General features: G+C 71.4%; 48 protein-coding genes and 1 tRNA gene (1 of these 49 only partly in view). 14 read left to right on the top strand and 35 right to left on the bottom strand.

Annotation, left to right across the window (positions count from 1 at the left end; all coding sequences use genetic code 11):
* Positions 1-129 precede the first annotated feature (129 nt).
* The 9 genes from AB0C35_RS07885 to AB0C35_RS07845 form a co-directional block, all read right to left on the bottom strand.
* On the bottom strand, positions 130-546 hold the full coding sequence (locus tag AB0C35_RS07885; RefSeq protein ID WP_358451821.1) for a hypothetical protein: 417 nt from the start codon (positions 544-546) through the stop codon (positions 130-132).
* A 190-nt stretch (positions 547-736) separates the two neighbouring features.
* Complete coding sequence (locus AB0C35_RS07880) at positions 737-1,903, bottom strand: MraY family glycosyltransferase (RefSeq protein WP_358451819.1); 1,167 nt, start codon at positions 1,901-1,903, stop codon at positions 737-739.
* Between the two features lie 253 nt (positions 1,904-2,156).
* Entirely contained in the window at positions 2,157-3,221 is a 1,065-nt protein-coding gene (locus tag AB0C35_RS07875; RefSeq protein ID WP_358451817.1) for a DUF2207 domain-containing protein, read from the bottom strand.
* Between the two features lie 143 nt (positions 3,222-3,364).
* The gene (locus tag AB0C35_RS07870) at positions 3,365-4,267 is read right to left on the bottom strand and encodes an L-threonylcarbamoyladenylate synthase (RefSeq protein ID WP_358451815.1); all 903 of its coding nucleotides are present in this window, start codon (positions 4,265-4,267) and stop codon (positions 3,365-3,367) included.
* Between the two features lie 72 nt (positions 4,268-4,339).
* Positions 4,340-5,200 (bottom strand): peptide chain release factor N(5)-glutamine methyltransferase, encoded by an 861-nt coding sequence (prmC, locus tag AB0C35_RS07865; RefSeq protein WP_358451813.1) that lies wholly within the window; start codon positions 5,198-5,200, stop codon positions 4,340-4,342.
* 109 nt (positions 5,201-5,309) lie between these two features.
* Positions 5,310-6,374 carry a peptide chain release factor 1 gene (gene prfA / locus AB0C35_RS07860; RefSeq protein WP_358451811.1) on the bottom strand — a complete coding sequence of 355 codons (1,065 nt, stop codon included), beginning with the start codon at positions 6,372-6,374 and terminating at the stop codon, positions 5,310-5,312.
* Positions 6,375-6,500: 126 nt separating this feature from the next.
* The gene (gene rpmE / locus AB0C35_RS07855) at positions 6,501-6,719 is read right to left on the bottom strand and encodes a 50S ribosomal protein L31 (protein ID WP_121434040.1); all 219 of its coding nucleotides are present in this window, start codon (positions 6,717-6,719) and stop codon (positions 6,501-6,503) included.
* Between the two features lie 281 nt (positions 6,720-7,000).
* Positions 7,001-7,651, bottom strand: a complete 651-nt coding sequence (locus AB0C35_RS07850) for a response regulator transcription factor (RefSeq protein ID WP_358451809.1) — start codon at positions 7,649-7,651, stop codon at positions 7,001-7,003.
* Positions 7,652-7,710: 59 nt separating this feature from the next.
* Positions 7,711-9,114 carry a sensor domain-containing protein gene (locus AB0C35_RS07845; RefSeq protein WP_358451807.1) on the bottom strand — a complete coding sequence of 468 codons (1,404 nt, stop codon included), beginning with the start codon at positions 9,112-9,114 and terminating at the stop codon, positions 7,711-7,713.
* Between the two features lie 202 nt (positions 9,115-9,316).
* Here AB0C35_RS07845 and AB0C35_RS07840 point away from each other — a divergent pair, with 202 nt between their 5' ends.
* Together AB0C35_RS07840 and AB0C35_RS07835 are read left to right on the top strand one after the other, a co-directional pair.
* Positions 9,317-10,078 (top strand): HAD family hydrolase, encoded by a 762-nt coding sequence (locus AB0C35_RS07840; protein WP_358451805.1) that lies wholly within the window; start codon positions 9,317-9,319, stop codon positions 10,076-10,078.
* The gene (locus AB0C35_RS07835) at positions 10,075-10,728 is read left to right on the top strand and encodes a GntR family transcriptional regulator (RefSeq protein WP_358451803.1); all 654 of its coding nucleotides are present in this window, start codon (positions 10,075-10,077) and stop codon (positions 10,726-10,728) included. The genes AB0C35_RS07840 and AB0C35_RS07835 overlap by 4 nt, the downstream gene beginning before the upstream one ends.
* 54 nt (positions 10,729-10,782) lie before the next feature.
* Here the strand turns inward: AB0C35_RS07835 and AB0C35_RS07830 are convergent, their stop codons facing one another.
* The 3 genes from AB0C35_RS07830 to AB0C35_RS07820 form a co-directional block, all read right to left on the bottom strand.
* The gene (locus AB0C35_RS07830; protein WP_358451801.1) at positions 10,783-12,012 is read right to left on the bottom strand and encodes an iron-containing alcohol dehydrogenase; all 1,230 of its coding nucleotides are present in this window, start codon (positions 12,010-12,012) and stop codon (positions 10,783-10,785) included.
* Entirely contained in the window at positions 12,005-12,802 is a 798-nt protein-coding gene (locus AB0C35_RS07825; RefSeq protein WP_358451799.1) for an alpha/beta hydrolase, read from the bottom strand. The genes AB0C35_RS07830 and AB0C35_RS07825 overlap by 8 nt, the downstream gene beginning before the upstream one ends.
* A 118-nt stretch (positions 12,803-12,920) precedes the next feature.
* Positions 12,921-13,493 carry a DJ-1/PfpI family protein gene (locus AB0C35_RS07820; protein ID WP_358451797.1) on the bottom strand — a complete coding sequence of 191 codons (573 nt, stop codon included), beginning with the start codon at positions 13,491-13,493 and terminating at the stop codon, positions 12,921-12,923.
* Positions 13,494-13,761: 268 nt separating this feature from the next.
* On the opposite strand from AB0C35_RS07820, the gene AB0C35_RS07815 reads away from it, so the two are divergent.
* Genes AB0C35_RS07815 through AB0C35_RS07790 form a run of 6 tightly spaced genes read left to right on the top strand, consistent with a single transcriptional unit; the run spans position 13,762 to position 20,259 of the window.
* Complete coding sequence (locus AB0C35_RS07815; RefSeq protein ID WP_358451795.1) at positions 13,762-15,177, top strand: extracellular solute-binding protein; 1,416 nt, start codon at positions 13,762-13,764, stop codon at positions 15,175-15,177.
* Between the two features lie 24 nt (positions 15,178-15,201).
* The gene (locus AB0C35_RS07810) at positions 15,202-16,242 is read left to right on the top strand and encodes a sugar ABC transporter permease (protein WP_358451793.1); all 1,041 of its coding nucleotides are present in this window, start codon (positions 15,202-15,204) and stop codon (positions 16,240-16,242) included.
* Positions 16,239-17,171, top strand: coding sequence for a carbohydrate ABC transporter permease (locus AB0C35_RS07805; RefSeq protein WP_358451791.1), 933 nt, complete (start codon positions 16,239-16,241; stop codon positions 17,169-17,171). The genes AB0C35_RS07810 and AB0C35_RS07805 overlap by 4 nt, the downstream gene beginning before the upstream one ends.
* Positions 17,172-17,173: 2 nt before the next feature.
* Entirely contained in the window at positions 17,174-18,265 is a 1,092-nt protein-coding gene (locus tag AB0C35_RS07800) for an ABC transporter ATP-binding protein (protein WP_358451790.1), read from the top strand.
* Positions 18,262-19,386, top strand: coding sequence for an ABC transporter ATP-binding protein (locus AB0C35_RS07795; RefSeq protein ID WP_358451788.1), 1,125 nt, complete (start codon positions 18,262-18,264; stop codon positions 19,384-19,386). Before AB0C35_RS07800 ends, AB0C35_RS07795 begins: the two co-directional genes overlap by 4 nt.
* Positions 19,387-19,401: 15 nt before the next feature.
* The gene (locus AB0C35_RS07790; protein WP_358451786.1) at positions 19,402-20,259 is read left to right on the top strand and encodes a DeoR/GlpR family DNA-binding transcription regulator; all 858 of its coding nucleotides are present in this window, start codon (positions 19,402-19,404) and stop codon (positions 20,257-20,259) included.
* Positions 20,260-20,321: 62 nt separating this feature from the next.
* On the opposite strand, the gene rho is transcribed toward AB0C35_RS07790, so the two are convergent.
* From rho to AB0C35_RS07755, 7 genes are all read right to left on the bottom strand, one after another.
* On the bottom strand, positions 20,322-22,406 hold the full coding sequence (gene rho / locus AB0C35_RS07785; protein ID WP_358451784.1) for a transcription termination factor Rho: 2,085 nt from the start codon (positions 22,404-22,406) through the stop codon (positions 20,322-20,324).
* A gap of 472 nt (positions 22,407-22,878) precedes the next feature.
* Positions 22,879-23,781, bottom strand: coding sequence for a homoserine kinase (gene thrB, locus AB0C35_RS07780; RefSeq protein ID WP_358451782.1), 903 nt, complete (start codon positions 23,779-23,781; stop codon positions 22,879-22,881).
* A gap of 22 nt (positions 23,782-23,803) precedes the next feature.
* On the bottom strand, positions 23,804-24,871 hold the full coding sequence (gene thrC / locus AB0C35_RS07775; RefSeq protein ID WP_358451780.1) for a threonine synthase: 1,068 nt from the start codon (positions 24,869-24,871) through the stop codon (positions 23,804-23,806).
* Positions 24,872-24,988: 117 nt separating this feature from the next.
* Positions 24,989-26,293 (bottom strand): homoserine dehydrogenase, encoded by a 1,305-nt coding sequence (locus AB0C35_RS07770; protein ID WP_358451778.1) that lies wholly within the window; start codon positions 26,291-26,293, stop codon positions 24,989-24,991.
* Positions 26,290-27,681 carry a diaminopimelate decarboxylase gene (lysA, locus tag AB0C35_RS07765; RefSeq protein WP_358451776.1) on the bottom strand — a complete coding sequence of 464 codons (1,392 nt, stop codon included), beginning with the start codon at positions 27,679-27,681 and terminating at the stop codon, positions 26,290-26,292. Before lysA ends, AB0C35_RS07770 begins: the two co-directional genes overlap by 4 nt.
* Positions 27,678-28,364, bottom strand: coding sequence for a DALR anticodon-binding domain-containing protein (locus AB0C35_RS07760; RefSeq protein ID WP_358451775.1), 687 nt, complete (start codon positions 28,362-28,364; stop codon positions 27,678-27,680). Before AB0C35_RS07760 ends, lysA begins: the two co-directional genes overlap by 4 nt.
* A 21-nt stretch (positions 28,365-28,385) precedes the next feature.
* Entirely contained in the window at positions 28,386-28,769 is a 384-nt protein-coding gene (locus AB0C35_RS07755; RefSeq protein WP_358451773.1) for a response regulator, read from the bottom strand.
* Positions 28,770-28,875: 106 nt separating this feature from the next.
* Between AB0C35_RS07755 and AB0C35_RS07750 the strand changes: the two genes are divergently transcribed.
* Positions 28,876-28,947, top strand: a tRNA-Arg gene (locus AB0C35_RS07750).
* Between the two features lie 187 nt (positions 28,948-29,134).
* Here AB0C35_RS07750 and AB0C35_RS07745 read toward each other — a convergent pair.
* From AB0C35_RS07745 to AB0C35_RS07725, 5 genes are all read right to left on the bottom strand, one after another.
* Positions 29,135-29,335, bottom strand: coding sequence for a hypothetical protein (locus AB0C35_RS07745; protein ID WP_358451771.1), 201 nt, complete (start codon positions 29,333-29,335; stop codon positions 29,135-29,137).
* A gap of 69 nt (positions 29,336-29,404) precedes the next feature.
* Entirely contained in the window at positions 29,405-29,713 is a 309-nt protein-coding gene (locus AB0C35_RS07740; RefSeq protein WP_358451769.1) for a hypothetical protein, read from the bottom strand.
* Positions 29,714-29,839: 126 nt separating this feature from the next.
* On the bottom strand, positions 29,840-30,199 hold the full coding sequence (locus tag AB0C35_RS07735; protein ID WP_358451767.1) for a hypothetical protein: 360 nt from the start codon (positions 30,197-30,199) through the stop codon (positions 29,840-29,842).
* Positions 30,200-30,360: 161 nt separating this feature from the next.
* Complete coding sequence (locus AB0C35_RS07730) at positions 30,361-31,128, bottom strand: hypothetical protein (protein WP_358451765.1); 768 nt, start codon at positions 31,126-31,128, stop codon at positions 30,361-30,363.
* Between the two features lie 278 nt (positions 31,129-31,406).
* Entirely contained in the window at positions 31,407-32,045 is a 639-nt protein-coding gene (locus tag AB0C35_RS07725; RefSeq protein ID WP_358451763.1) for a TetR/AcrR family transcriptional regulator, read from the bottom strand.
* Positions 32,046-32,122: 77 nt separating this feature from the next.
* Here AB0C35_RS07725 and AB0C35_RS07720 point away from each other — a divergent pair, with 77 nt between their 5' ends.
* Positions 32,123-32,965, top strand: coding sequence for an SDR family oxidoreductase (locus AB0C35_RS07720; protein WP_358451761.1), 843 nt, complete (start codon positions 32,123-32,125; stop codon positions 32,963-32,965).
* Positions 32,965-34,071, top strand: coding sequence for a hypothetical protein (locus AB0C35_RS07715; protein ID WP_358451759.1), 1,107 nt, complete (start codon positions 32,965-32,967; stop codon positions 34,069-34,071). Before AB0C35_RS07720 ends, AB0C35_RS07715 begins: the two co-directional genes overlap by 1 nt.
* A gap of 42 nt (positions 34,072-34,113) precedes the next feature.
* Here AB0C35_RS07715 and AB0C35_RS07710 read toward each other — a convergent pair whose 3' ends face one another.
* On the bottom strand, positions 34,114-34,614 hold the full coding sequence (locus AB0C35_RS07710) for a pyridoxamine 5'-phosphate oxidase family protein (RefSeq protein ID WP_358451844.1): 501 nt from the start codon (positions 34,612-34,614) through the stop codon (positions 34,114-34,116).
* A gap of 476 nt (positions 34,615-35,090) precedes the next feature.
* Here AB0C35_RS07710 and AB0C35_RS07705 point away from each other — a divergent pair, with 476 nt between their 5' ends.
* Together AB0C35_RS07705 and AB0C35_RS07700 are read left to right on the top strand one after the other, a co-directional pair.
* Complete coding sequence (locus AB0C35_RS07705) at positions 35,091-35,543, top strand: GNAT family N-acetyltransferase (protein WP_358451757.1); 453 nt, start codon at positions 35,091-35,093, stop codon at positions 35,541-35,543.
* Between the two features lie 99 nt (positions 35,544-35,642).
* Entirely contained in the window at positions 35,643-38,498 is a 2,856-nt protein-coding gene (locus AB0C35_RS07700; protein WP_358451755.1) for a BTAD domain-containing putative transcriptional regulator, read from the top strand.
* Here the strand turns inward: AB0C35_RS07700 and AB0C35_RS07695 are convergent.
* Positions 38,477-39,541, bottom strand: coding sequence for a methyltransferase domain-containing protein (locus AB0C35_RS07695; protein WP_358451753.1), 1,065 nt, complete (start codon positions 39,539-39,541; stop codon positions 38,477-38,479). The genes AB0C35_RS07700 and AB0C35_RS07695 overlap by 22 nt on opposite strands.
* Before the next feature lie 232 nt (positions 39,542-39,773).
* On the opposite strand from AB0C35_RS07695, the gene AB0C35_RS07690 reads away from it, so the two are divergent.
* Complete coding sequence (locus AB0C35_RS07690; protein WP_358451751.1) at positions 39,774-40,616, top strand: SMP-30/gluconolactonase/LRE family protein; 843 nt, start codon at positions 39,774-39,776, stop codon at positions 40,614-40,616.
* Between the two features lie 3 nt (positions 40,617-40,619).
* Here the strand turns inward: AB0C35_RS07690 and AB0C35_RS07685 are convergent, their stop codons facing one another.
* The 9 genes from AB0C35_RS07685 to AB0C35_RS07645 all read right to left on the bottom strand — a co-directional run.
* Complete coding sequence (locus AB0C35_RS07685) at positions 40,620-42,875, bottom strand: alpha-glucosidase (RefSeq protein WP_358451749.1); 2,256 nt, start codon at positions 42,873-42,875, stop codon at positions 40,620-40,622.
* 161 nt (positions 42,876-43,036) lie between these two features.
* The gene (locus AB0C35_RS07680; protein ID WP_358451747.1) at positions 43,037-43,867 is read right to left on the bottom strand and encodes an SAM-dependent methyltransferase; all 831 of its coding nucleotides are present in this window, start codon (positions 43,865-43,867) and stop codon (positions 43,037-43,039) included.
* Positions 43,868-43,924: 57 nt separating this feature from the next.
* Positions 43,925-44,929: an adenosyl-hopene transferase HpnH gene (hpnH, locus tag AB0C35_RS07675; RefSeq protein ID WP_358451745.1), complete on the bottom strand. Its 1,005-nt coding sequence runs from the start codon at positions 44,927-44,929 to the stop codon at positions 43,925-43,927.
* Positions 44,926-46,821: a squalene--hopene cyclase gene (shc, locus tag AB0C35_RS07670; protein ID WP_358451743.1), complete on the bottom strand. Its 1,896-nt coding sequence runs from the start codon at positions 46,819-46,821 to the stop codon at positions 44,926-44,928. The genes hpnH and shc overlap by 4 nt, the downstream gene beginning before the upstream one ends.
* A gap of 31 nt (positions 46,822-46,852) precedes the next feature.
* Entirely contained in the window at positions 46,853-47,863 is a 1,011-nt protein-coding gene (locus AB0C35_RS07665) for a polyprenyl synthetase family protein (RefSeq protein WP_358451741.1), read from the bottom strand.
* Positions 47,860-49,287 (bottom strand): hydroxysqualene dehydroxylase HpnE, encoded by a 1,428-nt coding sequence (gene hpnE, locus AB0C35_RS07660; RefSeq protein ID WP_358451739.1) that lies wholly within the window; start codon positions 49,285-49,287, stop codon positions 47,860-47,862. Before hpnE ends, AB0C35_RS07665 begins: the two co-directional genes overlap by 4 nt.
* Positions 49,284-50,165: a presqualene diphosphate synthase HpnD gene (gene hpnD, locus AB0C35_RS07655; protein WP_358451737.1), complete on the bottom strand. Its 882-nt coding sequence runs from the start codon at positions 50,163-50,165 to the stop codon at positions 49,284-49,286. Before hpnD ends, hpnE begins: the two co-directional genes overlap by 4 nt.
* A gap of 4 nt (positions 50,166-50,169) precedes the next feature.
* Positions 50,170-51,045 carry a squalene synthase HpnC gene (gene hpnC / locus AB0C35_RS07650; protein ID WP_358451735.1) on the bottom strand — a complete coding sequence of 292 codons (876 nt, stop codon included), beginning with the start codon at positions 51,043-51,045 and terminating at the stop codon, positions 50,170-50,172.
* Positions 51,046-51,312: 267 nt separating this feature from the next.
* A protein-coding gene (locus AB0C35_RS07645) for a helix-turn-helix transcriptional regulator (protein ID WP_358451733.1) crosses the window boundary here: on the bottom strand, positions 51,313-52,084 show its 3' portion. 113 nt of this gene lie beyond the right edge of the window; the window shows 772 of its 885 coding nt (coding positions 114-885); its start codon lies beyond the right edge, outside the window — the gene reads right to left on this strand; the stop codon is at positions 51,313-51,315.

The following is a 52,084-nucleotide window of genomic DNA, read 5'->3' as shown; positions in this document are numbered from 1 at the left end:
GAATTCCCGTTGGCCGTCCTCCGGCCGACGTTTCTGCTCGCTCATCGCGCTCCGGACGATAGCAGGCCATCCACGCGGTGGTCATATTGGAGTAGCCCGTTGGGGACATCGCCGTCCAAGGCGCGCTCATCACGCACTCCGGTCCAGCGCGTTCTCAGGTTCGTCAATGTAGAGCCTCTGCTGCAGCGTGACTCGGAACTCGGCGGCGAGCCAGAGCAGCGCGAGCCCGATGACCGCCCAGCCGAAGACCTTCGTGTTCCAGATCGTGACGCCGTCCATGCTCGTGACCAGCAGCATCACCGCGAGGATCTTGACCATGTAGCTCGCGAGCCCGGCGAGCATCATCGTCTGCGCGGAGATCTTGCCGGCCCAGGAGACCACGAGCACGGTGATCGAGAAGAAGGCGATCACCACGACGGCGGCCAGTGCCGCCGCGAGGGCGCCCTTGCCGCCGGCGGCCAGAAAGCCGATCACGATGGCGGCCACCCCGGCGGCCGCGGTCGGGATCGCGGTGCCGCGGAGCATCCTTGCTTCATTGGATTGCATGAGGGCTCCGGCTGGTCACGTACGGTGGTCGTTTCTTGTTCGTGAAAGGTATCACAAGCGTCCGGATCGTCCGCAATTACCCTAGAGGTAACGCCCGACCGGGCCCGCGGCTCCACCTCCGGCCGCGCTTTCACCAGGGACTTTAGCCCAGTCGGACCCGTGCTTTAGGCGTCTGCGCGAAGACGGCCGGTCACGGCACGCCGGCGCCATGGCGTGACGATCGACCGGCTCGGGACGCGGGTTCCACGGGGCCGGCCCCATGGGCTGAGACCCGCGGCCTGCGGATCATCAGCAGGACACCGGCGGTCGCGACCAGCAGCGTGATCCCGAGGGTGATCCAGGCGGCGTCGAACAGCGCGAGCCCGACCAGCCCGGACGCCAGCAGCCCGACCCAGAAGTACATGATCAGCACGGCGCGGCGGGTGGAGTGGCCGAGTTCCAGCAGCCGGTGGTGCAGATGCTGCTTGTCCGGCGAGAACGGCGACCTGCCCTGGTTGGTGCGCCGCCACACCGCGAGCAGCATGTCGATGAACGGCACCGCCGCCACCGCCGGGATCAGCAGCACCGGGACGAAGAACGGGAACAGCCCGTTGGCGAGGATCGCCGGGTCGAACTGGCCGGTCAGCATGATCGTGGACGCGCTGAGCAGCAGCCCGATCAGCATCGAGCCGGTGTCGCCCATGAAGATCTTCGCGGGGCTGAAGTTGTGCGGCAGGAAGCCCGCGCACATTCCGAACAGGACCGCGGCGATGAGGGTCGCGGCGGTCAGCGTGGTGAGCCCGTTCGTCCGCGACAGCAGGTAGGCGTAGGAGAACAGCGCCAGCGCGGCGATCCCGACGACGCCGGCGGCCAGCCCGTCCAGGCCGTCGATGAAGTTGACCGCGTTGATCGTGGCGACGACGACGAGGACGGTCAGCGGCACCCCGTAGGCGGGCGGCAGCGACAGCGACTCGCCCGTCGGCAGCGGGATCACATAGATCTGGATGCCCTGCATGATGAAGATCCCGGCCGCGGAGACCTGGCCGGCGAACTTGGTGAGCGCGTCCACTTCCCAGCGGTCGTCGGCGATGCCGATCAGCACGATCAGCCCGCCCGACAGCAGCAGCGCCTTGGCGACGCTGACGTCGCCGTCCGCGAGGACCTTGCGCATCTCCGGCAGCCCGGTCGCCACCACCAGCGCCGCCACCATCCCGCCGAACATCGCGAGACCGCCCAGCCGGGGCGTCGGGATGACGTGCACGTCGCGGTCACGGGGAACGGCCTGCGCCCCGAACCAGACGGCGAACCTGCGCACGAGCGGGGTCAGCAGGTACGCGACCAGGGCGGCGACCAGGATCGTGAGCAGGTACTCCCGCACTCCCCTGCGCCTCCTTCGCCCATCACCGCCGGCGGTCGGCCGCCGCATCGGCAGCCCCGTCGGCCGCCCCGTGGTTGACTGCCCCGCGCGCGCGATCCCTCACATCCCGCCCTCGGATCGCGGGACCGCCGTCACCTTATAGACGGCTGGGCAGGACGATCTGTTCACGATCGCGATCGGTCAACTCTAATCCTCCCGGCGGCCCTTCGCGGCGCATACGACCCCTCACGGCGCATACGACCCCCCGTGGCGCCTACCGGGCCCGGAACCGGTGGACGCACAGAACCCCGGCCCCGACGGTCATCAGCGCGAGACCGGCGAGGCACCGGTCCCCCATCGAGAACGCCCACAGCCCGTGCGCCGCGACCTCGTCGCCCGCGTCGGCGGCGACCAGCAGCGCGCCGGCCGCGGCCAGGCCCAGGCCGGCCCGCCGTCGCGGAACCGGGCGGCGGGGCAGCAGCGCCACCATCCCGAGGGACAGCGCGAGCAGCGCGGTGCCCGGCCAGCCGCCCGCCCAGCGCGGCGGGACGTACAGCGGGGGCTGGGCGGCGACCGCGTGCTCGGGCAGCCGGACCCGGACCTTCATGCCCTCGTGCGGGGCGAGGTTCCGCTGGATGAAGTCCACGGCGTAGGGGCCGTCGCGGTCGCGCAGGCACCGGGTCGTCGCGCCGGGGGCGCCGGCGTCGCAGGTCACGTGCCGCAGCGGGACCGGCGCCTCCACCCGGACGGCCGCGTTCCTGATCGGGACGTCCCAGCCCGTCCCGATCGCGTCCCATGTCAGCGCGTCATGGCCGGCGCGCGGGGTGAACGCCCGCGCCACCTCGTACTCGATCACGTACGCCTGCCGCCCGCGCACCTCGCCCTGCCGGCCGCCGACGCTGATCTGCACGTCGTTCAGCAGCTTCATCGTCTGGACGCGGGCCGGGGCGCCCGTCGACGAGCTGGTCCTGATGTCGCGCACCTCGTACAGCCGGTCGCCGCGGCGGAACGGCACCAGGCGGACGATGCCGTGCCGGCCGCTCTCGCCGAAGTCGTAGGTGATGGTCTCCCGGACGCGCAGGACGCCGTCGGCGCCGAGGCCGAGGACGACGTCGTAGGTCGCGATGCTCTCCGCGAGCTCCCCGGCGGCCGTCTCCGGCGGCGGCACCGTCCCGGACACCGCGGGAACGGGCTCGGCCGCGCCGCGGGCGGGCGGCGGCAGGACGAGGGAGATCAGGACGAGGGAGATCAGGACGAGGGAGGTCAAGACGAGGGCCGGCAGCAGTGGCAGCCCCGCGGCGATCGCGGCCCCCCGGACACGGCCACGCACGTCAAACATGGTTTCACCGTTGCCGCCGCTGTGTCGGCGTAACGAGGTCAATACACCCGCCAGGCTACGTGCCACTGCCGGGTCCGGAGCCCGCTGTGACGCGGGTCATGGAGGCGTGCCCGGACGGACGGAGGCCGCCCGCCGCCCCCGTTCTACGCCCGCTCGTCGTCTTTGGTGAGCGACGGCTTCGCGTCCGCGCCGGCGGACGCGCCGGCGGCCGTCTCGCCGGCGGGCTCAGCGCCCCCGGGGGCGGGCTCAGCCGCCGCGTCCGGGGCTTCGGACGACTCCCCCTTCGTCAGGGAAGGCTTGGCCATGTCCACCGGCGACGCGGCCTCTGCGGGCTCGGCGCCCGCCGTGACCTCGCCGGACTCGGCCGGGTCGGCCCGCTCGTCCGGGTCGGCAGGGTCGTCCTCGTCGGTCAGCAGCACGCCGACCACCGCGCGGATCCTCTCCTCGGGGATGGCGCCCGCCCGCAGCAGCCGCGGGACGGCCCCGGTCAGGTCCACGATCGTCGACGGGTCGGCGTGCCCGGACACTCCGCCGTCCAGATAGACCGAGACCGAGTCGCCGAGCATCTTCTCCGCGTCCTCGGCGGTGCGGGCCGGGGCCTGCCCGCTGAGGTTCGCGCTGCTGACGGCCAGCGGGCCGGTCTCCTTCAGCAGCTCGACCGCCATCTCGTGCATCGGCATCCGCACCGCGACGGTCCCCTTGGTCTCGCCGAGGTCCCACATGAGGTTCGGGTTCGCGCGGCACACCAGCGTCAGCGCGCCCGGCCAGAACTCGTCGATGAGGTCCTGCCCGTAGGTGCCGAGGTCCTCGACCAGCGCCGTCGCGGCCCGCACCGACCCGACCATGACCGGGGGCGGCATCTCCCGCCCGCGTCCCTTGGCGTCCAGCAGCGCCGTCACCGCGGGCGCGGTGAACGCGTCCGCGGCGATGCCGTACACCGTGTCGGTCGGCATGACGATCAGCTCGCCGCGCCGTACGGCCGACACGGCCTCCGCGATCCCGCGGGTGCGCTCCATCGGATCGGCGCAGTCATAACGTCGGCTCACGGTCGCCCGTCTTCCTGTCTTCGCGGCGCTCATCGGGTATGGCAACGCCAAGGATAACGGGCTCGCGGCGCGTCACTCCGCCGCCAGCCGCGCCGTGACGAAGCGGTCCCGGTTGGTCAGGTCGCGGCGGTTGCGGACGTCCCGCCAGCCGTGCTCCTCAGCGAAGATCCAGTAGACGCCGTTGCCCTGCAGGTCGCTGTGCTCGACCGCCGTGTAACCGCCGGGACGCAGCAGCCGGCGGGCGGTGCGCTCCACCACGCGGATCGCGTCCAGGCCGTCGTCCCCGCCGCCCCACAGCGCGTCGGCGGGATCGTGGTCGCGGACGTCGCGCGGCACGTACTCCCACTCGCTCATCGGAATGTACGGGGGGTTGCTGACGACGAGGTCGACGGTGCCGTCCAGCTCCTTCAGCGCGGAGGAGAAGTCGTCCAGGTGCAGCCGGACGCGTCCCCGCTCGTCGAGCTCCTCGATGTTGCGGGTGGCGTGCACGAACGCGGTCGGGTCCTTCTCTACCGCGTGCACGCGCGCGCGAGGCGCCTCCAGCGCGATCGACAGTGCGATCGCGGCCGACCCGGTGCCGAGGTCGACGACGAGGGGGTCGCGGACGTCCATGTCGCGCAGCGTCTCCAGCGCCCAGCCGACCATGACCTCGGTCTCAGGCCGCGGGACGAAAACGCCGGGCCCGACCTTCAGCTCCAGGTAGCGGAAGAACGCGCGGCCGGTGATGTGCTGCAGCGGCTCCCCGGCCTCACGGCGGGCGACGAACTCCCAGAACCGGGCGTCGAACGCGCTGTCGGGAACGCCGTGCAGCTCGGTGCGCCGCACCCCGTGCACCGCCGCCGCAAGCTCCTCGGCGTCGGCGCGAGGGGATGCCGCGCCCGCGTCCGCGAGACGTGCCGTCGCCCTGGCGATCTCGTCGAGCAGCAGATTCATGATCCTGCCCTTCGAGGGGGGACGACCCCCCACACCCCCCGGTTCGCCGCGCTCATGATCTTTATGCTTCGAGGGGGGACGACCCCCCACACCCCCCGGTTCGCTGCGCTCATGATCCTTGTGCTTCGGCCAGGCGGCGTTCCAGCTCGGCGTCGACGAGCGCCTGCGTGACGTTGTGGAGGTCGCCGTCCAGCACCTGGTCGAGGTTGTAGGCCTTGTAGCCGACCCGGTGGTCGGAGATCCGGTTCTCCGGATAGTTGTAGGTGCGCACCCGCTCGGAGCGGTCCACCGTCCGGACCTGGCTCTTGCGCTCCGCCGCGGCGGCGGCGTCGGCCTCCTCCTGCGCCATCGCCAGCAGCCGCGACCGCAGGATGCGCAGCGCCTGCTCCTTGTTCTGCAGCTGGCTCTTCTCGTTCTGGCACGAGACGACGACACCGGTCGGCAGGTGCGTGATGCGGACCGCGGAGTCGGTGGTGTTGACGCTCTGCCCGCCGGGGCCGGACGAGCGGTACACGTCGATGCGCAGGTCGTTCGGGTCGACCTGGACGTCGACGTCCTCGGCCTCGGGCGTCACCAGGACGCCGACGGCGCTCGTGTGGATGCGCCCCTGCGACTCGGTCGCGGGGACGCGCTGCACACGGTGCACGCCGCCCTCGAACTTCAGGCGCGTCCAGACGCCTTCCTCCTGGGCGCCCTTGGCCTTCACCGCGACCGTGACGCCCTTGTACCCGCCGAGGTCGGACAGGTGGGAGTCGATGACCTCGGTCTTCCAGCCGACGCGTTCGGCGTACCGCAGATACATGCGCAGGAGGTCGGCGGCGAACAGCGCGGACTCCTCACCGCCCTCGCCCGCCTTCACCTCCAGGATGACGTCCTTGGCGTCGTTCGGGTCACGCGGGACGAGGAGATGCCGCAGCCGCTCCTCCAGCCCCTCCCGCCGCTTCTCCAGCTCGACGGCCTCGGCGGCGAACGTCTCGTCCTCCCCGGCCAGCTCACGCGCGGTGGCGAGGTCGTCCTCGGTCGACGTCAGGTCCCGGTGCGTCTCGACGATCGGCCGCAGTTCCGCGTAGCGCTTGCCCAGCTTGCGCGCCAGGTTCTGGTCGGCATGGACGGACGGGTCGGCGAGCCGTTCCTCAATGCCCGCGTATTCGCTGATCAGATCGTCGAGATTCACGCTGTGTCCTGGCCCGTCCCGGCCCCCGGGGCCGCGGCGGCCTCCGGAAACCGACTTCGGACGGCCCGGGGACCTGACGAGATGTCCCCGGGCCGTCCCTGGTCGTCGCTGTGTGCGGCGCTCGCGCTACTTGTCGGCCTTCTTCTTGCCGAAGCGCTGCTCGAAGCGCGCGACCCGGCCGCCGGTGTCGAGGATCTTCTGCTTGCCCGTGTAGAACGGGTGGCAGTTCGAGCACACGTCCGCGTGGATCACGCCGTTCTCGGCGGTGCTGCGGGTCTCGAAGGTGTTGCCGCACGTACACGTCACGGTGGTGACGACGTAGTTCGGGTGGATGTCAGGCTTCATGGTTCTCCTCGCTTCTGGCGGTCGCCGGGCATCCCCGAGTTCACATGGCCGATCACGCCCGACAGGGCCATGAATGATGCAGGAGACGTGAACCGGTACCGCAGCGGTTGCGCGAACCGTCCTCATCCTCGGCTGGGTCGGCGGTGCCGGGCCGCCGGAACACCCCGGATGAGAACGACTCGCTCCAAGTGTGCCAGATACCTGAACGTGGCGAGGTCACCGGGCATTCCCGATCCCGCCGGGGACGCGCGGGCGCGCGGAACGCCCCCGGTCACGGGCGTTCAGCCCCCGCGGCCCAGGTAGGCGAGGACGGCCATGACCCGCCGGTGCCCGCCCTGCGCAAGCTGCAGGTCCAGCTTCATGAAGATGTTGGAGATGTGCTTCTCCACGGCGCCCTCGGTGACGACGAGGTCCGCCGCGATGGCGCCGTTCGACCGTCCCTGCGCCATCAGCCCCAGTACCTCCCGCTCACGGGGGGTCAGCGCCTCCAGCGGGTCCCCGATGCGGCGGCGTCCCAGCAGCTGCCCGATCACCTCGGGGTCGATGACCGTCCCGCCGCCGGCGATGCGGCGCACCGCGTCGATGAACTCGGCGACGTCCGACACCCGCTCCTTCAGCAGGTAGCCGACGCCTTCGGCGCCGCCGCCGATCAGGTCGGTCGCGTACCGCTCCTCCACGTACTGCGACAGGACCAGGATCGGCGCGCCCGGCCTGCGCTCCCGGACCGCGAGGGCGGCGCGCAGCCCCTCGTCGGTGAACGACGGCGGCATCCGGACGTCCACGATCGCGAGGTCCGGCTCGTGCTCCTCGACGATCCCGAGCAGCCCCGGACCGTCGCCGACCGTCGCGACCGTCTCGATCCCGGCGTCGTCGAGCAGCCGGACGAGCCCTTCGCGCAACAGCACCGAATCCTCGGCGATCACTACCCGCATCCACCCATTATCGGGCCCGCGGCGGCCTGGGCGGACCGCCGCGGGCCGTCCGGCGCGGGCTACCAGGTACAGGGGAGGTCGGCGCGGATGATCGTGGGACCGCCGGGCGGGCTGTCCACGATGAGCATCCCGTCGATCGTGGCCGCCCGGTCGGCGAGCCCCGCCAGGCCGCCGTCGGGACGCGCGACCGCGCCGCCGGCCCCGTTGTCGATCACCTCGACGACCACCCACCGGTCCTCGCGGGCCACCCGGACGGACGCGCGGGTCGCGCGGGCGTACTTGGCGATGTTCGCCAGCGACTCCGCCACGATGAAGTACGCGATGCTCTCCACCGCCGCGGGGGGACGTTCCGGCAGGTCGACGTCCACCTCGACGGGCACCGGGGCACGGCCCGCCAGCCCTGACAGCGCCGGGTCCAGGCCGCGGTCGGTGAGGATCGCCGGGTAGATCCCGCGGGCCAGGTCGCGCAGCTCGGAGATCGCCTCCCGGGTGCCCGAATGGGCCTGCTCGATCAGCGCCCGCGCGCCCTCCGGGTCGTCGTCGAGCTTGGCGCGGGCGCGCCCGATGTCCATCGCCACCGCCAGCAGCCGCTGCTGGGCGCCGTCATGCAGGTCGCGCTCGATGCGGCGGCGCTCGAACTCCGCCGCGTCCACACCGCGGGCACGACTCGCCCGCAGATGCTCCGTCCGCTTGCGCAGCTCGATGTTCTCGGTCTGCGAGGGGCTCGGGCCGAGCAGCAGCCGCGCCCACGCCGAATGCCCGATCGCCATCACCCGCGTCACGTACATCGCCAGGACGAGGAAGACCAGCCCGCCCACCGACATCGGCAGCGCCTCCAGCGGGCTGCCGGCCCAGTACGAGACGAAGCCGACACTGACCTCGGCGCCGCCGTCCACCGCCACGATGACCGGCATCGCCAGCAGCATCCCCGTCGCCGCCCACACCGTCCAGGACACGACGAACTCCACCAGCGTGATGGGGAACAGCACGGCGAGGTAGAGCAGGTCCTTCCAGGTGGCGGGGTCGGACGCCATCGCCTTCAGCTTGGTCAGCGGGTTGCGTCCCGCCGGGAGCCGCCGGTACGGGCTCGGGATGCGCACGCCGAACGCCGCCCGGACGAGCTGCCGCTCCAGTATCGCCACGCCCCGCCACGCGATCATCATCAGCGCCAGCATCGGCAGGCCCACCCAGATGATCAGCAGCCCGAGGGACAGCGTCAGCCCGACGGCCAGCCCGATGAAGCAGCCGAGCCCGAGCGCCATGCTCGCGGCCAGATAGATCGCCGACCGCCACGTCAGCGACGACTTCGCCATGGCGAGCGGAGTCCACGGGGTGTTCGCGACGGTCGCCGCCGTGTCACCGCCGACCTGCATCACGGTGGCCCATCGCGCCGCCGCCCACCGCGCGGCGGCGCCGCCCGCGGTCGCGTCCCCGCCGCCGGGGTCCCTGCTCAGCTCGCCCACGTCGTCCCTCCGTACCCGTTCCAACCTACGGTCCAAGCCTGCCGAGCGGGACGTCCGGACGACATGATGGCCGCCGCCCAATCGGGGGTGGGGTTAGCCCCACCCTCTTCATTGCCGTGCCCTTGGCCGTGAGCATTGCCAGACTATTGTCCCGGATTGTCAGACGAGTTACGCTCCCAGCACCCCGAAGGAGGTGAGGCCCATGCCCGGTGGCCCGGCCGACACCGTGTTGTTCAGCTGGCGGGACACGCTGGTCTGCTGGACGGCGGCTGTCGAACCGCTCTTGTACGACCTCGCCCGCCGCAACGGGCACAGCCCGCTGGATCGCGGGCGCGACCTGCGCCGGCGGTTCGAGGCCCTCCTGCGGGAGCTCGGCGGCGAGCGGCGCGCGTTCGCCACCGCCTACGAACTGCTGGCCGAGGAGGCGGGTTACCGCTGGCGAGACGCGGGATCGGCGGCGCTCACCACGGCGCTCCACACCTGCCGGCCGCATCCGGACGTGGCGCCCGCCGTGGAACTCGCCGCGCGCGCCGGGTTCCGGCTGGTGGTCGCCTCGGATGAGGATCCGGAACTCGTCCACGGAGCGTTGCGTCCCCTCGACGGCGCATTCGCCGCCGTCTTCACACGCCGCGATGTCCGCGACTGCGGATCCGCCAGTCTGGTCGACCAGGCGCTGGCCAGGCTCGACGTCCCGGCGTCGCGCATCGTGCACGTTGCCGCGTCCCGAAGCCAGCTGAACGTCGCGGGCGCGCCGGGGGTACGCCGCGCCTGGCTGGACCGGCGATCGCCCGTGGCCGCCGACGCCGGTCACCCGGTGTCCACCGGTGGCGAAGGCGTCGTCCCGCCGGTCACTCCGCACGGCGACCGTCTGCTCCAGCTCCAGTACGACTGGCGTGGCGGATCTCTGCTCGGACTCGTGGAATGGCTGGGACGCCGCCGCGCCGTCGAGACGGCGGGGCTATGACCGAGACGGCCCCGGCCACCGGCGCGGCGGACCTGATCGTCGCCACGCTGCGTGACCTCATCCTCAGCGGCGACCTCGCGCCCGGAACCCGGTTCACCGAGGCCGAACTGTGCGCAGCGCACGGGGTGGCCCGGCCCACCGTCCGCACCGCGATCCAGGTGCTGGTCCACCAGGGCCTGCTCGAGCGCTCACCCAACCGCAGCCCGTCGGTTCCGCAGCTCACCCAGCAGGACGTTCTCGACCTCTTCTACGTGCGGGTGCCGCTGGAGGTCCAGACGGTGCGGGCACTCGTCGGCCGGGTGGTGGTGATTCCCGCGGCGGAGGAGGCCACCCGGCAGATGGAGGAACTGCCGCACGAGGCGCACTGGAGCGACGTGGTGGAGGCGGACCGCGCGTTCCACAATGCGCTGGTCGAGGCGGTCGGCAGCAAGCGGCTCAGCCGCCTCTACCGGTCATTGGACGGAGAGATCCGGCTGTGCGTGGCCCAGCTGCGGCCGGCGTGGGCATCGCCGGCCGCACTCGGCCGGGAGCACCGCGAGGTCCTGTCGGCCATCACCGAGGGGTCGGTGGACGACGCGGTGGAGCGGATGCGCAACCACCTGGAGAAGGCGGTCGTGCACTTGACCGGCCGCCGGCCCGACCGGAGTTGAACCACCCCGGGCGCCGGCGGCCGGACCCACACGGAACCGCGTCGCTGCGGACGACTACGACGCGGCGGCGGGACGCAGGGCCGAGAGGTCGCCAGTCAGGGCCGCGGTCAGAATCGTGTGGCACGCGGCGGCGTCCAGCTTGCGCGGGTTGTTGGCGGCGAGGCGCCGCACGCCGGCCGCTCGCTCGGCCAGACGGGGGAGGTCGGCGGCGGTCAGGCCGAGTTCGGCGAGGGTGCCGGGCAGCCCGATCCGGCGGCCGAGTTCCTGGAGACGGGTCACCGCGTGATCCGGGGTGGTCCCGCCGAGGGCGCGGGCGATCGAGGTCAGGCTCTCCTCTCGGACGGGCCGGTTGAAGGCCATCACATAGGGCAGCATGAGACCTGTGCCGAGGCCGTGCGGGGTGTTCGTCGCGGCTCCGATCGCGAACTGGAGCGCGTGCGCGGCGGCCACCCCGGAATTGCCGAAGGCCAGGCCGGCCAGCATGCTGCCGTAGAGCATGTTCTCCCGGGCCTCGAGGTTCTCGCCGTCGCGGACGGCGGTCTCCAGGTGGGCGCCGATGCGCCGGATCGCCTCCAGCGCGAGCAGGTCGGAGAGCGGGTTCTTGCCGATCGCCACACGCTCCAGCGGCAGCCGGACGGTCTCCGGGCCTTCCGCGACGAGGTGGGCGGCCGCCATGTGGGACTCGACGGCGTGCACGAGCGCGTCGATGCCGGCATGGGCGGTGACCGCCGGCGGGCAGGCGACGGTGAGCAGGGGGTCGCAGATCGCGATCCGCGGGATCAGGTACGGGCTGGAGACGCCGACCTTCATGCCGAGGTCGGCGTCGCTGACGACCGACACGGGGGTGGCCTCCGAACCGGTCCCGGCCGTGGTCGGCAGCGCGATGAGCGGGGTGACCGGCCCCGGAACCTGCTGCTCCCCGTGGTAGGCGCCGAGCGGGCCGGGGTGGGACATCAGAAGTGCGGTGACCTTGGCGAGGTCGATGGAGGAGCCGCCGCCGACGGCCACGACGACGTCCGGCCGGGCCGCCGTGACGGCGGCGAGTGCGTCCGCGACGGTGCCGGTGGGCACGTCGGGGGCGGCGGCGTCGAACACCTGCGCCACCAGGCCGGCGGCGGTCAGCGACTTGAGGATCCGCCCGAACCCGGGGGTGGCGGCTATCGCGGGGTCGGTGACGATGAAGGCGCGTTGCCCGAAGGGCGCGGCGAGGCGCCCCACGGCTTCGGCCATTCCACGGCCGAAGAACACCTGGGAAGGTGATCGCAGGACGACGAAGTCAGACATGGTCGAAATGGCCTTTCAGGGAGTCCAGGACGAGCCGCCGCAACGGCCGGGCATGCTCGGTGACGGGTGCATGGCCGCAGTGGCCGAACAGGTGGAGATGGGCGTTGGGCAATGCGCCGAGGAGGGGCAGCGCGGCATCGCGGAAGGGCACGACCCGGTCGTCGGCTCCGTGGAGCAGCAGAACGGGCTGCCTCAGGGCGGCCAGGTCGGCGGCGGAGAGAGCGAGATCGTCCACCCATCGCTGGCGCGGCGGCGCGAACATGGCCGCGAAGGTCTCCGCGTGGCCCGGCCGCCGCGTGGCGGTGAGCCGCGCGGCGACGGCCTCGTCGGTGACGAACCGCGGATCGTGGAAGATCAGCTCGGTCATCGCCCTGGCCGCGGCGGCTCCCGGCCGGTACGCCCACAACGCGTCCAGACCGTCCGGCAGCGCCATCGAGGCCCCCATCGACCCGACGGCGATGACCCTGCGTACCGCCTCCGGCCGGGCCGCCGCCAGCGACAGCGCGACCGCTCCCCCCATCGAGTTGCCGATCACGTCGGCCTGGCGGACGCCCAGGGCCGCCAGCACGCCGAGTGCCTGCCGGGTCCACACGGCGCGGCCGAACCGCCCGTCGGCCGGGGGCTCGCTGTCACCGAAACCCGTCTGGTCGGGCACGATCACGCGGTAGCCGCCGACGGCGAGAGCCCCCGCCAGAGCGGCGAAGTTGCCCCAGCCGGTGGTTCCGGCCCCCGATCCGTGCAGGAGGAGGACCGCCGGGCCGGTACCGGCCTCATGGACGCGGGTGCGCAAACCGCCGATGTCCAGCGTGTGCGCCGTGGGCCGGACCGGTCTCTCGCGGGGTGACGACCCCCCGCACCCCCCGGAGCGGCCCTGACAAGCGGGTTCCGCCTCGTCCATGACCGGCGGGTCAGCCGGCGGACCGCTGGGCGGCGGCCTTCTCCAGTACCGCCATGAACGCCCGCGACCACTCCGGCATGTCCGGCCAGCCCCGGCAGGAGACCATGTTCCCGTCGACGACGTCGGGAGCGTCGACCACTTCGGCGCCCGCGTTGGCCATGTCGCCGGCCAGGGGCGGGAAGGCGGCCGTGCGGCGGCCCCGCAACAGCCCGTACACCGCCGGCACCTGGGGTCCGTGGCAGATCGTCCCCACGGGGAGGTCCTCGGCGAAGAAGTACTCGGTGATGCGCCGGACGTCGGGATCGATCCGGATGTACTCGGGCGCCCGCCCACCCGGAATCACCAGGCCGAGATAGCGGGTGGGGTCGACCTCGGCGAAGGCGAGGTCGACGGCGAGCTTGCGGCCGTTCTTCTCGGTGTAGGCGTCGGAGTGCGGCTCGAAGTCGTGGATGACCAGCTGCACGTCGCGTGTGGTCGGCGCGGCGACATCCGCCGCGTAGCCGGCCTCGCGGATGCGGAACAGCGGGTACATCACGTCGAGTTCTTCGGCGCAGTCACCGGTGAGGACGAGCACTCGTTGCACGAGAACCTCCTGGAGCGTTCGGACCCGTGGCGACGATGCCGCCACGGTCAGCACCGTAGCAGCGATGAAGGATTCTGAAAAGATCTGAAGTCTCTGCTTCTCGACACGAGGCGCGAAGGTGCGGCAGGACGTGCACTTCGAGGGACATGATCGCACGACATGAGGCGTTCGGACCGTTGACAGGTCTTGAAATACACCCCTAGGTTGAGCGACCACACATGAAAGATTATGAAGTCATGTGAAAGCAACCTCATGAGAGGGGCAGGCCGTGCGCAGACCGGACTCACCCGGCAACGGGTCCGCCGCCCGCAGACGGCGCCGCTGGCGCCGCGCCGTGGCGCCCATCCTCACCGGAGCGATGGCGGCCGCGATGCTGACCGCCTGCGGTGGGGCCGGCGGCGCGAGCGACGTCACCGCCGACAACTTCACGACCAAGCTGACCGACGAACCGATCACCCTGCGCTTCATCTGGTTCGAGTGGCCGCCGGCGCATGCGCTGGAGAAGCTGGCCAACGAGCACTACAAGAAGGTCCGGCCGAACGTCACCGTCGAGGTCAACACGGTGCCGATCGCCCAGTGGCACGATGCGATCTTCACCCAGTTCGCGGCGCGCAAGACCAACTTCGACGTACCGATCCTCGACTCGCAGTACATCGGTGAGGCGGTCACCAACGGCAACATCCTGGAGCTGACCGACTTCGTCGGCAAACACGTCGACCGATCGGCCTACAATCCCGCCTTCCTCGGCGCGTACGGCCAGTACCCGCAGGCCAAGACCGGTGAGGCCGACCCCGGCGCCAAGATGTACGGCCTTCCGCTGATGGGCGATACCTGGGCGATGGTCTGGCGTAAGGACCTGATCAAGGAGGCCCCCGCCGACTGGGACGACATGATCGCCAAAGCCGCGGCGTGTCAGCGCGACCATCCGGGGATGAGCGGCCTGGCGTTTCAGCAGGCCAACGCGACCGACGGTGCCGCCACTCCCTACGCGGCGGTGAGCGGCGCCTACGGCGGGCGGCTGTGGGACGCCGCCGGCAAGAAGGTCGACGGCGTGATCAACGACGCCGCCGGCCACGAGGCCATGCGCATCCTCGTCGAGCAGATGAAGCCGCTGACCGCCAAGGGGTCGGGCAACTGGTTCATCGACGAGGTCAACGCGGCGGTCAACCAGGGCAAGACCTGCTACGCCTTCCAGTGGATCGGCGCCATGCCCGGATTGCTCGACCCCAAGCAGTCCACCCTCGGCAAGTCGCGTGAGGAGATCGCCGGCAAGCTCGGGTTCGCCGCTCTGCCCAAGGGCAAGAAGTCCGACGCCATCCCGCTCGGCGGCATGGGCATGCACGTCTCCAAGTACGCCGACAGCCCGGCCCAGGCCGAGGCGCTGAACTTCATGAAGTGGTTCCAGAGCGCCGACGTGCAGCGGGTGTGGGCCGGACTCGGCGGCATCCCCGGCCGGACCGATGTCGTCAACTCTCCCGAGTTCCTTCAGATCGCGCCCTACAACAAGGCGTTCACCGAATCTCTGCCGCGACTGCGCGACTTCTGGAACCTGCCCGAGTACGCCAAGCTCATGAACATCCTGACGATCAACGTCAATGCCGCCCTCAACGGGACCCTCGCGCCCGACGCCGCTCTGAACAAGATCGCCCGTGAGCAGCAGGCCGTGCTCGACCAGAGCCGGTAGCACGGACCGGCACCGGGAGTCGTCATGACCGACATCGCCTCACCCGCCGCGGCGGGCGATCTGACCGCCCCGCCCGCCGCCAGGCGGTTCCGCTTCCTCACCGACCGCCGGCTGGCGCTGCTGTTCATCACGCCCGCCCTGGTCGTCCTGCTGTTCCTGTCGGTGTTCCCGCTGCTGTGGACGGTGTTCCTGTCGCTCACCGACTACTCGGCGACACGCGACGCGCCGCCGCGGTGGGTTGGTCTCGATCACTACGCCGACCTGCTCACCTCGGCCGAAGTGCTGCGCCACGCCACCACCACCGCGATATTCGTGGTCGGCGCGATCACCCTGCAGTCCGGCCTGGGTTTCGCCATCGCCTACCTGATCTCCCGCCGCAGCCGCGGCCGCGGCGGGCTCACCACCCTGTTCCTCGTGCCGATGATGCTGTCGCCGGTCGTGGTCGGCCTGTTCTGGAAGTTCATGCTCGACGCGCAGTTCGGCGTGGTGAACAGCGTGCTCGGCTCGTTCGGGCTGGACGGCCGGGAATGGCTGACCAACCGCGGCCTCGCCCTGACGTCGCTGATCGTCGTCGACACCTGGCAGTGGACGCCGTTCATCATGCTCATCGCGCTCGCGGGCATGACCGCGGTCCCCCGGTACCTGTACGAGGCGGCCGACATCGACCGCGCCTCGGAATGGTTCAAGTTCCGCCACATCACGCTGCCGCTGGTCCGGCCGCTGCTGCTGATCGCCGTCCTGTTCCGCGGCATCGAGGCGTTCCGCCTGTTCGACCTGGTCTACGTACTGACCGGCGGCGGCCCCGGAGACTCCACCCAGACGCTGTCGTTCAGCGTGTACAAGACGGCCTTCCTCGGCTTCGACACCGGCGAGGCCGCCGCCTACGGCGTGCTCATGGTGGTGGTCGTCATGGTGCTCGCCCAGATCTTCGTCAAACGGCTGGAGCGGTTCGGAGCCGCCGGCCGAGTCGAACCCGACCGCCGCAGAGGCCGCCGGCCTCCTCCCGCAAAGGCACTGGCCACCGCGGACGGCGGCATCGACGACTCCCGGGAGGGAGCCCGATGACCGTACGCACCGATTCGATCGCCGACCACCCGGACGCGGCGTCAGACGGGACGGGTGCCGCCGCGGCCCGGTCCGGCCGGTCGCGCCGCGGCCGCGGCGGGCGCCGCCGCATCCGCGGCGGCCTGGAGATCGGCCTGCTCGCCGGATTCGCGGTCGTCTTCCTGTTCCCGGTGGTGTGGATGCTGGAGACGTCCCTGAAGCACCAGCGCGACGTTTACGCCGTACCGGCCAAGTTCGCGGGCTTTCCCATCACTTTCGAGCACTACGCCGACGTCTTCAGCTCCGGATCGGTCCTGTCGACCGGATTCCTGAACTCGGTGATCGTGGCCGGCGCGTCCACGGCGCTGGCGACACTGCTCGGAGTGCCGGCCGCGTGGGCCTACTCCCGCTTCCCCCTGACCGGCAAAAAGCATCAGCTCTTCTTCATCCTGTCCACCCGGTTCATGCCGCCCGTCGTGGTGGTCATCCCCATCTTCCTGCTCTTCCGCGACTTCATGTTGATCGACACCCTGCTCGGGCTGGTGCTCGTCTACACCGCGTTCAATCTCCCCTTCACCATCTGGATGTTGAGGGGGTTCGTCGACGAGGTGTCCCCGGAGTACGAGGACGCGGCGATGCTCGACGGCTACTCCCGATTCGAAGCATTCGTCCGGATGACACTGCCGCTGCTGATCCCGGGCATCGCCGCCACCGCCGTGTTCGCGCTCATCTTCTCCTGGAACGAGTTCGTGTTCGCCACCTTCCTGACCTCCAGTCCCGAGACCCGCACCGCTCCCCCGGCGATCGCCGGTCTCATCGGCGGCACCACGATCGACTGGGGCCTGGTGTCGGCCTCGGCCATGGTGTTCGCCCTGCCCGTACTCGTGTTCGCCTTCATCGTCCGCAAGCACCTCGTGGCGGGCGTGACGCTCGGAGCGGTGAGGAGGTAGGCATGGCCGCGATCACGATCGACCGGCTGCACAAGCGGTTCACCGGCCAGAAACAGGGCGCTCCGCCGGCGGTCGAGGAGCTCAGCCTGAGCATCGCCGACGGCGAACTGTTCGTGCTGCTCGGCCCCTCCGGCTGCGGCAAGACCACCACACTGCGGTGCGTGGCCGGCATCGAGCGGCAGACCGGCGGGGACATACGGCTCGACGACGAGACCGTCAACGACCTGCCGCCCGCCGAACGCGATGTGGCGATGGTGTTCCAGTTCTACGCGCTCTATCCCCACCTGACCTGCCGGGACAACATCGCGTTCCCGCTGCGGGCCGCCAAGGTCACGTCCGCGGAGATCGCACGGCGGGTCCAGGACGTGGCCCGCATGCTCAGGCTGTCCCATCTGCTGGACCGGCGACCGCACCAGCTGTCCGGCGGCGAACAGCAGCGCGTCGCGCTCGGCCGGGCCATGGTGCGCCGTCCCCGCGCGTTCCTCATGGACGAACCGCTCACCAACCTGGACGCCGAGCAACGCGAAGACATGCGGGCCGAGATCAAACACCTGCAGGCACAGATCGGCACCTCGATGCTCTACGTCACCCACGACCAGGTCGAGGCGATGGCACTCGGGCACCGCATCGCCATCCTCAACCAGGGCCGACTCGAGCAACTCGGCACACCCGTGGAGGTCTACAACCGGCCCGCCACCCTGTTCGCCGCCCGATTCATCGGCAGCCCGCCGATCAACCTGCTCGACGTCACCGTGACGGACGGCGGGCTGGTGTCCGAAGGCGGCCTGCGGCTGCCCGCCCCGGACGGCCCGTCCAACGGCGACCCGCTCATCGCCGGGCTCCGTCCCGAGACCTTGACCCTCACCGCGGCCGGCGAAGACCACACCGTGGACGGGCGGGTGCTGGCCCGCGAGGCGCTCGGGGACGAAACGATCTACGTGGTCGACACCCCGGCCGGGCCGCTGCGCAGCCGGATGCCGCCGACGGCCCGGCACGACGTCGGCGACCCGGTCGGCCTGCGCCATGTCGGCCCGCCACCGCCCGTCTACGACCCGCGGACCGAACGAGTCGTCGAAGGGAAGGGCGCCGTATGACCGCCGACGAGGAGAAGCCGCCGGCCATCAGGGTGACCGGCCTGCGGAAGAACTTCGGTGACGTGGCCGCCCTCGACGGCGTCGACCTGACCGTCCCCGACGGCTCGTTCTTCGCGCTGCTCGGGCCGTCCGGCGCAGGCAAGACCACCACGCTCCGGGTGATGGCCGGGCTGGAGCGACCGGACGCCGGCACCGTGCGGCTGGGTCACCTCGACGCCACCGCCGCCACCCCCGCCGCACGCGACCTGGCAATGGTCTTCCAGAGCTACGCCCTCTACCCCAAGCAGACGGCCCGCCAGAACATCGCCTCTCCGCTGCGGGCTCGACGGCTGCGCCCGGAGCAGATCGCGGAGGCGGTCGCCCGGGTGTCGGACCTGCTGCACATCGAGCGGCTGCTCGATCGGCGTCCCGCCCAGATGTCGGGCGGCGAGCAGCAGCGGGTCGCGCTCGGCCGCGCCCTGGTGCGCGAGCCCCGCGCGTTCCTGATGGACGAGCCGCTGACCAACCTGGACCTGAAACTGCGCGTGGAGATGCGCACCGAACTGACCCGCATTCACCGGGCGCTGGGCCGGACCTTTCTCTACGTCACCAACGACCACGTCGAGGCGATGTCGATGGCCGACCGCGTCGCGGTCCTGCGCGACGGGCGGATCGAGCAGGTCGGAACCCCGATGGAGATATACGAGCGACCCGCCACCCGCTGGGTCGCCGGCTTCGTGGGCAGTCCGCAGATCAATGTGCTGCCCTGCCGGTTCGACGCCGGGACCGGACGCCCGGGGCGGCTGGCCGGAGACGGCGGCTGGACGCTCCCGGCCCCCTCCTGGTGCCCGGAGATGCCCGACGGCAGCCCCGTCCTGATCGGAATCCGCGCCGAAGACCTCACCCTGACCCCCACCGCCGACCAGCCTTGCCTGGAGGGCGAGGTGTACGTGGTGGAGCCGCTCGGCGACCGCACTCTCGTGGACGTCCGCGTGGGAGAGGCCGTCGTGCGCGTCAAGGCCGGCCCCACCGTCACACTGCCCGCCGTCTCCGGCCCGGCCGGTCCTCGCCTGCGGATCGGGGTGCACCTCGAACGAGCCCACCTCTTCGACGCCACCACCGAACGGGCGCTCCGAGCGTGAAGGCATACTTGCGCTGTGACTGCACGCGGTATTCCTCACTCGGCCGACCCAGAGGCGCCGGCGGACCCGGCGGGGCCCGAGCCGTCGCTGCCCGCCGCACGCCGTGCCCGCATGCTGGCCCGAATCCAACGCGAGGGAGGTGCGAGCCTCGCCGACCTGGCTCGCGAGCACGCGGTCTCACCGGTCACCGTGCACCGCGACCTGGAACACCTCAACCGGGAGGGCCTCGTGGAGCGTGTACGCGGCGGTGCGCTCGCCACCTCGGAACCTCCACTGGAAACCGGATGGGCCAAGCGCCTGCATCGGGCCGGGCTGGCCAAGGACGCCATCGCCCTGTACGCGCGGTCGTTCGTCGCGGACGGCGCGACGATCTTCATCGACGCCTCCTCCACCGGCCTGGCCCTCGCGCACCGGCTGGAGATCGAACCACCGGCGGAGCTGACGATGATCACCAACTCGCCGGCGATCGTGCTCGGTCTCACCGCGCCGAGCGTGCACGTCATCAGCACCCCGGGCGACCTCAACCAGCACACCCGGGCGCTGACCGGACCCTGGACGACCGAGTTCATCAGCCGGCTGCATCTCGACACCGCGTTCATCTCACCGTCGGGCATCAACCTCAGCCACGGCCTGACGGCGGCCCGCCGCGAGACCGCCGACATCGTCAACGCGGTCCGCGCGGTCACCGGCCGGGTGGTGGGACTGGTGCCGGCCGAGAAGTTCGACCGCGCGGCGCTGCTCACGATCGTCCCGGCGCATGAGCTGGACGCGGTGATCACCGACGATGGTGTGGCCGCCGAGGTACGCGAGCGCTACGGCGCCGCCGGGGTCCCGCTGCATGTGGCCAAGACAGGGGCCGTCGAGGACGACTAACGCGGACGCCCCCGCCGGAACGATCCGGACGGGGGCCTCTGCGATTTCTCGGTCAGCGTCGGTCAGCGGTCGTCGGAGACCGTGGTCTTCTGGACCTGGAGCAGGAACTCGGCGTTGGACTTGGTCTCCTTCATCTTCTCGATGAGGAGTTCCAGTGCCTGCTGCGTGTCGAGCGCGTGCAGGACGCGGCGCAGCTGCCAGACGACCCGCAGCTCCTCCGGAGCCATGAGGATCTCCTCCTTGCGGGTGCTGGACGCGTCCACGTCCACCGCGGGGAAGATCCGCTTGTCGGCCAGGCTCCGGTTGAGCTTCAGCTCCATGTTGCCGGTGCCCTTGAACTCCTCGAAGATGACCTCGTCCATCCGGGACCCGGTCTCCACCAGCGCGGTCGCGAGAATGGTCAGCGAGCCGCCGTTCTCGATGTTGCGCGCGGCGCCGAAGAACCGCTTGGGCGGGTACAGGGCCGTCGAGTCGACACCACCGGACAGGATGCGTCCGGACGCGGGCGCCGCCAGGTTGTAGGCGCGGCCCAGGCGGGTGATCGAGTCGAGCAGCACGACGACGTCGTGGCCCAGCTCGACGAGCCGCTTGGCGCGCTCGATCGCCAGCTCGGCGACCGTGGTGTGGTCCTCGGCGGGACGGTCGAAGGTCGAGTGGATGACCTCGCCCTTCACCGTCCGCTGCATGTCGGTGACCTCTTCGGGACGCTCGTCCACGAGGACGACCATCAGGTGGCACTCCGGGTTGTTCTTGGTGATCGCGTTGGCGATCGCCTGGAGCACCATCGTCTTGCCGGCCTTGGGCGGTGACACGATCAGGCCGCGCTGGCCCTTGCCGATCGGCGACACCAGGTCGATGATCCGGGTCGTCAGGATGCCCGGGTCGGTCTCCAGCCGCAGCCGCTCCTGCGGGTACAGCGGGGTCAGCTTGCTGAAGTCGACGCGGCCCTTGGCCTGGTCGGGCTCCATCCCGTTGACGGTGTCGAGGCGCACCAGCGCGTTGAACTTCTCGCGCCGCTCGCCCTCGCGGGCCTGCCGCACCGCACCGGTGATGACGTCGCCCTTGCGCAGCCCGTTCTTGCGGACCTGCGCCAGCGACACGTACACGTCGTTCGGGCCCGGCAGGTAGCCGGTCGTGCGGACGAACGCGTAGTTGTCGAGGATGTCGAGTATCCCCGCGACCGGGATCAGGACGTCGTCCTCGGTGATCACCGGCTCCTCGTAGCGCTCGCGGCCGCGGCCCCGGTTGCGCTCGCGGAACCGGCGCCCGCGCCGGCCCCGGCCGCTGCCGTCGTCATCGTCGTGCTGGCCGTGCTGACCGTGCTGGCCGCTCTGGCCGCCCTGGTTCTGGCCGCGCTGACGGCCGCCGCCCTGGTCGCCCCGGTCACCGCGGTCGCCCCGGTCACCGCGGTCGCCCCGGTCGCCCCGGTCGCCGCGCTCCCGGCCGCCGCGCTGCCGCTGGCGTCCGCCGCCCTCGCGGCCCTCACGGCCGCCGTCGCGGTTGTCGCGCCCGTCCCGGCCGCCGTCGCGTCCGCCCTGGGACTCGCCGTCCTCGACGTTCTGCTCGCGCCCCTGGTCGCGGCCCTGCCGCTCACCGCGCTCGCCGCGTCCTTCGGAGCCCCCGCGCTCCTGCCTGTCGTTCCGCTGCCGACCGCCCTGGCGCTCGGCCCGGTCCTGCTTCTCGGGCTTGTCGGCCGGCTTCTCGGCGGTCTTGTCCGCCGGGGCCTGCGCCTCGGCCTGCTTGTCGGCCGGGGCCTGCGCGTCGGCCGCCTTGGCGGCGGGCGCCGGCTCGCCCTCGGCGATCGTCACCTGGTCGTCGGACACCTCGTGCTTGGCCGCGGCGGCCCGGGTGCGCCTGGGACGCTCGGCCTTCACCGAGGCAGCGGCTCCCTGCTCGCCCCCCGCCGAGCCCTGCCCCTGGCCGCCCTGCTTCTCCTGGATGGCGGCGATGAGCTGGCTCTTGCGCATCCCGGTCACACCGGTGATGCCGAGGCTGGACGCGAGCGCCTTGAGCTCGGGCAACACCATGGCCGACAGGCCGGTGCCCGACCGGCGGCGCCGGGGGGTGGCGGGCTCCGCGCCGGCCGGTGCGGCGTCGGCGGCTCCCGTGCTTGATGCGTCCGTAAGGAGTTCGCTGGATTCGCTCACTAAGGGTCCTTCCCAGGGAGCGGGCGTTGGCCGGTTTCCGGCCAGTCGACCCGGTGGTGCGGCCCGGCGGGGGCGCCGGAACGGGCTCCGCTGATCACGGTGGGGCCGGGATCTGCGTGTTCTGGGCGCAGCCAGATGGTGGACGGGACGGTTCGCTCGTGCGTGTCCCCGTTACCGCCACGTCCGAAGTTTCGCTGGAATGCCGGACAACGGATTGTCACGGTGTCGGGAAGCCTAGTACGCGGGACCGACACGGCCGGAGGGCCGGATAGGTGACGCACGGCTGACGAGCACGCTGCCCCGAACGGGGCATCTGGTGCGGCATTCAGCCTAACATCACCAGGCCGCACTGCTATTCCCCAGAGGTCGATGTCTTCGCATTTTACCTAGCGGGATCATGCCGGGACCTGCACCGGGCGGGGGCCGCGACGGGCCCCGCCCCCGGCCGCCGCCATCAGGACCGGAACCCCGATCATCCGGTCAGGACGCGTGCGCCGCGGGCCGCGACGTCCAATGGGTGCTTGAGCCACCCATTACCCACTCCGGGAGCCATCGAATCAACTTGTGATGCGCTTGTGAAGGCCAGGACAGTAGGTCCTGCCCCGGAAATCACCGCCGGGACGCCTCGCGAGCGCAGCCGCCTGACCAGCGCGGCGGACTCCGGCATCGCGGGAGCGCGGTAATCCTGGTGCAGCCGGTCCTCCGTCGCGTCCAGCAGGATCCGCGTGTCCAGCCCGCCGGTGAGCGCCGCGATGAGCAGCGCGGCGCGTCCGGCGTTGGCGGCGGCGTCGCGGTGCGGGACGGTCTCCGGCAGCAGCCCCCGCGCCCGCTCGGTCGCCAGCCGCTGCTCGGGAACGAACGCCACGACCTGCCTGACCTGCGATTCCAGGCGCACGAGCCGCGGGCCGGCCGGCGTCGTCCAGGCGACGGTCAGGCCGCCGGCAAGGCACGGCGCGACGTTGTCGGGGTGCCCTTCGATCTCGGTGGCGAGACCCAGCACCGCGTCGTCGTCGAGCAGCTTCCCGGCGGGGTGCAGCGCGCGGGCGGCGACGATCCCGGCGACGGTCGCGGCGGACGACGAGCCGAGCCCCCGGCTGTGCGGGATCCGGTTACGGCACCGCAGCCGCAGGCCGGGCGGCCTGCCGGGACCGGATCCGGCCAGTTCGTCCAGGACGCCGAAGGTGCGGTGCAGCATCCTGACGATGAGGTGCCGCTCGCCCCGGTCGGCGGTCTCGGCCCCTTCGCCGTCCACCTCGATGGACAGCCCGCCGCCGGTCACCTCGACCTCGACGTCGTCGTGCAGGCCCAGCGCGAGGCCGAGCGAGTCGAAACCGGGGCCCAGGTTGGCGCTGGTCGCCGGCGCCCGGACCAGCACCGGTCCTTCCGTCCAGCCCACCTCAGGTGAGACCGAGCTCGGACGCGGCGGAGTGCGCGTCCACCTTGATGACGGTCGGCGCGGGCGCACCGGAGATCGCCCAATCGGGGTCCTTGAGGCCGTTGCCCGTCACCGTGCAGACGACCTTGGAACCGGGCTCGACGCCACCCTGCTCACTCGCCTGCAGAAGGCCCGCGACGCTCGCCGCAGAGGCGGGCTCGACGAAAACCCCCTCTTCCCTGGCGAGAAGCCGGTAGGCGGCCAGAATCTGCCTGTCGGTCACCGAAGCGATGGCGCCGCCGGACTCGTCCCGCGCGGCGATGGCGAGATCCCAGGACGCGGGGTTGCCGATCCTGATCGCGGTGGCGATGGTCTGAGGCTTGAGGACGGGTTCGCCCTTCACGAAGGGCGCGGCGCCGCTCGCCTGGAACCCGAGCATGCGCGGCGTCCCGGACGCCTCCTTGTCGGCCGCGTACTCCTTGTAACCCATCCAGTACGCGGAGATGTTGCCGGCGTTCCCGACGGGCAGGCAGTGGACGTCCGGGGCGTCGCCGAGCGCGTCGACGATCTCGAACGCCGCCGTCTTCTGCCCCTGCAGCCGGTACTTGTTGACCGAGTTGACGAGCGCGACCGGGTAGTCAATGGACAGTTTCCGCGCCAGTTCGAGGCAGTCGTCGAAGTTGCCGTCCACCTGCAGCAGCCGCGCCCCGTGCACCAGCGCCTGCGCCAGCTTCCCCATCGCGATCTTGCCGTTAGGGACAAGGACCGCGCAGGTCATCCCGGCACGCACCGCATACGCGGCGGCGGACGCCGAGGTGTTGCCGGTCGAGGCGCAGATCACCGCCTTCGCGCCGTCCTCGGCGGCCTTGCTGATCGCCAGCGTCATGCCGCGGTCCTTGAACGACCCGGTCGGGTTGGCGCCCTCCACCTTGAGGGACACCTCGCAGCCGGTCAGCTGGGACAGGCGGCCGGCGGGCACCAGCGGAGTACCGCCCTCCAGCAGCGTGACGACCGGAGTCGCCTCCGTCACCGGAAGCCGGTCGCGGTATTCCTCGATAAGGCCACGCCACGCGCGGGCGTTCGGGTTCAAGTCGATCTCCTCGGATGACCTGCGATGTTGCCCGGAATTCTACCGGTCGTCACCAGGCCGCCCTCATCCCCGGGAGGGTCTTCGGGGCCCGGCTCCGGGGACACGTCCGGAGAAGGCTCACTCCTCGCCCTCGACGCGCATGACGCTCGCCACCTCGCGGACGATGTCGAGCCCGCGGAGCCCCTCGACCGTCGCCGCCAGCGCCGCGTCCGGCGCCCGGTGCGTCACGACGACGAGCTGCGCCTCCTCGCCCAGCCCGACCTGCCGGACGGCCTGGATCGACACGCCGTGCCTGGCGAACTCCTCGGCGACCGTGGCCAGAACACCGGCCTCGTCGGTCACGTCCACCTGTATGTAATAGCGCGTGACCGTCTCGCCCATCGGCAGTACCGGGAGCTTCGCGTAGGTCACTTCGACCGGTCCGGGCGTACCGCCGGCGACGTTCCGCGCCACCGCGACCAGGTCACCGAGAATCGCCGACGCCGTCGGGGCGCCACCGGCGCCCGCGCCATAGAACATCAGCGAACCGGCCGACTCCGCCTCCACGAACACCGCGTTGTACGCCTCGCGGACGCTCGCCAGCGGATGCGACCGCGGAATCATCGCCGGATACACGCGAACGGACACGCCGCGCCCGTTCCGGCCGTCCTCCGAAGGAACCCGCTCGCAGATGGCGAGAAGCTTGACGACGCAGTCCATCCCCTGGGCGCCCGCCACGTCCGCGGCACTCACCTCAGTGATGCCCTCGCGGTGAACGTCCGCGGCCGTCACCGGAGTGTGGAAGGCGAGCTGCGCCAGGATCGCCGCCTTGGCCGCCGCGTCGAAACCCTCCACATCGGCCGTCGGGTCGGCCTCCGCGTAACCCAGCGCCTGCGCCTCTTCCAGCGCCTCGTTGAACCCCGCACCATGCGTGTCCATCTGGTCGAGGACGTAGTTCGTGGTGCCGTTCACGATGCCGAGCACCCGATGCACGTGGTCGCCGACCAGAGACTCCCGCAACGGCCGCAGCAGCGGGATCGCCCCCGCCACGGACGCCTCGTAGTACAGGTCGGCGCCGTACTCCCTCGCCGCCGCGAACAGCGTCGCCCCGTCCTCGGCCAGCAGAGCCTTGTTCGCCGTGATGACCGACTTGCCGGCCTTCATCGCCTCCAGCATCAGCGTCCTGGCCGGCTCGATGCCGCCGATCACCTCGATGACGATGTCGACGTCGTCCCTCGTCACCAGGCCCTGCGCGTCCGTCGTCAGCAGCTCCCGGGCGACGCCCTCGCGCACCCGGTCGGGCCGCCGCACCGCGATCCCCGCCAGCTCCAGCGGCGTCCCGACCCGCGCGGCCAGGTCGTCCGCCTGCTCGTTCAGCAGCCGGACGACCTCCGTGCCGACCACGCCGCATCCGAGCAGCGCCACGCGCAGTCCGGGTTTCACGCTTCGACCTCCGCATCGAGCCGCAGCAGATCCTCCGCGCTCTCCCGCCGGACGATCACGCGTGACCTGCCGTCCCGCACCGCCACCACGGCGGGCTTCGGGACGAAGTTGTAGTTACTGGCCATCGATCGACAGTACGCACCGGTCGCGGCGACCGCCACCAGGTCCCCCGCCGCAAGATCTTCGGGGAACCACAGGTCACGCACCACGATGTCCCCGCTTTCGCAGTGCTTGCCGACAAGCCTACTGAGCATGGGCGGTGCCTCAGACGCCCTGCTGGCCAGCACCCCGGTGTAGTCGGCGCCGTACAGGGCCGTGCGCAGGTTGTCGCTCATGCCCCCGTCCACCGAGACGTACGTGCGCAGGCCCTCGACGTCCTTCACCGTCCCGACCTCGTACAGCGTGATGCCGCCGGGACCCACGATCGCCCGCCCCGGCTCCACCGTCAGCCGCGGCAGCGCCAGCCCGTAGGCCCGGCACTCGCGCACCACGATGTCGCGCAACGAGTCCGCGATCGACTTCGGGTCGTGGGGCTCCTCCCCCGGCACGTACGCGATCCCGTACCCACCGCCCAGATCCAGCTCCGGAAGCTCGATCCCGTGCTCGTCCCGGATGGCCACCAGCAACCCCGCCAGCCGGTGTGCCGCCACCTCGAACGCGTCCACCTCGAAGATCTGCGACCCGATATGGCTGTGCAGCCCCACCAGCTCAAGCTGCTTCAGCCCCAGCACCCGGCGCACGGCCTCAAGAGCGGCCCCGGAATTCCGGGAGAACCCGAACTTCTGGTCGTCATGGGCCGTCGCGATGAACTCGTGAGTGTGCGCCTCAACACCCGTGGTGACGCGCACCATCACCTTGGCCCGGACACCCTTCTCCTGGGCGATGTACCCCACCCGTGCGATCTCCTCGAACGAATCGAGCACGATCCGTCCGACCCCGACCTCAAGGGCCTTCTCAATCTCCCAGGACGCCTTGTTGCTCCCATGCAACGTGATGCGCTCCGTAGGGAACCCAGCCGCCAACGCAATGGCAAGCTCGCCGCCACTGCACACGTCGAGCCCGAGACCCTCCTCGTTCAGCCACTTCGCCACGGCCGCACAGAGAAACGCCTTGCCCGCATAGTGCACGTCCCCGTCATGGAACGCCGCCGCATACTCCCTGGCCCGGCTCCGCACGTCCTCCTCGTCGTAGACGTACAGAGGCGTCCCGTACTCCCGCGCCAGATCCCGGACGTCGACACCACCGACGGTGAGAACGCCCTCATCCCGCTTGGCGCTGCGCGGCCAGACCGTGGGCTCCAGCGCATTCAGATCGTCCGCCGGCCCCACCGGATGGTCCTCCGGCAAAACATCAGCGTGCAGGGGCCCAGCTGGATGTACTCGACTCATATCCGCTCTCTAGGGGTCTCACCAATAACGTTCAGCCCGTTGCCGAGGACGACCTTCACGGCCTCCGCCAAGCCCACCCGTCCCGCATGCACCGCCCCGGGCTCCTCATCACCCTTGGGCACAGCGGGACACCGCTCATGGACGTCGTGGTACGCCCCGGCCACTCTCTCCAAACAAAACATCAGCGGCCTTGCATCCCGTTCCCGCTCCGCTTGCGCAGCCCGTCCCGGCACGTCCCCCAACGCCCCCACAAGCTCAAGCTCTTCAGGCGCAAAATCCCGAGGACGCTCTGCCCCGACCCTCAGCTCAGAAGCCCAACGCCCCACCCAGCAGGCCCGCGCATAGGCATAACGCACCGAAAACCCAGGATTCTCAAACGTCCGAGGCCACTCACTCCACCCGCCCCTGGGCCCCCGCACAGCCCGGAACGCAGCAACAGCATCGAGCACCTCAGCCACCGGAACCACAACCCGCACGAACCCGCGCCCGGTGACGACACCCCCGACACGGCGCGCGATGACCCCCGGATCCACCCCAAGCCTCAGCGCCACAGGACTCTCATAAACCCCTGCACCACGACTGAAAACAACCACACTCTCAGGCACCCGGACATCAAGTTCACCCAGCGCCACGGCGTCCCGCACCGCGCGCACAAGGGCACCACCGACATCGCCTGGAGTCACCCTGGTGAGACTATCCGACCACTATCTGGACACCGTGGCGAGCTTCCGCACCGTCTGGATCAACTGGTTCGGGTCGAACGGCTTGGTCACGTAAGCGTCCACACCGATCTCATGCCCCCGCCGCACGTCATGCTCCTGCGCCCTGGCAGTGATCATCACGACCCGGATGTGCGCGGTCCTCGGATCCTCCCGCAACCTGATCGCGGTCACCCACCCGTCCAGCCGCGGCATCATCACGTCAAGCGTGATCACGTCCGGGCTGACGTCCGCCACCTTCTCCAGGCAGTCCTGACCGTCCACCGCGGTCGACACCTCGAACCCCTCCAGTTGCAGGTTCACGGCGATGAGCTGGCGGATCACCTCGTCGTCGTCGACGACCAGAACGCGTCCCAGTGGCTCGGTCACGGCCTCGAAGTTAGCCCACTCCAACCCCACACGCACGGCGAACGCCCACGTGCGCGTCACCCCGCCAACCCTGGTAACCTTCTACCGCGCCGCCCGAGGGCGCAGGGCCCCCTTAGCTCAGGGGATAGAGCAACGGCCTCCGGAGCCGTGTGCGCAGGTTCGAATCCTGCAGGGGGCACCTCAGATGATCTCGGAAACCCCGGCTGACCAGGCGCTTCGCCAGGCTGCCGGGTTTCGTTGCGTATGCGGGCATGTGCCGCCGAAGACCGCCGATCGTCACGGTTTCCGCAACGTACGCGGAACCGCTTTGAGGCCATCTGCTCAGGTCACCCCAGCCATCTGGATTAGTGCACGGTGTCGACCGGTCATCTCTTGAGGCCGCGCGTTTCGTGCACCTCGCCGTCATCGGTCCACTGCTCACCGACCGCCGACTTCGTCTCGCCGATCTCCAGCAAGCCGCAGACCGACGAGGGCAAGGTGTCGTCGTCGCCTCGAATCAGCCTGGGGTCTCCCAGCGTCGACACCGGGACTGGCGCCTTTGCCAGCCAGGGCGGTGTTGCTGCCATCTCGTCCTGCTTGTCCGAGGTTCGCCGGGGCGGGTTGAACGCCCAGTTACGGGAGCGGGCGGCGGCCCGTCATGGACGTGCGAGGGCGACGATCTCGTCGACGGTTTGGAGTGGGATCATCAACGCTGCATCCCATGTCTCGTCGTCCTGGCCGATCAGCATCGTTGCCCGCTCGTCTCCAGACACCGACCAGAAGACCGGCGAGCCCGCACAGATGCCCACCTTCAAGGAGCGCCGCTCGTCCCAACTTGCCTCACGAATCCCGCTCAGTCGAGACAAGTCCGCGAGAGGCGCCCAGATGTGCACCTCCCATGTTTCGGTCTGCACCATCAGCAAGGGCACCGGATCGGCGTCGACGTCCAACGTCACCTCAACCATTCCGGGATGCTCGCACACGGCAGAGCGCACCGACAGGGCGAAGGGACGCCTTCGGTCGGGCCTCTGGCTCTGGCGCTTGTGACGGTCCTTGGTGACCAGGGGATGCCCGAGCTTCGTGTGTACCGGTCACCAAGCTCCGAGCGGCATTACGTTCCACGAGAGACGAATAACGGGTCGTGTCTGCAACCGCAAAGGATCAAGGTCATCACTCGCGAAGAGGAGGACCAAGCCCTCATACTCGTCCCGCTTGTCAACAGTGAGGCTCTCCAACCTGCGGAGGCGACCAATCGACATGGTCTCTTCGCCCGCCTCGTACATCGTCAGGTACGCCTCACCCGACGTGGGATCGAGTGAGAAGAGCACTTCACGTGTTCCTCGTCGTAGACGGAACGATTGAAGGCCGACGGGCCAAGCCATGTCCTCGTACTCCGAGAACGGGTCGTCCTCGAAGAGCCAGATCAGGTCCGCAAGGTCGGGCATCTCCATGCGACAGACGCTATAGGCAGCCGGAGGGCTCAGCACCAATCCATACCTCGTTGTCCGCGCGAGTCCTGGTGTCGGGCTTCGAGTATGTACGCGCGGCTGGCAACGGGGGTACAGGGCGGGACATCCCCGTGTACGTCTTGGCCGGGTGATCGATAGGCCGATCAATCCTCGTCGTCGAGGGGTGCCGCGGCCAGGAATCGTCCACCGTGAAAGCGGCTGTAGGCCGCGATCGGCATGAAGCGCGCGAACGGCACTTCGGTGGGATACACCGCCTCCCGGAGGTCCGCCAAGTAGGCTTCGGCCGGCAGTAAGGCGGCGACCTCCGCCATCTCCGTGTCATCGGAGGCCAGGGCGTCAGCGACCGGCACGGGGTCTACGGCGTTCTCATGATGATCCCGGAACAACGACTCCTCGCTCTCATGGATCCACTCCATGAACGCCTCGGAGAGGTCGCCACCCGTACCAGAGGACTTTTCCAGCGCAGTGGCCATTCCGGTCGCCAAGTTGTCCAGCCAGCTCAGAAAGTTCGGGGCTACCAGGCTGGCATAGGGGTCTCTCCAGAAGCTGAAGACCCGACCCCACTCTCCAGTTTCCGCATCGATGTCGATGTAGAAGGTCGTAGAAAAACCCATACCGTCGTCTACTACCCAGCTCGTGGAGCTGTCCCTCAGCGGGTAATAGTCGTCGGCGACCACCGGCGTGTGATTGGCCTGATGATTGAAGTCGAAGCTGTAGTGGCCGAGCTTGAATCCGCCGACCCTCCTGAAAAGCGTGCGGAGTTCCGTGGGCGGCGTGACCGGCCATGAGAGCATCTCCGCGTCGGTCACGTTCGGCCCGAGTTCTATTCGACCACCTGAGTCCGAGGCGAGCATCTCCAGGCGGGCGATCACTTCTTCTACGTCGGTCAGTTGTGCCCCCTCGGCCATCATCCCTCGATTCTGAGCTCTTCAGGGCGCTCAACGCTACCCGATGCAGTCGTGCCGCGTGGTGGTTCGGCCTCGGCGAGAAGAACGTCGGCACGCTTCAGTTGAGAGCGGTCCTAACGTTGGCTGCCCGCGTGGGAGAGTGGGGTTGCAAGCAGAGGCGGGGGAGGTCTTCGCCAAATGCCGAAAGGCTTTCGGGTACTGCAGCCGCCTGGTGCTTGACGAGGCATGCGCGTCCTTTGGTTCGGACTGAGCGGCCGGACGTTGAGTCTCCTTGCAGTGCGTCAGCCGGGCTGCCGGGCGGCGGAGAACAAGGTGGAGCAGACCGCGGCCAGTTTCGACGGAGGTGTTTCCCGGCCGCTCAGCAGCCAGTCGACGAGGAGGTGGTTGACGGCTCCCACCAGGCCGACCGCGGTGAGTCTCTGCTCGTCCGTGAGGACGGTCGTCGTGGGCTCGTCCGCTGTCGTCCAGACGGTGGTGATCAGTTCGGCGAACTCGCGCAGGACCCCGTGGCGGCGTGTCTCCAGTTCGTCCGAGACTCCCACGACCTCGATGAGGACCACGCGTGCGCGCCGGGGGTCGGCCGTGAGGTAGTCGATGAAGGCGGTGAGGCCGGCGTCGGCGATCGAGTCGAGGTCCGCGCCGGCCGTCCGGTCGATCGCGGCCAGGGTCGCGGACCGCAGGCCTCCGGTCAGTTCGGTGTAGAGCTGGACCAGGCAGTCGTGGCGGTCCCGGAAGGACGCGTAGAAGTACCGCTCCGTGAGCCCGGCCTCCTTGCAGATCTTCTTGACCGAGGTCGGCGCGTAGCCGTCCGTGCCGAACAGCTCCAGTGCGGCGGCGAGGACGGCCTCGTGACGCCTCCTGGCGCGCTCGGCGGGCGCGACCCCCGAGTAGTGCCGTCCCTCGTTCTGCGTCTGCACCATTTGCGCGATCCCCTTCCCGCCTGGCAGTCTAGGGAACGATCTGACATGCGAGCGTGTCAGAATGGGAGGTGCACGACGTGAGGCCGAGACCACTGGCGGGACGCGTGGTCGCAGTGACCGGAGGCGCGTGCGGGATCGGCCGGGAGACGGCTCGCCGGCTCGCCCTGGCCGGCGCCCGGGTGGCCATCGGCGACCGCGACGCCGAAGCGGTGCGGACGGCGGCCGGGGAGTTGCCGGATGGCGTGGCGGGCTTCGACCTCGACGTCACCGACTCCGCGTCCTTCACCGCCTTCCTCGCAGCGGTCGAGGACCGGTGGGGGCCCATCGACGTCCTGGTCAACAACGCGGGCGTGATGTGGGTCGGCGGTTTCGCCGACGAGCCCGAGTCCGCCACGGCACGCCAGCTGGACGTCAACCTGCACGGTGTGATCAGGGGCGTGAAGCTCGCCGCTCCCCGGATGCGGGAACGCGGCCGGGGCCACATCGTCACGATCGCGTCGGCGGCCTCGAAGCTGTCACCGCCCGGCGAGGCGACCTACGCCGCGTCCAAGCACGGCGTGTACGGCTACCTCAAGGGCGTCCGGGCGGAGCTGCGCGGCAGCGGCGTCCGGATCTCGGTGATCATGCCGGGCGTGGTCGACACCGAGCTCGCCGCGGGCACGGCGACCGGGGCGGCGAGGCTCCTCGGGCCCGCCGATGTGGCGCGGGCCGTCATCGCGGTCATCGAGCGTCCGCGGTTCGAGGTGTTCCTGCCCGGCTATGTCGGGCCGCTGGCCGCTTGGGCGGACGTCCTGCCGCAGCGTGCCCGCGACCTCCTCTTCCGCGTCCTGGTGCCGGACCAGATCCGGTCGGTCTCGGGCACATCGGTCCGGCGGGCCTACGAATCACGCAATCTGAGCGACACCCCGGGAGGGGAATGATGACTGACACGACGGCGGCCGCTGAGCGGCAGGGCGTCCGGCCGATCCCCGAGTTCGACGGGGTGCACGAGGTCTGGCCGCGCGGCGACCGGCTCAAGGCCATTCGTTCGGCCGCGGAGCGCTACCGTGAACGGTTCGCCAAGCAGGGACGGGTCCGGGCGGTCAAGAGCGTCGACATCGCGGCGGCCCCTTATCCTGCGCGGTTCGCCTTCCAGGGGTACTCCGTGAACGTCAACCCGCTGATCACCATCATCAACCGGATGTTCGTCATCCAGTTCGACGGTTTCGACGGGCGGCTGAAGACCCTCGTGTGGGAGCCGACCGTGGCCGCGGGGTCCGCGGAGGCGCCTTTCTACCGCAAGCTCCAGAAACTGTCGCAGCGAATGCGCGCCGAGCGCCTGTTCGTCAAGTACTACAACGATCCCGACCGGGTCCTGCCCGGCCTCGGGCTGAGCAACGAGGACATCGACTACGTCAGCTTCGATCACCTGCACGTCCAGGACGTGCGCATGATCATGGGAAGCGACAAGCCGATCGATGGCGAATCGGCGCCGCGTGAGCCGCTCTTCCCGAACGCCAGGCTCCTCGTCCACCGCAAGGAACTCGGCACGTTCGAGTCCATGCACCCCATGCAATGGGCTTGGTACGTCGAGAGGGGTATGGACGGTGTCCCCGCCGAACGGCTGGAGGTCTTCGACGGGGACGTGGAACTCGGTGTCGGTGTCAGCCTGCTGTGGACGCCGGGCCACACCGACGGCAACCATTCGCTCGTGCTCAACACGCCGGACGGGATCTGGGTGTCGTCGGAGAACGGCATGGCGGCCGACAGTTGGCAGCCCGAACTGTCGAAGATTCCCGGGGTGCGGCAGCAGGCGTCCTTCTACGGGCGCGAGGTGGTCCTGAACTCCAACACGCTGGAGGACTCCCTGGACCAGTACGACTCGATGGTCAAGGAGAAGGCCATGGCGTCGCCGTCGCCCCGGAACCCGGAATGGTTGCAGATCATCCCGTCCTCGGAATGCGCGGACTGGAAGCGGCAGTGGCCGATCGTCCCCACCCACAGCCATGGAGGACTCGACTACGGCACCATCGCCAAGCCCGAATAGCGCGCGGTACGCCCACCCCGCTGAAGTCCCGAGACCCGGCGGCTACCGGGCGTGCCGCCACGGGAGGACGGGCGCTCGGTGGTCGACGTTGATCGAGTGCAGCCGACACGGTTGCCGGGGTTCTCGCGGGCAGAGCACGAACGCCTCGGTGACGGTGGCGCGGTACAGGCGGTAGGGCGACGGCGCGGTGACGTCGTCATGCGCCACGCTGCTCCCCCCGCGTGTCGCCGGACCCGGGTAGATCCCGAGGCCTCGGTCGAGGTCACGGCCGGCGAGTTCGACGGCCGTCGCCGACAGGTAGACGGCGCGGCCGTGGTAGGCCGGAACCTGTGAGTCGAAAATGACCATGCTCACCTGGGGGCGCCGCGCGATGTTGCGCGAGTGGGCGGCGTCATGGGCGGACAGCCAGTAGTACTCGGCGTAGTCGGCCGTCGCGAAGTACACGGGCGAGACCCACGGGCTGCCCTCGGCGTCGGCGGTGCCGAGCGTGACGTACAGGTTGGCGTCGATGAGCGCGCGGGCATGCGCGTCGAGGTCGTGCATTGCGATCACGCGTCCTTGAAGTTGTGGCGGCCCGGGTGCACGGCCGGCGGGGGCTCGATGGCCTCGACGTGTTCGAGCGGCTGGAACATCGGTGTGAAACTCCGGAACGGCACCGGAACGGCCCCGGAACGCGGTGGATCTTGATCTCGCCGACCGGGTCGGCCGACTTCGGCGCCGCCTTTCACAGGACGACCTTATCTCCGGCAGACGCCGCCTTCCGGGGCCGAGACGATGCGTCCGGCGAGCCGCGGTGCGTCACGGCCGAGAAGGTCGCTTCGGCTGTGCCGGCGACGTCTAGGCGGGCATTCGACGCACGTCTCCGTCAATGCGAAGGGCTGATTCTCCGGCCTGGGGCGATCAGCTCAGATGGGTACCGTGATGTGACGAGGTGGTGGAAGGTGATCTGAATGTCCCACCGATCTGATCTCCCCGGTCTCATCAGAGTGCGTCCGCGCGGCGACGCCGACCGGGGGGCGGTGCAGGAGTTTCTGGAGCGGAATCACAGCGGCAGGGTGGCTCGGCTGGGCGAACTGCTTGAGCCGCTCGACCATCCGGGTTTCGTGGCCGAGGACGCCGAGGACGGCGGGCGCCTGCTGGGGGTCCTCACCTATGTGCCGGACGAGGCGCGCGGCCATTGCGAAATCCTCACCCTGCACTCGGCCGAGCAGTGGCAGGGGGCCGGCACCGCGCTGGTCGGGGCGGCGGAGCGGTGGGCGGTGGGGCACGGGTACGTCCGGCTGTGGCTCATCACCACCAATGACAACGTCGATGCCCTGCGCTTCTACCAGCGCCGGGGATTCCGACTGGCGATCCTGCACCAGGACGCCGTCATGGACGCCCGGAGACGGGTCAAACCTGAAATTCCCGTGACCGGCTCTTACGGCATTCCGATTCGGGACGAGATCGAATTGGAGAAGGCGCTTCGGTGAGCCTCATGTCCGAAGGTGGACAGCGCGGTCGCGGCAGCGCCGGCGTGCCACAATTCGGGTGGGGCGGTGCCCGCAGGCTCCGGAATGGGGGCGGACGTCATGAGCGGCGCGTTGGAGTTCGGGGTGCTCGGCGCGCTGGAGGTGCGGCGCGACGGCGAGCGTCTGGCGATGCCCGGCAGGGCGCAGCGGGCGCTCGTGTGCCGGTTGCTGCTCGCGGCGGGGCACGTGGTGGGCGCCGAGGAACTCGTCGCCGCGCTCTGGGACGGCGACGCGCCCGATGGGGCCCGGCACGCGCTGCACACCAACGTCTCGCGGCTGCGGGGGCGGATCGGCGCCGACGTGCTGGTGACCAGGTCGCCCGGATACCTGCTGGCCGTGGATCCCGGTTCGGTCGACGCCACCCTGTTCGAACGGGAGGTGCGGGAGGCCGGCGCGCTGCTCGCCCGGGATCCGGGTGCCGCGGCGGAGAAGTTGGAGACGGCGCTGGCGCGGTGGCGCGGGCCGGCGTACGCCGAGTTCGCGGACGGTTTCGCGCGAGGCGCTTCGGTGCGGCTCGGCGAGCTGCGGACGGCGGCCGAGGAGAGCCGGTGCGAGGCGTGGCTCGCGCTGGGCCGGCTCGACCGGGCTCTGGGGGAACTGCGCGAGCTCACGGCCGCGCACCCGTTGCGCGAAAGGGCGCATGGGCTGTTGATGCGGGCCCTCTACCTGGCGGGACGCCAGAGTGAGGCGTTGGAGGTCTATCGCTCGCTGAGCATGAGGCTTCGTGAGGAACTCGGCCTGGAGCCGTCGCCGGAACTCGAAGGGCTGCACGGCCGGATCCTGCGCCACACGCTCCCCGGGGCGGCTCCGCGGACCGGTCCGGCACCGGTTCCGGGGCGGCCGCTGACCGCGCTGGTCGGCCGGGCCGACGAGCTGGCGGGGCTCACCAAGCTGCTGGACGGTGCGCGCATCGTCACCCTGGTCGGGCCCGGCGGGGTGGGCAAGACGCGGCTGGCCCGTGAGGTCGCCGGATCACGGGCGGCGAGCTGGATCGACCTGGCGGCGGCCGGTGACCCGGCGGATGTGCCGCGGGTCTTCGCCGACGCGCTCGGGCTGCCCGAGCCGGTCAGCGGCCACGTCCGGGAGGCGCTGGTCGAGGTGCTGCGTCCGGCCCGCACCCTGCTGGTGGCCGACAACTGCGAGCATGTGCTGCCGGCCGTGGCGGAGCTGGTCGAGCGGATCGTGCAGCAGTGCCCGGCGGTGACGGTCCTGGCGACCAGCCGGGAGCTTCTGGCGGTGCCGGGTGAGCAGGTCCTCGCGGTGGGTCCGCTGCGCGAGCCGTCGCAGGCGGTGGCGTTGTTCGCCGAACGGCTGCGCGCGTCCGGCGGGCCGGATCTGGCGCCCGGCGACGTGCCGCGGGCGACGGCGCTGTGCGCGCGGCTGGACGGGCTGCCGCTGGCGATCGAGCTGGCCGCGGCGCGGGTCCGGGGGCTCGGCCTGGGCGCCGTCGTCGACCGTCCGGCGCTGGACGTGCTGAGCGGCGGGTGGCGGACGGGCGGGCCCCGGCATCGCAGCCTTCGGGCGGTCCTGGACTGGTCGTTCGCCCTGCTCGACCCGTCCGAGCAGATACTGCTGCGCAGGCTGGCGGTCTTCAGCGGCCGGTTCGGGCTGGCCGACGCCGAGGCGGTGTGCGCCGACGGCCTGCTGCCGTCCGGGCGGATCGCCGTGGCGCTGGCCGGGCTGGCGGACAAGTCGATGGTGGCGGGCCCGGAGGACGACCGGTACCGGCTGCTGGACACGGTCCGTGCGTACGCCGCGGAGCTGCTGGCCCGCCACGGCGAGGACCTGAGCCTGTCCGCCGCGCACGCCCGGCATCAGATCGCCGTGGCCCGCCGGCACCCGTACGGGCCGCTGCCGGTCGACGAGCTGCGCGCCGCGCTCCGCTGGGCCTGTGCCGAGGACGCCGGGGCGGCGGTCGAGCTGGCGGCGGAGCTCACGCTGTACGCGCTCTTCCACATGCGTTTCGAGTTCCAGGAGTGGGCCGCGACGGCGGCGGAGCTGCCCGGTGCGGCGGGGCACCCGCTGCGGCCCGCCGCGCTGGCGTCCGCGGCGTTCGGGGCGTGGGCGCGCGGGGACTTCGGCCGTGCCACCGCGCTGGCCCGGCGCGCCCTGGCCGATGCGCCGCCCGGCTCCCCGAACTCGGCGGCCGCGCGGGCGGTCCTGGGCGACGTCGCGGTGCTGGAGGGACGGTTCGCCGAGGCCATCGGCCAGTACGAAGGGGCCGTCCGGCAGGCCGACTCGGACGACCTCGGCCTGATCTGCGGCGCCCTCGGCAGCAAGGCGATCACGTTGGCCTACCGGGGTGACGTGGAGGCCGCGCGCCAGGCCGCGGACGACTGCCGCGCCGTGGCCGACAAGAGCGGCGAGCCGGCGTTGAAGGCGGTGGCGCTGTACTACGCCGGTGAGACATGGATGCACGGCGATCCCGTGCGTGCGCTGGAACTGCTGGAGGAGTCCCGCCGGTTGGCGGGCGCCCTGGGCGCGCATTTCATCGAGGGGATCGCCACCGTGTCCGTGGTGACGCTGCGGGGGCGGACGGACGCCGATCCCGCCACCGCGCTGCCGGCCTACCGGGACGCCATCGAGCACTGGCGGCGGGTCGGCAATCGCACCCAGCAATGGGTCACCCTGCGGAATCTGATCCCGCTGCTGGTCGCCGCCGGTCTGGAGGCGACGGCGTGCGAGCTCGACGGTGCGCTGGAGGGCGCGCCGGTGGGCTTTCCCGCCGACGCGCCCGAGGCCGTCCAGCTGGTCGGGGCGCTCGCGGCCGCCCGGGAGCGGCTCGGCGCCGACGCCGTCGGCCGGGCCAGGGAACGCGGAGCCGGGCGATCACTGGACGACCTGGTCGGGCTGGCCCTCACCGCGATCGCCGAGGCCGCGCGTCCCGACGCAGGTCAGGCGGGGTCGAGCCTGTAGAAGCGCCACAGGTCGTGGTCGATGGGCAGCTCGGTGCAGCTTCCGTAGCCCGCCTCCTCGGCATAGCCGCGCACGACGTGGGGCCGCAGCACGGTGCCGGCCTCCACGGCGGTGCCCTCGGCCCGTGTGGCGGGCAGGCAGTGCAGGACGCTGATCGCGTAGTTCAGCCGTTCCACCAGGTCGCCCGGGACGGTGAAGTGCTCGGCCACCTTCTCGTCGCCGATCAGGACCGCTCCGCCGGGGGCGAGCCTGTCCCGCGCCGACCGCAGCACCGCCACCGGATCGGCCATGTCGTGCAGCGCCTCGAACACGCACACCATGTCGTAGCGTCCGCCGGCTCCGGGGTCGGCGGCGTCCCCGAGCGCGAACGTCACCCGGCCGTCCAGCCCGCGCCCGGCGGCGTTCCCCGACGCCTCCTCGACCGATGCCTCGTCGAGGTCGATGCCGTGCACGCTGGTGGACGGGAACGTCTCGGCGAGCGTGATGGCCGACCAGCCGGTGCCGCAGCCGAGGTCGAGAACCTTTCCCGGGCCGTCGGACAGCCGCGCGGCGATGTCGGGCATCGCCGCGACCCAGTCCGCCACGCCCGCGCGGAACATGGGCCGGTTGAGCCCGCCGATGCCGTGCCTGGTGCCCGTCCCGTAGGCGGCGTACGGGACGCCGCCGCCGGACTCGAACGCCCCCGCCACCTGCGGCAGCACCTCGGCGATGGACGCCACCATCCCGGGCAGCGTCCCCACGAAGAACGGACTGTCGGCGTCCAGCAGCGCCTCACCGGCGTCCGCGGGCAGCGCGAAGGCGCGCGCGTACGGATCGTCGTCGTCGGCCGCCACGGTGAGCATCCCGCTCACGCCCTGCTGTTCGAGCCATTCGCGCGCGTAGCGCGGGTGGACGCCGGTGGCCTTGGCCAGGGCACGGGCGTCGGCGGGGCCCTCTGCCAGCGCCTGGTAAAGCCCGAGGCGGACGCCCAGGGCGACGTTGAGCATCTCGATGGTGGTCACCGCGTCCGCCATCAACCGCTCGGTGATTTCCTCTGCTGCCATTCTTCCTCCCCGTGTTCTGTGGATCCCCCGCATCATGCGGGCGGCGCCTCACCGCGGGCTCACACGACGCTCACACGGCCCTTACCCCTGCGGCGCCCAGCCATGAGGCCGCCGAGTCGCTGTGATCCGGGGATAGGCCGGGGCGCCGCGGGTCGTTCGGTGTGGGGGGCGTGTCGATTTGGGGGTGGGGCATTCGTGTAGGGGGTGAGACGTCGGAAGGGGTGTGATCTAGATGGGTGAGGTCCGGACGCTGCTCGGTGGGCGGGGGCTGGTCGAGTCGCCTCGCTGGCACGGGGGCCGGCTGTACTTCTCGGACTGGTCCGCGGGCGAGGTCGTCGCCGTGGACCTGGACGGCGGCAGCGAGGTGGTCGCGCGGGTGGAGTCGCTGCCGCTGTGCACCGCCTGGCTCCCGGACGGGCGGATGGTGATCGTCTCGTCCGCCGACGGGCGGCTGCTGCGGCGGGAGCCCGGCGGAGACCTGGCCGTGCACGCGGAGTTGGGCGAGCCGGGGTGGAACGACATCGTGGTGGACGGCCGCGGCAACGCCTATGTCAACCGGATCGGCTTCAACCCGATGGCCGGGGAGGAGGTCAAGCCGGGTTTCGTCTTCCTGGCATCAGCCGGCGGGTCCGTGCGGGAGGTGGCCGGCGACATCGACTTCCCCAACGGGATGGCCGTCACGCCGGACAACTCCACGTTGATCGTCGCGGACTCCTACCGGAGCGCCCTGGTGGCCTTCGACATCGGCGCCGACGGCGGGCTGTCGAACCGGCGCGTCTGGGCCGATCTGGGCGAGGGCGTCCCGGACGGCATCTGCCTCGACGCGGAGGGCGCCGTCTGGTACGCCGACGTGCCGAATCAGCGGTGCGTGCGCGTCGCGGAAGGCGGCACCGTCCTGGACGTCGTCGAGCTGGACCGCGGCGGGTTCGCCTGCGCGCTGGGCGGCCCGCAGGGCACGACGCTGTTCGTCGTGGCCGCCGAGTGGCGCGGCATGACCGAGGAGAACCCGGTGGCGCCGGGAAGCGGCCGGGTGCTCGCGACCGAGGTCGAGGTTCCGGGGGCGGGCTGGCCGTGACGGTCAGCGGGTGAGGCCGGCCTCCCGCAGCGCCGCCCGGATCTTCGCGCCGCCGGGGTCGCCGGCGCGGACGAAGGCGGCGGGGGTGCCGAGCGGCGCGGGGACGGTCAGCCGGACGTCTTGCGCGCGGTCGCCGTAGGCGCGGCCGGTGAAGACGTTGATCCAGCGTCCGGCGGGCAGATGCACCGCCACGCTGGACGCGCCCGGCTTGAGGACGGGGGCGACCAGCAGGGACGAGCCGAAGAAGAACTGGTCTCCGGCCGTCGCGGCGGGGCTGCCGGGGTGGACGAGCCAGGTGTGGCGGAGGGCGGGCAGCCCCCGCGCGGCCTCGGCTTCGACGGTGGCGCGGTAGCCGGCGAGGGCGGCGTAGATTCGGCTCGTCCGGGCGAAGGCGGCCCGGCTGTCCGGTGTGTCGTACACCTGCGCGTTGTCGGCGGGCTTGTTGCCCTCGTGGGTGCGGAAGAAGACCCCGAAGGCCGACAGTTCCGCCCAGCGCTGGAGGAGTTCGGCGGAGCGGTGGTAGTCGCCGAACGGCGTGTCGACGGCGGTGTAGCCGCCGATGTCGGTGTGGTTCAGCGTCATGCCGGACACGCCCGCCGACAGCATTCCGTGCAGCGCGGACGCGAGGCCGTCGTGGGCGTCCCAGTCGACGAGCTGGTCACCGGCCCAGAACAGCGGCGCCCGTCCCGGTGAGCCGGTGTAGGCGGCCCGCATGAAGTACAGGCAGTCCGGCCCGCCGGACAGGTCGCAGGCGCGGCGGTTGACCTCCGCCCACTCCACCGGCCACCGGTTGTGCAGCTCGGCCGGGGACCCGGCGTGCAGCACGGCGTCGAACGGCAGTGCCTCGCCGAAGTCGGCCATCCAGCCGTCCGCGCCGACCCCGGCGACCTCCGTGGCGATCACGCGTGCGTACCACTCGCGGGCGGCCGGGTTCGTGAAGTCGACCATCGCGGCCGAGAACTCGCTCTGGTCGAGCATGTACGGCGACCCGTCCGCCCCGGCGACCAGGTAGCCGCGGTCGCGGGCCTCGGCGAACAGGTCCCGGGGCACGCCGCCCGGCTTGCCGGACGGGTCGACGAGGAAGGGGTTGACGTACGTCAGCACCTTGATGCCGCGCCGGTGCAGGTCGTCCACCAGGCCGTCCCAGCCGGGGTAGCGCTCGCGGTCGAGCTGCCACGTCCACCAGAGGCGGTCGCCGAACGAGGTGGTGCGCTGCCCGCTCCAGTCCTGCAGCCACACGGCGGAGATCTTCGTGCCGGCGGCGAGCATCTCCGCGACGGTCCGGCGCACCTTCGCGGTGCCGCCCTGGAGGCCGAGGACGGCGCCGTCGCGCGTCCAGGACGGGAGCGGGCCCATCCGCCCGGCCGAGGCGGTGTGCGCGGCGAGGACGTCGGCGGGTTCGCGGCCCGTGTAGAGCTCGGCGTGCTGCCGGGCGCCCCAGGTCTGGACGACGACCCGCCCGGCCTGGGACAGGTCGAAGATCGAGTAGCGGCTGCCGGTCAGCGCGAATCCCCGGGCGGCGCTGGTGACGTAGAACGGCATCGGGGCGTAGGCGGTGTCCCACGAGCCGCCCTGGCCGGAGACCAGGTCGACCATCGCGGTCAGCGGCTGCCGGCCCCGTCCGATGCCCTGTTCGCGGACCACGATCGGCACGCGGCGTCCGGCCAGGTCGAACGGGGCGAACTGCTCGCCGAAGCCGTGGAACCGCTCGTTCCGCCCGCGCTGCGACGCCATGGCCACGACGTCCGGCGGGCGGTGCAGGCCGGCGCCGGTCACCGTGCCGACCTTCAGGTCGACGGCGGCGCGGCCTTCGCCGGACGCCGAGATCCGCCACTCGTAGGGTGCCTTCAGCAGGCCGCCGCTGAGCGTGCCGCTGACGACCACGTCCCCGCCGGACCGGGTGACGCGCTCGATGCGCTGGTCGGCGAGCCGCCAGGTGACGAGTTCGTCCGGCTTGAACATGCCGGTCCGCTCACGCCACGACAGGCGGCCCAGGCCCGCGACGGCGAAGGCGCGTCCGGGCACCCCGGCCCACACCGTGCGGCCGTCCGACGTCACCGCGAGGCGGGCATGGCCGCCCGGACGGTCCACGGTCACGCGGAACCCGCCCACGGCCGTCGTTCCCGTCACGCCGGGAGCGAGGGTGAGGGAACCCGGCGACAGGGTGTCCAGGACGTTGGCCTGCGCCGTGGACGCCGTCAGCGGCAGGACGAGCATCGGCAGCAGGACGACCGCCAGCAGCCTGGAACGCAACTTCACCGCGGGCCCCCTTGACCGGACGAGCGCGAGACGGACGGACGCGAGGCGGCAGCCAGCACGTTTGACACTTATACATCGTGTGTCACACCGTCAACAAGACTTGATCGCAGCCGAGAACCCCGCGTGGCGCGGCGCTCACGCGGGGTGGAGGGTCGAGGGTGTCAGCGCCTCTTGACGGCGATGCCAGCCATGCCGAGCTGTTCGCCCGGGGCGAGGTTCCCGGGGTCGACGGGGCCGTCGGGGCGCCACAGGGCCGTGTACGTGACGCCGGGTTCGACGAGCTCGAAGCCGTCCCCGAACTGGGCCTCGATCTCCGCGGGGGTGCGGGCCCAGCCCTCTTCGAGGTTCTCGCGGGTGATGCGGGCGAGTTCCTGCTGCTGCGGGAGGCCGGTGTCGACCAGCGACGTGATGAACAGGTGGCTGCCGGGGACGAGGACGTCGCGGTAGGCGGCGACGACGTCGTCGACCACGTCCGGGGAGAGGTAGTGCAGCATCCCGACCAGCATGATCACCGCGGGGCGGGAGAAGTCGAGGAAGCCCTTCACCTCGTCCGCGGAGAGGATGGCCGCGGGGTCGCGGACGTCGCCGGTCATCACCCTGGTGACGTGGTCGTCGGCCAGCAGGGCGCGCCCGTGCACCGACACCAGCGGGTCGATGTCGACATAGACGACGCGCGCTCCGGGGTTCTCGCGCTGGGCGACCTCGTGGGTGTTCTCGACGGTGGGCAGCCCGCTGCCGAGGTCGAGGAACTGGTCCATCCCGGCGTCCCGCGCCAGGTACCGGATGCCCCGGACGAGGACCTTGCGGTTCTCGACCGCCGACTCCCGCAGCCCCGGGATGAACTCCGCCGTCTGGTCGGCCAGGGCGCGGTCGGCGGCGAAGTTGTCCTTGCCGCCGAGCAGCGCGTCGTAGGCGCGGGCGATGGTGGGCTTGCTGAAGTCCAGCTCGGCCGGAGGCCACTCCGGCGTCTCGTCCGCGCGGTCGTCCGCCATGGTCACCCTGTCCGGTCGTGGTCCGATGTCTGGATCATGGTAATCCGGACGGATGCCCTAAGTGGTGCGAAGCGCCCGTAGCGATTCCTTCAGTGAGCTCACCGTGCCGAAGACGGCCGTGGGCTCGTAACCGCAGTGGGCCATGCAGTTGGCACAGCGGGGGTCGCGGCCCCGGCCGTAGGACTCCCAGTCGGTCTCGTCGAGGAGTTCCTTGTAGGTCTGGGCGTAGCCGTCCGACATCAGGTAGCAGGGACGCTGCCACCCGAAGAGGGAGTACGACGGGATCGCCCAGGCCGTGCAGGGAAAGTCGACCTTGCCCTCCAGGAAGTCCAGGAAGAGGGGCGAGTGGTTGAGCCGCCACCTTTTCCGGTTCCCGCCGGCGAAGGCCTTGGCGAACAGTTCCCGGGTTTCCTGGACGCCGAGGAAGTGCTCCTGGTCGGGTGCCTTGTCGTAGGCGTACCCCGGCGAGATCATCATCTCGTCGACCTTGAGGTCGTCATTGAGGTAGTTGAGGACCTCGATGACGGTCTGCGGGGTGTCGGTGTTGAAGAACGTCGTGTTCGTCGTGACGCGGAAACCGCGGCGCTGGCATTCGCGGACGGCGGCGACCGCGTCGTCGAAGACGCCCTCCTTGCACACGGACTCGTCGTGGCGTTCCTGGAGGCCGTCGATGTGCACCGCCCACGCGAAATAGGGCGACGGCTTGAACTTGTCGAGCTTCTTCGGGATGAGCAGCGCGTTCGTGCACAGGAAGACGAACTTCCTGCGCCTGACGAGTTCACCCACGATCTCGTCGATCTGCGGGTGCATGAGGGGTTCGCCGCCCGCGATGGACACCATGGGCGCGCCGCACTCCTCGATCGCGGCGACGGCCTGCTCGACGGGCATGCGCTTCTTCAGCACGTCGGCGGGATGCTGGATCTTGCCGCAGCCGGCGCAGGCCAGGTTGCAGGCGAACAGCGGTTCCAGTTCGACGATCAGCGGGAACTTCTCCTTGCCGCGCAGCTTGTTGCGGAGGATGTAGCTCCCGATGCGAACGCTTTGGCGTAGCGGCATGCTCATGGTCTCCGGACCTCCTTTGGCACGGCGGATTCGGCGGTCTCCAGGTAGCGGCCCAGGGCGCTGATCGGGAACACCAGCCGGTAGAGGTGGTAGTTGATGTAGAAGTCGCCGGGGAAACCGGTGCCGGTGAAGTGCTCCTCGTCCCAGTTCCCGTCCGGGCGCTGATGGTCGACGAGCCACCGGACGCCGCCGTCCACCGCGGCGGAGCGTTCACCGGCGGCGAGCAGCGCCAGCAGCGCCCACGCCGTCTGGGACGCCGTGGACGCGCCCCGGCCGATCCAGGACGGGTCGTCGTAGGAGCGCAAATCCTCGCCCCAGCCGCCGTCGTCGTTCTGGTGCTCTTCCAGCCAGGTCACCGCGCGGCGGATCGCGGGCTTGTCCGGGCGGACGCCGGCGGCGATGAGCGCAGGCACCACGCTTCCCGTCCCGTAGACGTGGTTGGCCCCCCACCGCCCGAACCAGGAGCCGTCCGCCTCCTGGGCCTTCAGCAGCCACACGACGGCCCGTTTGACCACGGTCGTCTCCGCGAGGCCCTCCTGGGAGAGCGCCTCGACGACGTGGGCGGTGACGTCCGCGGACGGCGGGTCGATGACCGCGCCGAAGTCGCAGAACGGCAGCTTGGTGCACAGCTCGCGGGTGTTGTCGGCGTCGAAGGCGCCGAAGCCGCCGTCGCGGGAGGCCATGCCGGACAGCCAGCGGACGGCGCGTTCGATCGGCGCCGCCGCGTCCGGGAAGTCGGCCTTGCGGAGCGCGAGGATCGCCTCGGCGGTGTCGTCGGTGTCGGGGTAGCAGTCGTTGTCGAACTCGAAGGCCCAGCCGCCCGGCGGGAGGCCGGGGCGCCGCACCGACCAGTCGCCCGGCCCCTTGACCTCCTCGCCGACGACCCAGGCCGCCGCCCGCAGCAGGGCCGGATCACCGGCGGGCACTCCGGCGTCGCCGAGGGCGTTCATGGCGAGGACGGTGTCCCATACCGGCGACTGGCACGCCTCCAGCCGGCGCCCCTTCTCGTCCCTGATCGTGAAGCGGTCGAGCCCGGCGAGACCGCGCTTCATGACCGGATGGTCGAGGCCGTAGCCGAGTTCGTGCAGGGCCATCAGCGAGTACACCCACGGCGGCTGGATGCCGCCCCAGCAGCCGTCGGCCTCCTGGCGGGCGATGATCCAGTCGGCTGCACGGCGGAGCGCGGCGGCCCGCAGCGGGCGCACCGGCCGCTTCTCGTACACGTGCAGGACGCGGTCGAGCGTGCCGAACACGCGCCCCCAGCCCTTCGCGTCCTGCGCCGGGCGCACACCGCTGCGCAGCTCCGGCAGGTCGAACGGCAGGGCCCGGACGGGACGCAGCGACCCCAGGACCGTCAGCGGGACGATCGTCTGCCGCGCCCAGCAGGCCCAGTCGTAGACGTTCAGCGGCACCCGGCTCGGCAGGAACATCAGCTCGGGCGGCATGACGGGCAGGTCGTCCCACGACCACTGCCCGAACAGCGCCAGCCAGATCCGGGTGAACACGCGGCCGCCCTCGATGCCGCCCGCCTCCCGCACGTACGCGGCGGCGCGCCGCATGTGACCGGCGTCCACGGGGTCCCCGGCCAGCCGCAGCGCGACGTACGCCTCGATCGTCGTGGACGGGTCGGGCGGGCCGCCGAAGAAGTTCGCCCACGTCCCGTCGGCGCGCTGCTGCGAGCGGATCCAGCGCGCCGCCTCACGGGTGTCGTCTTCGGAGCCGACGCCGAGGAACCGGCGGAGCAGCAGGTCCTCCGCGTCCATGGTCACGTTGGTCTCCAGCTCCGCCTTCCACCAGCCCTCGGGCGACTGGAGGCCGAGCAGATGGTCGCGGGCCGCCTCCGCGGCGGCGGCCGCCGCGCCGGTGAGTCCGGGAACTTCCGTCGTGGTCATGCGCGCTCCTTCGCGTCCGCGTTGGTGGAGGTCAGTGGTCCCGGGAGGTGACGAAGAGGGCGATGTCGCGGAACTCGGCGCGGACGCGGTCGTCCATCCCCGAGCCGGCGAGGTGCCGTTCGGCCGACGCGATGCGGCGGTCCGCCTCGGCCGCGGCCCAGTCCCGTCCGCCCGCCGCCTCGACCAGGTGCGCCATCTCCTTCAGCGCGTCCTCGGACGGCTGCTCCGGCCGCGCGTACAGCTCCGCGAGGCGTCCGGACTCGGCGGTTCCGGCGTTCAGCGCGAAGACCACGGGCAGCGACTTCTTCCGCGCCCGCAGGTCCGACAGGACGGGCTTGCCGGTCGTGTCCGGGCTGCCCCAGATGCCGAGCAGGTCGTCGACGAGCTGGAACGCCAGGCCCATCTCGGCCCCGAAACCGGTCAGCGCGGTGACGAGCCGCGCCGGTCCCTCGCCGAGCATCGCCCCGATCGAGCAGGCGCAGGCGAGCAGCGCCCCCGTCTTGTCGGCCGCCATGGTCAGGCACTCGTCGAGGGACACGTCGTCGCGCTGCTCGAACCCGAGGTCGAGCGCCTGCCCCGTGATGAGCCGCTGCGTGGCGGCGGTCAGCGCCCGCGCCGCCCAGTGCGCGCCGCGCGTGTGCCCGTCCAGCAGCAGGTTCTCCGACAGCGCCAGCAGCGCGTCGCCGCCGAGGATGGCGGCGGACGGACCGAACACCGTCCACGCGGCGGGACGGTGCCGGCGGGTGCGGTCGCCGTCCATGATGTCGTCGTGCAGCAGCGAGAACGCGTGCACGAACTCGACGGCGACGGCGCCGGGCAGCGCCGTCTCGGGGGGCGTCCCGGCGGCGCGGGCCGACAGCAGCGCCAGCGCGGGACGCAGCGCCTTCCCGCCGGCCGCGGCGGGGCGGCCGTCCTCGTCGGTCCAGCCGAGGTGGTAGGCGACGACGCGGCGGGTCCAGGGGTCGAGCCGCTCGGCGGAGGCGCGCATCGCCTGGTCCACCAGCGCGCGTCCGTCGGCGATGGGGGTCGGGACGGTCGTCATCGGCCGTTCACCTCGTCGGTGCTCGTGGACGTGCTCGCGTACGCGCCCGGGTCGTTCAGGTGCCGGCGGACGAGGCGGGCGGCGCTGAGACCACTGCGCACGGCTCCCTCCATCGTGTCGGGCCAGCCCGTGTCGGTCCACGCGCCGGCGAGGAACAGCCACGGCAGCCGGGTCGCGGACGCGGGACGCAGCGCGCCGCTGCCGGGGCTCTGACGGAACGTCGCGTGCCGTTCCCGCGTCACGAAGAAGTCGGTGACGCGGGCGCGGCGGGCCGCCGGGAACAGCCGCTCCAGCGCGGGCAGGTACACCTCCCGCAGCGCGGCGGCCGGGGTGTCGATCCAGCGGTCGGCGGCCGAGACCGAGACCGCGAGGTACTGGCCGCCGGCCGCCCCGCTCTCACCGGCCGGCCCGTTCTCACCGGCCAGGCCGCTGACGCCGGTCCGGTCGAACACCCACTGGACGGGTGAGCCGACCGCCGCGGCGAACGGCTCCCGCATGACCGGCCGGTCGTAGACGACGTGGACGTTGACGATGGGGCTGGAGCCGAGGCCCGCCCAGCCGTCCCGGTCCGGGCACGCCTCCGCGGGGACGAGCGCGGCCGCCGCCCGGTGGGGCACCGCGACGACGACGGCGTCCGCGCCGGCCGGCGAGCCGTTCACCACGAGCTTCGGCCCGGCCTCGATCGCCGACACCTTCGCCCCGAGACGGATCCGGCCGCCGCCGCGTTCGATCTTCCGCGCCGCGATCGTCCCGTGCAGGTCGCCGAGCGGGGCGGACGCGACGCCGATGTCGGCGGCGTCGGACCGGCCGAGCAGCGCCGTCTGGCACACCATCGCGGCGGGGCCGAGCGCGGCGTCGTCCAGCCCGGCGTTGAGCGCCGCCGTGACGAACAGCTCCCAGAGCGCCTCCCGCGCCCGGGGCCGCTGCCCGTGGCGGGCGAGCCAGCCGCCCATGCCGAGCCCGTCGAGGGACGGGTCGTCCGGGTCGAGGCGGTCGAGCGCCAGCGACGCGCGGACGGCGCGCAGCCGGTCGGCCGGGGACAGCAGCGCGTAGCCCGCGAGCGCGGGCAGGAAGTGCAGCGGGCCGGGCGCCTTGGCGCGGCGGAGCCGTCCGCCCGGCCCGCCGGGGGTCAGGACGCGGACGTCGAAGCGGTCCTGGACGCGGACCCGGTCCAGCGCGTCCAGCCGCTCCAGCAGCCCCCGGTACGCCGAGCAGCACTTCAGGAAGATGTGCTGCCCGTTGTCGACGGTGAGGCGCCGCCCGCCCGACTCGCGTTCGAAGGAGTGCGCGGCGCCGCCGAGCCGGGGACGCGCCTCGTAGATCGTCGTCCGCAGGCCCGCCTCCTGGAGGGCCAGCGCCGCGCTGATCCCCGCGAGGCCGCCGCCGACGACGGCGACATGGCCCCCGGGACCGCCGGCGCTCATCGGTGGCTCCCCGCCAGCGCCTTCGCGGACACGGCGGCCTTCTCCCACCCCGGCAGGGACGTGCGCGTGTCCAGCGCGGCGAGGGGGTCGGCCGTGATGCGTCTCAGCAGGCGCCGGTAGATGTCCGCCATCGCCCCGGTGCAGGCGGCGCTGCGGCGGTCGAGCATGGGGAGCAGCCTGAGCCCGGTGGCGTACCACTCCTCCGCCCGGGACGCCTCGAACCGGACCAGGGCCACCAGCCGTTCCGGCGGGTCGGTCAGGCGGCCCGCCTCGTCCCGGTGCAGCGTGCACCCGAAGCGGGCGAGGTCCTTGGCGGGGAGGTAGACGCGGCCGTTCTCCCCGTCCTCCCGGACGTCCCGCAGGATGTTCGTCAGCTGCAGCGCCACGCCGAGCGCGTCGGCGCGCGGCACGGCCGTCCCGGGGTCGGAGGTCCCGAACACGCCGAGCGACAGGCGGCCGACGGTCCCGGCGACGCACCGGCAGTACCAGAGCAGGTCGTCGAAGGTGTCGTGGACGCCGCCGCGGACGTCGGCCTCGCAGCCGTCGATCAGCTCCCCGAACGCCTCCAGCGGGATCGGGTGGCGGCGTGCCGCGTCCGCCAGCGCCACCAGCACCGGATCGGACGGATGGGCGCCGGGGTCGGCGAGGTGCGCCCGCTCGGCCGCGAGCCGCGCGAGCCTTTCCGCGGCGGGCGCGCGGTGGTCGTCGCCGATGTCGTCGATCCGGCGGGCGAAGGCGTAGACGGCGCTCAGCGCCCGCCGCTTCGGCGCGGGGAGCAGGCGGATCCCGTACGAGAAGTTGCGCGCCTGCGTGCGGACGACGTGCTCGCAGTACCGGTAGGCGCCGGCCGGCGCGGGTCCGGCCATGTCGTCGGCCATCGCGTCATCTCCTTCCCAGTGTCCGCGACCACTCGGCCAGCAGCCGCGCCTTCCTCGGCCGTGGCGAGGCCCCCAGGACGTCGTAGGCTCCGCGTTCGAGCGCCGACAGCGCGGCGAGGCCGCCCGCCACGTATCCGGCGACGGCGACCCGCGCGAATCCCCGGAGCCGCCCGGTGAGCGCCGAGCCCTCCTCCAGCAGCCGTCCCGCCCGTCCCGCCTGGAGGGCGAGCACGCCCCGCAGCCGGGTCGGGGTGACGGCGGCTCCCAGGTCGCTCTCCTCGCATCCGAACCGGCGCAGGTCGTCGCCCGGCAGGTAGATCCGCCCGTTCCGGTAGTCCTCACCGGCGTCCTGGCAGTGCTCGATGATCTGGAGCGCGGTGCACACCCGGTCGGACAGGGCGAGCCGCTCCGGGGTGGCGGCGCCGAAGACGTGCAGGACGATGTGCCCGACCGGATCGGCGGACAGCGCACAGTACGCGAGCAGGTCGTCGAACGTGGCGTACCGGGAGACGACCTGGTCCTCGCGGTTGGCGCGCAGCAGGCGGCGGAACGGCTCGGCCGGGATCGCGCGGGCGGTGACCGTCCGGGCCAGGCTGCGCATCGCCGGCAGCTCCGGCACCGCGCCCGCGTAGATCCGGTCGAGGTCGCGTTCGACGAGGTCGAGCAGGGCCGCCCGCTCGCCGGGGGGCGCCTCGTCGCCGATGTCGTCGACGAGCCGGGCATAGCCGTACACGTTCAGCAGGTGGACGCGGTGCCGCGCCGGGAGCAGCCGCGAGGCGACCGGGAAGTTCTCCCGGGCCTGGAGTTCGTCCCGGGACCGGCGTTCCTCGGTCTCGTTCCACAGGCGGGTCTCGTTCCACAGACGCTCGCTGACGGACATGGCGTTCCTTCGAGGGCGGCGGCGTGGGGCGTCAACGATGCCCGGTAACCGGGTGATCGACCGGTAAACATGGGCGCCGTGGGAGCCCCCTGTGGCCTACGTCCCCGAACCGCCGCGCCACCCCTCCCGAATATCCGTTATTTACGGAATTAGGCCGGAAGTGGTCAGTCGCGCATATGTGATCGCCCAGCGGGCAGCGAAAACGGCCCGCACACGCGGAAACCGGCATGTGCGGAGGTCAGTACGTGCGGGAGTGAGTGCGGGGAGTCAGTACGTGCCGAAGATTCCGGCGAGAATCCGCGGCGTGTGCTCGGGCGGGGCCGCCTCGGTCACCAGGGTGTTGAAGACGTGCCAGTGCCGCTCGATCTCCGCCCGCCGGACCGGGTACACGGCGCTGTTGGCCCGCTCCAGGTACACCATGTCGGGCAGGCCCTGCTGCGGGAACCGGACGAGGGTGAGCGGCCCGTCCCCGGCGACGCGCCCGCAGATCCCGAACGGCGCGATCTGGACGGTGACGTTCGGCCGCCGGCACAGCTCGACGATGTGCCGGATCTGCGCCCGCATCGTCGCCGGGTCGCCGATCGGACGCCACAGCGCCGCCTCGTCCAGCACGACCCACAGGTTGAGGGGACGCGGGCGGCGGCGCAGGACGCGCTGGCGCACCATCCGGAACTCGACGCGCCGCTCGACCTCCGGCTCGGGGTTGACGCGGCGGATCAGCGCGCGGGCGTAGTCCTCGGTCTGCAGCAGGCCGGGGACGAACTGGGCCTCGAACGTGCGGACCAGCTTGGCCGCCTGCTCGGCGCTCAGGTAGGGCCGCACCCACGCCGGGACGATGTCGCCGTCGGCGGACCACCACGGCCGGGCGGTGGTCCGCTCGGCGAGGGCCAGCAGCGTCGCGCGCTCGTCGTCGTCCGCGCCGTAGAGGGTGAGGAGGGCGGCGACGTCGGCGGCCCGGTACCCGGAGCGGCCCAGCTCCATCCGCCCGATCTTGGAGCCGGATCCCCTGATCTCCCGCGCCGCGTCCCTCCGGCTGATC

This window comes from Spirillospora sp. NPDC048819 (assembly GCF_040650055.1).
Lineage (GTDB): Bacteria > Actinomycetota > Actinomycetes > Streptosporangiales > Streptosporangiaceae > Spirillospora.
Note: the sequence above shows the minus strand (reverse complement) of the source record. Positions and strands in the feature narration are given on the sequence as shown.

Coding starts and splice junctions, on each gene's coding strand:
- AB0C35_RS07805 (WP_358451791.1), top strand. CDS start 16,239: ATGACCGTACGCACCGATTCGATCGCCGACCACCCGGACGCGGCGTCA.
- AB0C35_RS07715 (WP_358451759.1), top strand. CDS start 32,965: ATGACTGACACGACGGCGGCCGCTGAGCGGCAGGGCGTCCGGCCGATC.
- AB0C35_RS07730 (WP_358451765.1), bottom strand. CDS start 31,128: ATGATGGCCGAGGGGGCACAACTGACCGACGTAGAAGAAGTGATCGCC.
- AB0C35_RS07885 (WP_358451821.1), bottom strand. CDS start 546: ATGCAATCCAATGAAGCAAGGATGCTCCGCGGCACCGCGATCCCGACC.
- AB0C35_RS07735 (WP_358451767.1), bottom strand. CDS start 30,199: ATGGAGATGCCCGACCTTGCGGACCTGATCTGGCTCTTCGAGGACGAC.
- AB0C35_RS07700 (WP_358451755.1), top strand. CDS start 35,643: ATGAGCGGCGCGTTGGAGTTCGGGGTGCTCGGCGCGCTGGAGGTGCGG.
- AB0C35_RS07690 (WP_358451751.1), top strand. CDS start 39,774: ATGGGTGAGGTCCGGACGCTGCTCGGTGGGCGGGGGCTGGTCGAGTCG.
- AB0C35_RS07810 (WP_358451793.1), top strand. CDS start 15,202: ATGACCGACATCGCCTCACCCGCCGCGGCGGGCGATCTGACCGCCCCG.
- AB0C35_RS07830 (WP_358451801.1), bottom strand. CDS start 12,012: ATGTCTGACTTCGTCGTCCTGCGATCACCTTCCCAGGTGTTCTTCGGC.
- rpmE (WP_121434040.1), bottom strand. CDS start 6,719: ATGAAGCCTGACATCCACCCGAACTACGTCGTCACCACCGTGACGTGT.
- AB0C35_RS07725 (WP_358451763.1), bottom strand. CDS start 32,045: ATGGTGCAGACGCAGAACGAGGGACGGCACTACTCGGGGGTCGCGCCC.
- hpnE (WP_358451739.1), bottom strand. CDS start 49,287: ATGAGCGCCGGCGGTCCCGGGGGCCATGTCGCCGTCGTCGGCGGCGGC.
- AB0C35_RS07745 (WP_358451771.1), bottom strand. CDS start 29,335: ATGGCAGCAACACCGCCCTGGCTGGCAAAGGCGCCAGTCCCGGTGTCG.
- AB0C35_RS07665 (WP_358451741.1), bottom strand. CDS start 47,863: ATGACGACCGTCCCGACCCCCATCGCCGACGGACGCGCGCTGGTGGAC.
- hpnC (WP_358451735.1), bottom strand. CDS start 51,045: ATGTCCGTCAGCGAGCGTCTGTGGAACGAGACCCGCCTGTGGAACGAG.
- AB0C35_RS07875 (WP_358451817.1), bottom strand. CDS start 3,221: ATGTTTGACGTGCGTGGCCGTGTCCGGGGGGCCGCGATCGCCGCGGGG.
- AB0C35_RS07800 (WP_358451790.1), top strand. CDS start 17,174: ATGGCCGCGATCACGATCGACCGGCTGCACAAGCGGTTCACCGGCCAG.
- AB0C35_RS07840 (WP_358451805.1), top strand. CDS start 9,317: ATGCCCGGTGGCCCGGCCGACACCGTGTTGTTCAGCTGGCGGGACACG.
- AB0C35_RS07740 (WP_358451769.1), bottom strand. CDS start 29,713: ATGGTTGAGGTGACGTTGGACGTCGACGCCGATCCGGTGCCCTTGCTG.
- AB0C35_RS07850 (WP_358451809.1), bottom strand. CDS start 7,651: ATGCGGGTAGTGATCGCCGAGGATTCGGTGCTGTTGCGCGAAGGGCTC.
- AB0C35_RS07795 (WP_358451788.1), top strand. CDS start 18,262: ATGACCGCCGACGAGGAGAAGCCGCCGGCCATCAGGGTGACCGGCCTG.
- shc (WP_358451743.1), bottom strand. CDS start 46,821: ATGACCACGACGGAAGTTCCCGGACTCACCGGCGCGGCGGCCGCCGCC.
- AB0C35_RS07835 (WP_358451803.1), top strand. CDS start 10,075: ATGACCGAGACGGCCCCGGCCACCGGCGCGGCGGACCTGATCGTCGCC.
- AB0C35_RS07710 (WP_358451844.1), bottom strand. CDS start 34,614: ATGCACGACCTCGACGCGCATGCCCGCGCGCTCATCGACGCCAACCTG.
- hpnH (WP_358451745.1), bottom strand. CDS start 44,929: ATGAGCATGCCGCTACGCCAAAGCGTTCGCATCGGGAGCTACATCCTC.
- lysA (WP_358451776.1), bottom strand. CDS start 27,681: ATGAGTCGAGTACATCCAGCTGGGCCCCTGCACGCTGATGTTTTGCCG.
- AB0C35_RS07695 (WP_358451753.1), bottom strand. CDS start 39,541: ATGGCAGCAGAGGAAATCACCGAGCGGTTGATGGCGGACGCGGTGACC.
- prmC (WP_358451813.1), bottom strand. CDS start 5,200: ATGAATCTGCTGCTCGACGAGATCGCCAGGGCGACGGCACGTCTCGCG.
- AB0C35_RS07680 (WP_358451747.1), bottom strand. CDS start 43,867: ATGGCGGACGACCGCGCGGACGAGACGCCGGAGTGGCCTCCGGCCGAG.
- hpnD (WP_358451737.1), bottom strand. CDS start 50,165: ATGGCCGACGACATGGCCGGACCCGCGCCGGCCGGCGCCTACCGGTAC.